The following is a 55,780-nucleotide window of genomic DNA, read 5'->3' on the forward strand; positions in this document are numbered from 1 at the left end:
CGGACCCACTCCGTATGCTCGCCTCCGGGACGGCGCGGGAGGTGGACCTGCTGGTGTGCCACACGTTGGAGGAGTACTGGTTCCTCCACGCGGTGGGAGCCGTGCGGGAGGTCACCACCGAGGCGGAACTGGCGGACTTCACCGAGGCCCTGCACCTCCCGGCCCACCTGGGGGACGGCTACTGTGCGTTGATGCCAAAGGCCCCGGTACTCGACCGCTACCTCGCGATCTTCGGCGACGCGCAGTTCGGCGAGTACACCACCCGCCTCGCCGAGCACCACGCGAGGGCCGGCGGCCGGGCGTACCTGGCCCGCTTCGCCCGTAGGCGCGGAGAGGCCAGGCCCTGGCACACCGCGGACATCCCCTTCGCCTTCGGCAACCTGGACGCCGTCGGCGCCGACTTCCTCATCGGCGGTGCCCCCGACGACCACGACCGCGCCCTGTCCCGCCGCATGCTCCGCTCCTGGGCCGGCTTTGCGGCCACCGGTGACCCGGGCTGGCCGGCGGTCACCGCCGACACCACGCCAGTCATGTCCTGGGCCGTCCCCGGCGACCATCTGGCCGCCGACGACACGTCCGGGCTCCGCGCCTTGTGGCGTGACGTCCGGTTCGACCTGCTGCGACCCCGGCAGGCCGCCGGGCATCGTTCGCGTGGACTTTCCGGCGCTTGAAGCCCAACTTCTGTGCTTCTGGCCGATGTTCCGGCTGTAGTCCTTCCGCGCGCAGGGCCGCCGCGTACTTGCTGCGCGACACGGCCAGCCGAGAAAGGCCGCCAGTGTCAACACCCCGACCTCCACCGTGGCCGACGACCTCGAAATCGCATGAGACAGGCCAACGACCAGGGCGGTGAGGCCGAGAAAGCACTCCCGACTCCAGCGCCGGACCTACCCGTCATCACGTGCCGTGGCCCACGTCTGATTCCTCGGGAGCGGGGCCGGTCGGTTCCGCCCTGTACGAACGGCTGCCCCGGAGCAGCGGCTCCGGGGCAGCCAGGGCATCAACCCGTACGTCAGTGCAGACGGTACGAGTTCACATATCCGGGCGCCGGAGTCCCGACCCCCGTCACGTCGTCGTACCCCTTGACGGCGGTGAGCGAGGCGTCCTTGCCGAGGCTGCGCACCGACGTCAGTACGCCGTCCGCCGCGTCGAAGCCGTTGGCGAAGTCGACCCGGGCCACCGCGAGATCGTGGTTGGGGCCCAGCGGGTGGTCGGTGACGTCGTGGTACGCCTTCGAGCCGTACCGGGCGTAGATCGCCGGGTTGGCGAACCCGATCGGCAGACCGTGCCGGGCCTGCTGTGCGAGCGCCTGGACACCGGCGACGACCGGCGCGGCCAGCGACGTACCGCCGATGCGGTACTCGTCGTAGCCGAGCGAGCCGTCGGGCAGCGTCTGGGTCTGGCCGACCAGGAAGCCGGTGTTCGGGTCGGCGACGGCCGCGATGTCCGGGGCCGTGCGCATCCGCTTCTTCCCGTTCGCCCGCGCGAGCGAGTCCGGGACGACGCCGCGCTGGTAGAACGGCTGCTTCACCGTCGAGCTGGTGCCGCCGCCCGCGCCGGACGTGTACGCGCCGGGGAAGCCCGTCCAGCTCTTGCCGTTGTCGGCGAGGTTGGCCTTCAGCGTGCCCCAGCCGGTCTCCCACTGGTATGTGTCGTTCTTGCCGACGGCCAGCGCGGTGCCGCCGACCGATGTCACCCAGGCGGAGTTGGACGGGACGTCGATCTGCTTCGTGCCCGTGGACGCGACGTTGTCGCCGTCGTCGCCGGAGGAGAAGTAGAAGCCGATGCCCTCGATCGCGCCCATCTTGAAGACCTGGTCGTACGCTGCCGCGATGTCCGGGGTCTCATTGGCTTCGATGTCGCCCCAGGAGTTGGAGACGATGTCCGCGAGCCGGTGGTCGACGACCTTGTTCAGCGAGTCCAGCAGGTCGGCGTCGTAGCACGAGGCGCCGCCCACGTACACGATGTCCGCGGCGGGCGCGACCGCGTGCACGGCCTCGACGTCGAGGGTCTCCTCGCCGTACCAGCCGGAGGCCCCGCACTCCTCGGTCTTCGTGTAGTCGGCCGGCAGCACCTGGCTGAGCTGCCCGCGACGGTACGGGGCGTCGCCGTTGCGCTTGGCGTACTCGGCGGCGTCCTTCGCGATGGTCGGCGAGGCGTAGGCGTCGGTGATGGCGACGGTGACGCCCTTGCCGGTCCAGTCGCCCGCCCCGTACGCGGCGCGCAGCTGCTTGCCGGTGTACCCCTTGACGGCGTACGGCACCTTCGCCCCGTAGGCGCTCGGCAACGACGATGCGGTCTTCGAGCCGAAGTACGAGGAGAAGGGGCCGGAGTTGCGGAACACCGCGTCCGGCGGCGGCAGCGTCTCGTCGTGGCTCGACTTGTGCGGCGCGTTGTCCAGGCCGGAGACGGCGAGAACGGCATCGCTCAGCGCGGCGGGCACGGAGGCGGTGGAGGCCGGGGCGCGGTAAGTGTGCCCGCTCTTACGGTAGTTACGCAGCTGAGTGCCGAACGCCTTCTCGGCGGCGGCGACATCACCGGTGGCCGACACGTAGTGCTGGTTGGCTCCGGTGACGGTGAGCCCGTTCGACTTCAGCCACCGGCTGACCTGGTCGATCTGCTGCTGCGTGGCCCCGAACCGGGCCTGCGCCTGCTTGGCGCTCAGATACTTCCCGTACGAAGCGGACTGCGGGTCGGACACAGCGGCGGCGTAGGCGGCCAGCCCCTTCGCGTCCCGCCCTGCCAGATGGACCCGGATGCCGACCTTGCCACTGTCGGCCGTGGCCCCCTGGTCGGCCTCGGCGGTCGCCCAGGCCGGCTTCGTGCCCTGCAGCGCGTCCCGGCCGCTCGGCGCGGAGTCCGCGCTGGCGTTCGGTATCCCGAGGGCGAGCGCACCGGCGAGCAGCGGCAGTGTCGCTGCCAGGCTCAGCGCGGCGCGACTTCTCGCGCGGCTGGTTCTCATATGACCCCCTGCGATGTGGTTCTTCGCGTGTGGAGCATGTGCCGGATGATGTGCACATGTAATGCGCCACTCTGGCGAGGAACCCCTCATGTAAGGGGCATGCATTCACCAAGAATCGACCAAGTGAGCGTGATGATGGGGCACTTGGTGTGGATTCTCCAGGATTACGCACGAGGGCGTATCGCACTCCTGTGCGCTGCCGACCCAGGCGGAGGGTGCCGCGGGGCGGGGGGACCGGCTTCCTGCCGGTGCTCGACGGCTCGCCGGCCCACCACGCCAACCGTGAGGATCTGCCCACCGGGCGGACCTTGATGCGCCGGCAGTGTGAATGTGCCGCCCGGCGGTACTGAGGGCGAGGGCTACCCGAGATCCCTCACGAACGCCTGCCAGGCGCCCTGCCCGAACCCGATCACGGGCCCGGCGGGGCGCTTGCTGTCGCGGACGGGGACGAGGTGGGGGAGGTTGGTGGCGATCTCGACGCAGTCGCCCTGGCCGCCGCTGTAGCTGCTCGTGCGCCACGCCGCCTGGGTCATGTCAGGCGCTGGACCTATGGCAGGGGTCATTGCTGATGCTCCTTGGCGATGCGATGGATCAATGCGAGCGATTCCGTCTGCGGCAGTGCCGCTGTGCGCGCGTCGTCGAAAAGGGCGCGGTAGCGGGCGACTTCGGGCTCCCGCTCCGTCCAGATGTTGCCGGTCGGAGTCTCCGACAGCGCCAGGTCGAGGGACGAAACCTGCGGAAAGCTGAGCAGCAGGTACGGACCGAACATACCTGAATGCGCCCCACGTTCGAAGGGCAGGACCTGGACGGTGATGTTGGGGAGCTCCGCCATGACGGCCAGGTGCTCCAGTTGGGCGCGCATCACGGCAGCCCCGCCCACCCGTTGTCGAAGTACCCCTTCGGCAAGCACTGCCCACAACTCCATGGGTGTGTCGTCGGTGAGCCGCCGCTGCCTGGCGAGCCGAACCTCGACGAATTGGTCGATCTCCTGGGGCGTCTGCCAGGCTCGTGACGCCACCGTGACCGCGCGTCCGTACTCGGCGGTCTGGAGGAGCCCCGGGACCAGTTGCACCTGATACGTGCGAATGCGGTCACAGATCGCTTCCATCTCGATCTGGTCCCGATAGGTGTCGCTGAGCACATCGGCGTACTGGTGCCACCAGCCGTCGCGCCGCCGCCGGTTGGCCCTGCGTGCCAGCGCCTCCAGACGCTCACGGGCAGCTTGATCCGTCACTTCGTAGGCCTTCATCAGTGCGACGAGATCAGGCGTACGAACAGGAACGTGACCATTCTCTATGCGGCTGATCTTGCCCTTCGTGCAGTCCAGGGCCTCCGCCGCGATGGCGGTGGTGAGGCCGGCGGCTTCGCGGAATCGCCGAAGTTCATCGCCGAGTTGGCGCCCGAGCACAGTGGATGGCTTCACGTTTGGCATAGCTACCTCCTATCAGAGTCCAGAGGGCTGCAGCTGCCAGTTCTCTCGAAAGGATGAATCCTTATGCCGGATATCGATTCAACGTTGCGCCAGTGGCCGTTTCTCGGCACGCTCGTGTTGCCTGGACAGCGAAGTCGCTGCATCGCCAGGCCACTTGAACCGCAACTGTCTGTCTTCCGGGAGAGCCATGTCGCATCCTTCCCTTTACGAAGCCGCCTTCCAGCTGCCTCGTCACCGCAGCAGCGTCCCCCGTGCCCGGGCCGCCCTCCGCGCCAGACTCGGTGAATGGCGGGCACACCAAGACACGGCCGAAGCAGGCGAGTTGTTGCTCTCGGAGCTGGTCACCAACGCCCTGCGGGTACCCGCGCCCGGCGACCGGATGGTCGGCGTACGCATCGTCTGCCGGGAGCGCGGGGCACTGCTCCGGCTGGAGGTGAGTGACGCGGGGGAGGGCCGGCCACGGATGCGGCGCCCCGGCACGCTCGAAACGTCCGGCCGCGGCCTCCAACTCGTCGACGCGCTGGCGGACCGGTGGGGCGTGGACGAGCGGCGGGGCGGCATCGGGAAGACGGTCTGGGCAGAGCTGCTGGCTCCGGGAGCCGTCCCGTACCCCTGCCCGTCGGTACGGAGGTCGCGGCGGTGACCGTACGGCCGGGACAGTCGGTACGCGCATGGGGCGCCTGGCGCACCGTCCGCAACGTGCGCAGTGAGCGGTACGCGTCCGGTGGCCTCGCGGTCGTCATCGGGCTGGACGACGGCCCGGCCCTGCGGCTGCCCGCGTCGGAACCCGTGACGGTGCGGGCCGAGGACGGGGCGACGACTCGCGCGGGCCAGGTGTTCCCGTGCTGAGCACGTGGTGGACCAGGCTCCGACGGCGCGGGGCTCACCGCTTCGCGGTTCGAGTGTGACTGCGCCCTTCAGCCGGCCTCTGAGCAGTTGGCCCGTCTGAGTGCCGGGCGTGGCCGACGAGAGGTGGCAACCGGCTGCTGCTCTTCAAAGGGAGAGCGAGCCGGGCCGACCGCTGCCGCTCGACTTTCCGGGCTGCCCCCAGGGGCTCGGTGAACACCCGACAAAGGCGGTGCGGAGAATGTCGGGTGATCGGGACCGGTGTCGCCGCACGATGGGGGCATGGATGACACGACCTTGGTATCCCGCTTCCTCCGCGACGGCTTCGTGAAGTTGGAGGGCGCCGTCGCGCCCCGAGTGGCCGCGGACTGCGCGCGGCTGCTGTGGCGAGAGACCGGCTGCGACCCGGACGATCCAGCGACGTGGACGCAGCCCGTGCACTGGGTGGCGGGCATGGCGCAGGGGCCGTTCGCCGCCGCACCCAACTCCCCGTTCCTGCAGCGCGCGTACGACCTGCTCGTCGGCGCGGGATGCTGGGAGCCGCGCTACTCGCTGGGCACGTTCCCGCTGCGCTTCCCGCACGAGGAGGAGCCGGACGACGCGGGCTGGCACATCGAGGGCAGCTATCTGCCGGAGGACGAGAGCTGGTACTTCACAAATCTGCGCTCCCGGGGCCGGGCGCTGCTGATGCTGTTCCTGTTCAGCGAGGTCGGTGAGGAGGACGCCCCGACCCGGATCCGGGTCGGCTCACACCTCGACGTGCCGAAGGTGCTGGAGAAGTACGGGGAGGACGGGGCGAGCGGGCTGGACCTTGCGCCCGATCTGGTGGCGGCGTCCGAGCACCGGCCACTCGCCCTCGCCACCGGGTCCCCGGGCGACGTCTTCCTGTGCCATCCGTTCCTGGTGCACGCGGCGCAACCGCACCATGGGGTGCGGCCGCGCTTCATGGCCCAGCCGCCGCTGATGCCGGCCGCGCCGTACGAACTGGAGCGGGCCGACGGCGCGTACTCACCCGTGGAGATCGCGATCCGTCGGGGCCTGGGACAGGACACGCCCGGTCCGGACGGGGACGGCACCGACTGCAGCGCCGGGTAGACATGCTTCATCCGTACCTGGAACCGGGCGGTGAACCAGTGCCCGGGCAGCGGCACGTCCGGCAGCGCCGCGCCAGCCGTTATCGGCCATCGGGCGAGTGCTGTCCACAACACACCGGCCTCACGACGACATGCCGGACAAGATCACGCGAAGAGACCGAACACCGTCACCCGAAGGACGGGGAGATCCACAGAGCAGGTCTCACCAACTCCCCGAGTACCAACGGCCGAAATCAAGGAGCGCCATCAATGTCGGGTCCGGCATGGTGGGCGCTGCCTGGCGTGGTGGTCGTCAAGAGGAAGGAGACCGGGCATGCTGGAGCGGCTGAACCAGGCTATGGAGCACATCGAGCGCCATCTCGACCAGGCCGTCGAGGTGGAGGAGCTGGCACGTATCGCGGCCACCTCGGAGTACCACCTGCGTCGGATGTTCTCCGCGCTCGCGGGCATACCGCTGTCGGAGTACATCCGGCGCCGCCGGCTCACCCTCGCGGGCGCCGAAGTGCTCGCGGGGCGTGAGACGCTGCTGGAGATCGCGGTGCGCTATGGCTACAGCTCCGGTGAGGCGTTCGCGCGGGCGTTCCGTGCCATGCACGGCATCGGACCGGGCGAGGCCCGGCGTACCGGCGCCGCGCTCAGCTCCCAGTCCCGGATGGCCTTCCGCCTCACCATCGAAGGGAGTTGCAGTATGCGATACCGCGTTGTGGGCAAGGCGGACTTCACCGTCGTCGGGCTCAAGACCCGGGTACCGCTGGTGCATGCGGGGCCGAACCAGGCGATCATGGACTTTGTCCGCGGGATCGACCCGCAGACCCTGGAGCGCCTGGAGAAGCTGTCGGACCAGGAGCCGCACGGCATCGTCGCGGTCTGCGACGACCTGGACCCCAGCCGCGCCGAGGGCACCGAACTCGACTATCACCACGGCGTGATCACCTCCGCGGCCGCTCCCGAGGGCACGACCACGTTGGCCGTCCCGGCCGGCACCTGGGCGGTCTTCACCACCTCCGGGCCGGCGCCGCAGGCCATCCAGGAGCTGTGGCGGGGCGTGTTCACCGAGTGGTTCCCGTCGAACCCGTACCGCAGCCGCACCGGCCCTGAGATCCTGCGCACCCGCCTGTCGCCGGAGAAGACCGAGGCCGACGCCGAACTGTGGCTCCCGGTGGAGCCCGAGCACGGCTGAACAAGGCGGCAAGCCCCCCGGGGCAGGCGTGCGTAAGCGCTTCGGTTTGCCTTTCGGCCCAACCGAGGCGCCCGGTCACATCGAGTGATCTTGAGCGAGCCGGGCCTTCTTGTGCTGGAGGTAGAGCTGGGGGCGGCAGGCGGCTGAGCACGTCAGACGTATGTGGTTCATGCGTCCTGGCTTCAGGGGGCCTGAGCATGCAGCGCAGGTTGTCGGTTGTTGCCTGGGTGGGGCGGCGGGGTCCGGTGATGGCAGAGGGGACTCACCTCTTTCGATCCGGCGCGTATGCAGGCCGCATGGCTGCAGCGTTTCCGCCCCCGCCCGCAGCCCACGCGGCTGCCGGAAGGGTCGCCGACGTGCCGAAACTCCCGGGCCACCGCCGTGCAGGCCCGCTCAGTCGCGGCGAACGTCTCCGCGGTCCGCTCATCGACCTGATCCTCGGCACGGACATCGACCACCTGGGCGTGACCGTCAGCGCCGTATGAAGCAGTCCGGGGCGTGACGCCGCTTCTTCCCGTCCTCACGCCAGTGCAGCCAGAACGGCTGGGAAGCGATCCCGACCACGGCCGGGTCGAAGTCGAGCAGGCTCAGCCGGTCCCGCTCCAGCCATGACTCGTATCCCACATGCCCGCCGGTGGTCGCCGCGGCGGTCACCAGCTTTCGCTGAGAAACGCTCAACCTTCACTGCGAGAGATCACCCTTCGACCGGATACTCATCGCGCAGGCACAGGCCGAGGACATGGTCCTGGTCACCCGGAACAGCTGGATTCCGCGGTACGACGTCAAGGCCATGCCGGTCTGAACCGGCCGGGCGACCTGTGTGGACACGCCATGGCCGGATCGGCACCGTTTCCTCGCCTGCCCGGCGTCGCGACACACCACCCATTGGTGTTTCGGTGCCGTGCGCAGAAACCGGATGGGCGGCTCTGCGGGAACCGGGTCATCGGACAGGGCGTACGGTGCCGCCACCACCGGGGCTTCAGCAGCTCGTACAGGGCGCAGTCGAGGGCCGGCGCCTGCTGCCGCAACGGATGGCGGACGTGGTCGGATGAGCCGGCCCCGGCCGGGAAGCACGCGCTCCGCGGGGCGCTTGCCCGGTCGAGCCGGGTGCCTTGTCGCCTCGGACCGACGGCAGCGGGAAACGCGGACTGATCACCGACTGCACGGCTCCGTGTCTATGCTCGCTGGATGGAGCAGAGCGAAGTGGTGAAGCGTGTGGTGGGAATCCTCACGGAGGCGGGGGAGATCCGTCGGCTCCTCGAAGAGAACGTCGACCGTGACGACGTGGAAACCGATTCGAGCGTGGTGACCGCGCTCCTGAACGAGACGATGCCCCGGATCACGATCCCCGAGGACGCCTCGATCGAAGAGGTCGCGGTCCTGGTCGGCCGGGAGGTCGGCGGTGCGGTGGAGCAGCTGGTCGGCGCGTTCACGCTGGCCTTCGCGATGCTGGCCCAGGTGCACGACTCCGGGCAGACGGATGTGTCCTCCGCCGACGTACTGCAGGATCTGGCGCTGCGAGCGGAACAGATCGGTTCCGGCGGACCGGACGACCTGGACTCGTAGGCCGCCGAGATCGATCGAGTCACCGAACCGGCGGTCGCGTGCCGGCTCGTCGACCGGCGATGGTCAAACCTTGATGACGGTGACGAGCCCGCCGCACAGAACCGTGAGGTCCTCGGGATCGGAAGTGAGCGCGGTTACGGGCCCGGGGGCCGCGAGGGCGGTGGCGCAGAGCATGGCGGCGATGGCGTACTTGTGCCCGTGCAGCCCGGCGTCGGCCAGCAGGGCTGCGGCGTGGCGGGCGATGGACTCCGTGACCGGCTCGATGACGATGCGGGACAGGGTCCATTCGAGGGCCGGGCGTTTCACCCTGGGGTGCACGACCTCGACGAGGGTGGCCGCGCTGGTGATCACGCGCATGTCGTCGGCGCGGGCGAGGGCGAGCCAGCCGGTCACCTCACGATCGCGCAGCACTGCCTTGGCCAGCCCCTCGCTGTCCAGGACCAGCGTGCCACCCGGCGCGGCAGGCGAACGCGTCACGCGGCACTCGCCGCGTCGGCCTGCTGCTGCTCGCGGGCACGTTGCAGCTGATCGCGCTTGGCCTGGATCTCCTCTTCGCCGACCGGGCCGTGGTCGGCCTCGGCGACCGCGATGAGTTCGTTCAGGTTGTCCCGTTCGATCTGGCGGGCCACGGCCGCGGCGACGTATGCGGACAGTCCGGAAGGACCGCTGCGTGCGCGAGCGGCCTCCGCGATGTCGCGGGGCATCGTGATCGAGTACTTCCCGGTAGGCTCGCTCATACTCCTTATCCTACCCGTCATCCTCCAGCGGCGTCGTCACTGATTGTTCGATGGTCGACCCGAGAGGGTGGCCGCTCGCCATGTCTGCGATCTCCCCGAAGGCCGAACCGGAGCGGGTTGGCCTCTTGGCGGACATTCGAGGCCGGCCTTCACATGGCCACTCGCCTCGACCCCACCGCGGTCATGGTGCCCAGTCCCCGTACGTCGGGTGATGAGGTGCTGGTCGAGGAACATGCGCGTGCGTGAGGCTGTCCAGTCCCGTTATTGACGCGGTACTGGCGACATCCAACTTTCCAAAAGAATTTCTGCAAAAATACTTTTGGAAAACCTCTGGTGGTTCTACTCTCCCGTCATGGTCAGCGACGAGCAGAGACGCGTACTCGATCCCGAGCAGGACGCGGCAGCCCTGAAGGCCCTCACACACCCTCTGCGTATCCGGCTGCTCGGGTTGCTGCGGCAGGACGGCCCAGCCACCGCGAGTGAGCTCGCGGTCAGGACCGGGGAGTCATCCGCTTCCACCAGCTATCACCTGCGGGTTCTGGCGAAGTACGCGTTCGTCGCCGAGGCCGAGCACCGTGACGGGCGGGAGCGCCGCTGGCAGGCGGTGCACTCCGTGACCTCCTGGAGCAACAAGGCAATGGAGGACTCGCCGGGCAGCCGCGCCTACGTCAGCTTGTCGCGCAGGGCCCAGATCGAGCACCTGGAGGCTTCTCTCGTCCGGTACGAGGCCGACATCGCCGATGGGCGGCTGGGCCAGGAGTGGGTGGAGCCGTCCGGAATCAATGACCTGATGCCCCGCCTGACCCCCGAGTCGCTCATGGAACTCTGGGAGGTGTTCGACCGGAAGCTGGAGGAACTGACCAGCCGTGATGTGGACGATCCGCGCGCAGCTCAGGTCGTACTCCTCACCGCCGGATTGCCTTTGGCGCCGCGCGGCCGCGGCGCCGCGGCGGACACCTCTGTCCCTGCGGGGACAGATGCCGAGGGTGCGTCATGACCGGCCCGCTGGACATACGCACCGCACGCCGCCGCTACATCACGGTCTGCGTTCTGTTCTGGCTGCCGCTGGGACTGAGCATCGCTCCCCAGATCCTGCTGTTCACCGAGCGCGGTATGACCATGGCGGCCATCGCGGGCTTCTTCGCCGCGCACTCCCTCACCGCCGCCGCGCTGGAACTGCCCACCGGAGGACTGTCCGACGTCCTCGGACGCCGCGCTGTTCTGGCCTCCGCCGGACTGCTGAACCTGGCCGCGTTGATCCTCGTGGGCCTGGGCACCGCCCCCTGGCTGCTCGGCCTCGGCATGGCCCTGGCGGGCGCGGGCCGTGCCCTGTCCAGCGGACCGGCCGAAGCCTGGTACGTCGACACCGTCCAGGCGTACTCCGGCCCCGACGCCGAACTGCGCACCGGACTGGCCCGCGGCGGCACCGCGACATCCGCCGCCCTCGCCACCGGCACCCTGCTCGGCGGTGCCCTTCCCTGGCTGCTCGGACTCGGCCCCGACCTCGGCGCCCGACTGAGCGAGGCAACGTCCGAGCTGGTGCTGCCCCTCTCTGTTCCGATGCTGCTCGGCGCAGCGGTCGAGATCGCCTTCGTGCTGTATGTCCTGACCGCTCTGCGGGAGCCGCCCCGACCGGCGGCCACCTTGCGCGTGGTGCTCCGAGGCATCCCGGCCACCGTCGTGGGCGGACTGCGGCTGGGGGGCCACGATGCGCTGGTCCGCCGGGTGCTCCTCAGCGCAGGGGCCGCCGGCAGCGCCCTGGCCGCGATCGAACTGCTCACGCCGGGCCGTGCCGCGGCCCTCACGGGCGCGTCGGAGTCGGGGGCGGTGCTCTTTGCCGCACTCGCCTGCGCAGGATTCATCTGCTCGGGTATCGGCAGCCACCTTTCACCGCTGACCGCCCGGCTTGCGGGCAGTGGCGAGCGGGCGGTCATGGTGAGCCTCGGCGCGAGCGCGAGCGGCCTGCTTCTGCTCGGCGTCACCGCGGTGTTCACAGGAGTGGGCTCCATGGTCCTCGCGGCCATCGGCTACGGCCTGGTCTACCTCGGGCTCGGCGCAGCCGGGCCGAGTGAGAACGACCTCTTGCACCGCCGTGTCGCACGTTCGGGCCGGGCCACCGCGCTGTCCGTCCAGTCTCTCGCTCTGCAACTGGTGGCAGCGCTCACGGGCTTGGCCATTGGTGTCCTTCCGTCAGGCCCGCTGCCGTGGCTGCTGGGAGGCACCGCGTTGCTTGCAGGAGCTCTCCTGTGGATTCACCGCAGCGGGCCCACACCCCCGACCCCGGCGGCAACGCATCAGCCACACCCACACACTGTGTCGTCCTCCCCGAGCACCGTCGACTCCGACCCCCGTCGGCAACATGCCGATCAGTAGCGTCGGGAGCAGCGACCGGAAGACCGCGCAAGAGCATGGGTGACCGAAGGGTGCCGCGCCTGTCCGTGAACACACGGACCGTTCGCACAGCGCTCGGCAGCGTCGCCGCCACCGCTCGCCGCCGGCCGGTTCGTGCGGAGCCGCGCCGATCACGACCGCCGGACCGAGTCCTGGGGTGGGGCCGGCCATACCCCCGGTCCTCGGCCTGGAGGGATGGTTCGAGCAGAGAACGGGCTTCTACGGTGGTGCCATGCGCTCACGCAACGTGTGGCAGGCCATGGCCCGACCCGGCTACCTGCTCTCCGCCTGGCCCTGGCGGTCGGCCGGCTATCTGCTCAGCAGCACGCCGGTCGGCATCGTGGTGCTGCTGGCGATCGTCATCGGGGTGACGGTGGGCAGCGCGCTCGCCATCGTGCTGATCGGGCTGCCGCTGCTCGCGCTGCTGGCGTTCGCCGGAGTGCCGGTGGCCGCGTTGGAGCGCCGCAGGCTGCGGCTGGTCGACGGCAGGCCCGCCCCCAGCCCGCACCACGAACCGGCCGAACCGGGGCTCCTGCCCTGGGCCCGGACCCGCTTCCGCGAGCAGGCGACCTGGCGGGAACTGGGCTACACGCTGGCGTTCGCGACTCTGCTCTGGCCGCTGGACCTGCTGGCGGTCGGAATGGCGCTGAGCGTGCCGATGGGCCTGCTGGCGACGCCCGTGATGATGGCCACGCTTCATGACGGCACCGAGGCACCCGTACTCAAGCTCTGGACGGCGACCTCCTGGCCGGAGGCGATCGGCGTCGCGTTCGTGGGGCTGCCGATGCTCGGGGTGTGCGGATACGTGCTCGGCATGGTGGCCGTCGCCCGCGCCGAACTGACCCGGATGCTCATCGCCCCCCTGGAGCCGGAACTGGGGGAGCGGGTCACCGAACTCGTGCGTTCGCGCGTCCGTTTGGTGGACGCCTTCGAGGCGGAGCGCCGCCGAATCGAACGCGACCTCCACGACGGCGCGCAACAGCGCCTGGTCGCCCTCACCATGACGCTCGGTCTGGCCCGCCTCGACGTCCTGCCCGGCCCCCTCGCGGACCAGCTCGCGAAGGCCCACGACGAAGCCGGCACGGCCCTCGCCGAACTCCGCGACCTGATCCAGGGCATCCACCCCAAGATCCTGGCCGACCGCGGCCTCGGCGAGGCGATCGCCGACGCGGCCGACCGGTCCGCCGTCCCCGTGGACGTGGGCATCGACCTGCCCGGGCGCCTGTCCGAGGCGGTCGAGGCCGCCGCGTACTTCGTGGTCTGCGAGGCGCTGGCGAACGTCGGCAAGCACAGCGGGGCGAGCCGCGCCGAAGTGACCGGCCGCCACGAGGACGGCCGTCTGACCGTCGAAGTGCGCGACGACGGCCGGGGCGGGGCGGACGCCGGCAAGGGCACCGGACTGACGGGACTCTCGGACCGGGTGTCCGTACTGGATGGCAGACTTGCGCTGTCCAGCCCCCCTGGCGGACCGACCTTGCTGCGTATGGAGATTCCTTGCGAGTGGACCGGGACCGAGCGCTCCGCGTAGTGCTGGCCGAGGACAGTGTGCTCTTGCGTGAAGGACTGATCGGTCTGCTCGGCCGGTTCGGACACGAGGTCGTCGCAGCGGTCGGCGACGCCGACGCCCTGGTGGCGGCGGCCACCGAGCACGGACCCGACATCGTCGTCACCGACGTCCGGATGCCGCCGGGCTTCCAGGACGAAGGCCTCCACGCGGCCGTACGCCTGCGCACCGACCGGCCCGCGCTCCCGGTCCTCGTCCTCAGCCAGTACGTCCAGCGCACGTACGCCTCGGAGTTGCTCGACTCCGGGGACGGCTCGGGCATCGGCTACCTGCTCAAGGACCGGGTCGGCCAGGTCGAGGAGTTCCAGACCGCCCTCCAGGACGTCGCAGCGGGCGGCACGGTCGTCGACCCGGAAGTCGTACGCCAGCTGCTGCGCCGCCGCCGCGATCCGCTGGAGCGCCTGACGGCCCGCGAACGCGAGGTGCTCGGCCTGGTGGCGGAGGGCAAGTCCAACGCGGCGATCGCACGCCAACTGGTGGTCTCCGAGGCGGCGGTGGGCAAGCACATCGGTTCGATCCTCGCGAAACTGGACCTGCCCCCGGCGGACGACACGCACCGACGGGTGCTGGCGGTGCTGGCGTTCCTGCGCTCGTGAGGCCCGGTACGTCCACGGGCGGCGAACGTCCGTGCGCGCACCCTTACTCCGACCGGCTGACTCAACCCCTCGGGCACGCCGCCGATATGGCCGCGTCGTAGCACCCTCCGCAAGGCTGGGACAGCCCTGCGGAACCCCCGCCGGGCACCGTTCAGCAGCCCGTACGGAGGAGCTCGATGCACCGTTTGCCCACCACCCCCCTGACCGCCGCCGCTCTCGCCCTGCCCCTCGCGCTCGGCCTGGCCGCCTCCCCGGCCTCGGCCGCCCCCGCCGACAAGCCCCAGGTCCTGAGCAGCTTCACGCAGACCGGCGCGAGCAGCTACCACACCTGGCTGGCCGCCCGCCGGAACCAGTCCGCGTGGAGGGCGTACGGCTTCGACTGGTCCACCGACTACTGCACCGCCTCCCCGGACAACCCCTTCGGCCTCCCCTTCCAGAATTCCTGCGCCCGCCACGACTTCGGCTACCGGAACTACAAGGCCGCCGGCACCTTCACCGCCAACAAGACCCGCCTGGACAACGCCTTCTACGCCGACCTCAAGCGCGTCTGCGCCAACTACAGCGGCCTGAAGAAGACCTCCTGCAACGCCGCTGCCTGGGCCTACCACAAGGCCGTCGACGATTTCGGCTCCGCCGTTTCTCCCGCCGTGGCCGCGCGCTGAACCTGCGTGAGCACGGATCGCGGACCGGGGCAGGACACCGCCCCTGCTTCTTTCCCGCGGTGTGCAGGGAGACGCGACCGGGCCCGGCGTGGATGCATAGCGGACGCGCGAGAGCCCTGCCGTGCATGTGAGCGTGCGGCAGGGCTCTTGGCGGCCCCGGTCAGGCGGAGGCGATGAACCCCGTCCACGCCTCGCAGGACACGGTGAGCGTAGGACCGCTCAAGTCGCCGAATAGCGGACCACCTCCGGGCCGCCGGCAGTTGGGCCGGAAATCACATGAACAGGCGTGGGAATCCGGTGAGTTGATCGCATTGTCAGTCCTCTCTGTCATCATCCCGCCATGTTGTACGACGCCTTGGTGGCCGCATCCCGTAGGAACGACTCGCTCGACGATGTGAGGTCCGCCGCGCTCGACCGCGTCCGCTGGCTCGTCGACCTCCTGGAACGTCAGCGGACCGAGTTCCGTCGGTCCATGGGGCAGGAGCACCGCCGCTTCAGGGCGGCGGGCGCGGCGACCCAGGCCGAGATCGACGGGCGGCTCGCGGCATGCGCGGACGAGGAGGGCAGGGCCGCGGTCCTGTGCCTCATGCTGGCTGCCTGCTTCGACGACACGAGCTTGTGGCAGTACGACGCCGAGATCGGGCCCCTGATCTCGCGGGTGCGCGGCTGGACGCCCGACGAGGTCGCGGTGATGCTGCTCCGCGCCACCGAGTACGACATGGGCTTCTGGTTCGCCAATTCGCTGGGGCTGGCGCTGAACGCCGCCGATCGGCTCGACGCCGACGGCCGCCGTGCGGTCATGCCCTGGCTGCGGCACGCACACACGAAGCTCATGGACACCACTGTCGAGGCGCGCCTGCGCGCGTCGCTCGCCCAGCGCCTCCGCACGCTGCTCGCGAGCGTGGACGAGGCGCACATCCCCGAGGGACTCATCCCCGCCGACGCCCCCTGGGCCTCCCCGCTGAGCGACCGTGCGAAGACCTCTCCGACGCCGGAACTGGCCTGCTTTGTGCGGCACTTGGTGAGCCTGTCGGGTCCGCGTCCTGCGCAGAGGTGGCGGCGGACGTGCCTCGAACTCGCGGACGCAGCGTCGGCGCGGGACCTCGTGGCCGACGTCCTGCGGGCGCTGGCCGGGGACGATCCGTTGTGCAGCAGGGGAAGCGGTGCGCACACCGGCCGGCTGCACGGCGACTACCACTACCACTACGTCGTCCACCAGAACGACGGGGACCTGGCGCGCGGCGCCGTCTGGGCGGCCGCGCTGACCGGCGGCCCGGCCGTGGTGCAGCATCTCGGCGCGCTCGCTCTGCGGACCGGCGGCCTCGGGACCGGCGTGATCGAGGACCTCAAGCTCGCGGCCGCGGCGATCAACGCGCTGGCCGAGACCGGCGATCCGGCCGTCCTGGAGGCCCTGTGGCGGCTTCAGTCCCGGATCAAGCACCGGGCGCTGCGCAAGCAGCTCGACACCGCGCTGGTGACGGCAGCCGGGAAGCAGGGCATCACGGCGGAGCAGCTCATCGAGCGCAGCGTGCCGGACCACGGCCTGGCGCCGGACGGCTCGCTGGAACGGGAGTTGGGCGGACACCGGGTACGGGTGGCGATCGAGGAAGCGGCGACCGTGCGGCTCACCTTCATGCGCCCCGACGGGGGGACGTCCCGCACGCCTCCGGCGGCAGTGAAGGACCGCTTCCTGGAGGAGCTCCGGGAGTTGAAGGCCCTGGCCAAGGAGGTGCGGGGGACACTGTCGGGTGAGCGGGCCCGCGTCGAGGCGCTGATGTCGGCCGGGCGTGAGTGGCCGTACGACGAGTGGTGCCGCTACTACCGCGACCATCCGGTCACCGGCGTTCTCGTCCGCGGCCTGATCTGGGAGTTCCAGGACGCGGACGGCGAGTGGCGTGCGGTGGCACCGATGGCCGAGCCGCCCGGCCGGCCCGAGCGCGTCCGGTTGTGGCATCCGATCCGGGCGTCGACGGACGATATGAGGGCGTGGCGGGAGCGGCTCGTCGCCGAGCGGCTGAGGCAGCCGTTCAAACAGGCCTTCCGGGAGATCTACCTGCTCACCCCGGCGGAGGAGGAGACCGGCGTCTACTCCAACCGGTTCGCCGCCCACATCGTCCACTACCGGCAGCTCTACGCGCTGTTCAAGGAACGCGGCTGGCAGGCCAATTTCCTCGGCCGGCACGACGGCGGCTACGACGGGAAGGCGCGGGCCGAGTTCGGCGACGGCGAGTGGCGGGCCTGCTTCCACCACGAGCCCGCCGCGGACGACGACGGCAGCTACGCGCCCGAGCACGCCGCGACGGACCAGGTCCGCTTCGAGCGGAGGGACGGCCGGCGCTGGCGGGAGGTTCCGCTGGCGGAGGTGCCCCCGCTGGTGTTCAGCGAGGCGATGCGGGACGTCGATCTGTTCGTGGGCGTGACCTCGATCGCCGCCGATCCCGACTGGGCCGACCGGGGCGAGGACCGCTATGCCGTGTACTGGCGGACGGCCACGTTCGGTGCGCTGACGGCGAGCGCCGAGGTCCGCCGCGAGGCGCTGGAGCGGATCCTGCCGCGCCTGAAGATCGCCGGCCGGTGCACGCTCGACGGCCGCTTTCTGATCGTCCGCGGGGACCTGGGCACGTACAAGATCCATCTCGGGTCGGCCAACATCCTGATGGAACCGGACAACGCCTACCTGTGCATCGTCCCGTCGCGCGGCAAGGGCGACGCCAAGGTTTTTCTGCCGTTCGAGGACGAACGACTCTCCCTGATCCTCAGCAAGGCGTTCCTGCTCGCCGCCGATACCAAGATCACCGACGAGTCCATCCTCATACAGATCAAGCGAGGTGCCTGATGGCCACCGTGACGTTCCGGGACGAGACCGCGACGGGCAAGCCGGTCACCGAGTGGGAGGTCGCCGGGCTGCCGGAACGGATGACCGTACGGGAGCTCATCAAGCTCCGGGTCCGCGAGGAGGTCGCCCGGTACAACGCCCGCCCGAGCGATCGCTTCAACGGTCTCGTTCGCCCCGACGACGCCGAGGCGGAGCTGAACGGCTACCGTCTCCGCGAGCCCCGCCGCATCGACTGGGAGCGCCAGGCCGAGATCGCCGAGCGTGCCTTCCTGGCCAACGGGTTCTTCGTGCTGGCCGGCGACCGCCAGGTCGAGGACCCGGACGAAGTCGTGGATCTCACCGTCGATCCCGGCCTGGTCTTCATCAAGCTCGTCGCCCTCGTCGGCGGCTGAGAGACCGGCACTTCTCAGCGACGAGGCCAACCGTGTCCGCGTCCATCAGACCGGGCAACTCTTCCGTCCTGACCGGCAGGCCACCGTCGCCGCCGTCAGCCGCCCGCCAGGGCGGCGGTACGGATCTCGGCCGCCGTCGACCAGTGCTGTCCGCGCAGGGCATGCCCGTGGGGCTTTCGCGTCCAGCTTTGCCGCATGCAACGCGCCCCCAGCCTGGTCTCCTGTCCTGGGTACCCCCGGGGGCACCAACCAGCGCAGGAACCCTAGCCGCAAGGCGCGTAAAGAACTTTTGCCAATCTTGAAGCAACCAATGGACGATGCCGGCTTTCTGACGTCTCGCGCCCTGCGATCGATGGGAGACACGAGATGAAACCGCATATGGCGAAGGGCAGCCGACCTCGGTCGGCGGTCCCGGGCTGTCTGTCCGGCTGGGCTGCGGCCACAGCACTCCTCCTGGCCGTGACGACGTCCTGCACCGGCTCCGCACCGGGAAACGGTGCCGTCGCGGTCGGAAAGCCCGGCACGGCCGGAGTGGGGGATCGGCTGTTCCCAGCGCTCGGCAATGGCGGCTATGACGTGGTGCACTACGGGCTGACGCTGGAATACGTGCCCGAGACCAACCACCTGAAGGGCGCGGCGGTCATCACAGCGCGGGCCACCCAGGACCTGAGCCGCTTCAACCTCGACCTGTCAGGGCTGCGGGTACGCACCACCACAGTGCAAGGAGCCAAGGCCCAAATCGCTCGCTCGGGCGACGAATTGCTCGTGACACCGGCGAAGACGGTGAGGAACCGCGAAGTCTTCAAGACGGTCGTCACCTACGACGGCACACCGCGCACGCTCAAGGACGACGGAGGCCTGGAAGGCTGGATAGAGACCGACGACGGCTCGACGGCCCTGGGTCAGCCGTCCGGCTCCATGACCTGGTTCCCGGGCAACCACCACCCGTCGGACAAGGCCACGTACGACACCACGGTCACCGTGCCCAAGGACGAGGACGGCGACCCCTACGACGTGATCAGCAACGGCAAGCTGATCACGGAGGAGGACAAGGGCAAAACGGTGACCCGGCACTGGCGCACTGAGGAGCCCATGGCCAGCTACCTCGCACACGTCTCCGTCGGTTACTTCGAGATCCACAAGGGCTGGACGGACAATGATGTGCCCGTCTACGTCGCCATCGACCCCGACGAGGCCGAAGACTCCGCCGATGTCGCAGACCTGGTGCCCGAGATCGTCGACTGGGCCGGCAAACGCTTCGGCCCCTACCCCTTCTCCTCGACCGGTGCCGTCGTCGACCACCTGCCCGGGCTCGACTACGCCCTGGAGACCCAGACCAGGCCCTACTTCGGCGAGGCGCCCGAAGAGGCGTTGCTCGTGCACGAACTGGCACACCAGTGGTTCGGCAACTCCGTCACCCCGCACAAGTGGAAGGACATGTGGCTCAGCGAGGGGCTGGCCACCTACGCGGAGTGGCTTTGGGAGGAGGAGCGGGGCAACAGGAGCACCACGGAGATCTTCGAGGACTTCTACGACGGCACGGACGCCGAGAGCGAGGGCATCTGGGCGTTCCCGCCGGCGGATCCGCCCAGCGGAGGGCGCGTCTTCGACCCGCCCGTCTACGGACGCGGTGCCATGGTCGTGCACAAGGTGCGCAGGGCCGTCGGCGACGAGACCTTCTTCGGCATCCTTCGTACCTGGACCCGGCAGCACCGGCACGGCAATGCCGACACCCGGCAGTTCATCGCCCTGTGCGAGAGCAAGTCCGGGAAGGACTTGACCGTGCTCTTCAACACCTGGCTCTTCGACAAGAAGAAGCCCTCCCGGATGTGAGGAGGGCTCTCCCCGGGGGAAAGCCCTTCTCCAGCCGGCAGGAGTTGTCGGCTTCCTCCCCGGCACCGCGGTACAAGGTCAGCTCGCCGTCGGACACACCGCGCTCAAGGGCCGACCACCCGCCAGCCGCGGCCCCAACCTCACGGGTCAGTACACCTAGCCGGCTCCCCCACGGACGCACGAAGATCACTCAGTGACTGATGACGAACTTTTCGAGGCCGTCCGCGCTCGAGTGAAGGCGGGACAACCCACCGACTTGACCTCAACTCTGACGACACCCGAACCCGCCTCGCTGGACATGGTTGAGGATGCGGAGCGCACTACCGGTTACCGGCTACCGCCGCTGGTCCGTCGTCTTTACCTGGAGATCGCCGACGGCGGCGTCGGTCCGTTCCTCGGTTTCTCGCCCCTCCACGGCGAGGACATGGGCATGGTCAAGGGCTATCTCGACTACCTGAACGCCGAGCTGGACCCGGAGGATCCGCCCGCCCCGCCACCGGGCGTGCTGTTCTTCTGCGACTTCGGCTGCGCGATGTGGGCGCTGCTCGACTGCCGTCATCCCGAGGGCCAGATGTGGTGGTGGGAGGAAGGCGACCGCCACAAACTTGCCTTGACCTTCCCTCAGTGGATCCAGGCATGGCTCGACGGGCACCTCACCCACAAGTACATGGAGGCACGGCAACTGCGGGACGAATCCTGGGTCGGACCGTGGGCCAACGAACAACCCGACTATTGATCCGAAAATCACTCGGTTCTATTCGAGGAGGCAGCGGACCTGCGGGGCTCGGCGGCGAGTTGGCCCTGGTCGCGGGCCCGGCTGGGCATCGGCAGACTGCGCTTGAGGCCGGCGTCAACCAGTTCGTCGGGGGCGCGCCCCTGCTCGCCCCAGGTGCGGTCGGTGACCTGGTCGGAGCAGCTATCGACCTGGTCGGCGAAGAGCACCTGGCTGCCCCCGGCATTCGCCTTCGCACGGATCGCCGGCCTCGCCGAGAATCTGGTGCGCGTGTCGTACCGACGACTCGGGCGCCACGCAAAACGTCGACAGCACACAGCAGTTGCTCCATGATGTGGCTACTCGACGTCACCGCAGCGATCGATGGGCGGATCGGCATGACGGGTGCACTGGTGTACGTGCTGGTCCTGACCGTCTTATGCGTCCGCCTCGGTGTCGCCGCCACCCACTCCTTCCGCCGCCATCGTGCGTGCCTGCGGCTGAAGGCGTCAGGTGTGGAGACGACAGGTCAGTGCACATCGCTGTCATGGCGCCAGGACGACGTCTCGGTGCGCTTTTCCTACACTCTCGCGGACGGCACGAAGTACGAGGCGGACTCCTTCCACGTGTCGCGGACGTCCTTCTCGCCCGGCAGCACCTTCCCCATCGTGTACGACCCCGCGAACTCGGCCGTCGCAGAGGTGGCGGACCTGCTGAGCGAGGCCGTCCGCTTCCACCGGCTTGCTCTCGTCGCCATCACTCCCGTGCTGCTCCTGAACGCCACCCTGGATGTGTGGCTCGCCCGCGCCGGTCTCCTCTGACCCCGGCGCGGGCGAACCGGCGTGCTTGGCCAAGCCCTCGCTTGGTCCGGTCGCGGCCGGGGGCTCGACGTCACCGTCGTGGCATCCCGCTTTGCGACTGTGGCCAAGCTTGATCGCATCCGCGCATTGGGCGCCGGGTTGGAGCTGATGGACGGCGACCACGAGATGGCTCGCGAGCGGGCGGCGGCCATCGCACGGTACGACGGCATCCGGCTGGTCGAAGACAGCCTGGACATCGAGACCTGCAAGGGCGCGGCGACCATCGGCTGGGCCCAGAGACGGCCCCAGCCGGATGTATCGGGGTCACGGCCACCGTCTGGCTGTTCCCAGGAGGTTGTCAGCACCAGGTGGCAGGATGCCGTGCCATGACCGCACCGATCAGTGAGTCGTGGACGCGAATCGAGAACTGGCTGGCCGAGCACGCCCCGGCGACCTATGCCGCGCTGGCGCCGCCCGCGGATCCGGCGGACATCGCCGCGACCGAACGCGTCATCGGCCGGCCACTACTGAAGCCCTTGGTGATGTCGCTGCTGCGGCACGACGGTCTCCTCGATCAGCGGGGCTCGCTGCTGCCAGGGTTCTACAGACCGATGAGTGCACGCGAGATAGCGGCCGCGTGGCAACTTTTCACCGGCTTCTACGACAAGCGCACGGCGGATGAGGAAGGAGAGGAGGTGGAGTACGACTTCATGAAGATCGGGGTCAGCAGCCTCCTGTACGGACATCCGCAGTTGATCCCCATCGCGCGGGACGTCGGCGGGGGTTGCCTCGTACTGGACCACCGTCCCGAGATCGACCGGGGGCGCGTCCACGAAGCCGAGGCCGTGGAAGGCATTGTGCGCGTATCACACGAGATGTGGACGTCCCTGCCGGTGCTCATGGAGGCGATCGCCACGTCTCTCGAGAGCAACCAGCCCCTCAACGGCTACACGCCGGTAGTTGACGAGGAGCAGAGGCTGGACTGGGACTTCATACCGCTGCGCAATGACCGGACTTTGCATCGGTCATGACGCAGCAGCGGATAGTGAGGTCGGTGGAGCGGCTTTGGGCCGGAGCTGCTTTGGGGCGAGTGATCGCGGCCCCGTAGGCTTCCGGCGAGTCGGGCAGTCTGTGGACCTGCCCGTTACAGCACGACGTTGGGGCCCTGATCTCAGAGGCTCGCCCTGAAGTGGCTGCCTAAGGCCCAGGGCCGTGAAATTACGGTTGCGCAGCTGGTGGCAAGGGGGTTAGAACGGCGTTGTTGCCCAAGACGAGTCGTTGGGAGCTCCGCGGTCCGGTCACTCAGGCTGGCGGGGTAGCCCTCGGGGGAGGAACACCAGATCGATGACCACGCTCTCGCTGCCCTTCAGTACCGAACGGCTCCTTTTGCGTCTGTTCACGCCGGACGACCTCGATGACTTGTACGCGTACCAGGGCCTTCCCGAAGTCGCTCGCTACCTCTACCGGCAGCCGCTCACCCGTGAACAGTGCGCGCAGAGCCTGACGCGGCGCGCGGCCGGCACGGCGTGGGCCGAGGACGGCGACGACCTAGTGGTCGCCGTCTGCCCGGTCGGCGAGGCAAAGGCCGTCGGCGAGGTTGTCCTGAAGCTCACGAGCGCGCGGGCGCGCCAGGTCGAGATCGGCTGGATCTTCAACCCGGCGTACGGCGGCCGGGGTTACGCGACCGAGGCGGCGCGTGCGACCGCCGCGCTGGCCTTCGCCGAGTTGGGCGCCCACCGGCTCTTCGCCCGCCTCGACGTACTCAACACCGGGTCGGTGCGCGTGTGCGAGCGTCTCGGCATGCGCCGGGAGGCGCACCTTGTCGAGAACGACCTTGACAACGAGCGCTGGGGCAGCGAGTACGTCTATGCGACGCTCGCCCGGGAGTGGAAGGCCGATCGGGCTTGATAAGAGGTCCAGGCAGTGCTGCTTGTGGGGCTTGGTCGTAGGTCGGCCGTCCCACGCAGCTGGTTCTGGCGGACCACCCTGGTGAGGCGCCGCGGTAGTGCGCAATGACGTCCAATGGGTCGTGGCGGGGAACGTGTTCTCCGAGCAATTCCGGACCAACGCACTTGCTGACCACCACCGATCCAAGCTCATCCGCGCTGCCCACGGCCGCGAAGAGTTCGACACGGTTACAGGGCTGCCCGACTCGATGGCCGACAAGGTGCCTTCCACGACGTGGTACGACTTTGCCCTGAAGTACCTCGCCATGAAGTGGCCGCATGCCGCCCCGAGCACAGGAGCTGTTGCGCGAATACGAGTGATGCCGTGCGGCGCTGGCTATCAGGCCCGTGGACTCGTCCGGGGGCCTTCGCGTTTCCTGAGGCTGACCAGGGACGATGCCCCAGGGCCCTGTCCACGAATAGTCCACGGACCCCGACATACGGCAGCTCCGGGCGGCATACGTCTGCGCATACGCGAAGACCCCGTCCTCAGCGCTTTCGCTGGTGGCGGGGTCTTCAGGCACTTCCTGCGAAGTGCCCCCGGCAGGATTCGAACCTGCGCACACGGCTCCGGAGGCCGATGCTCTATCCCCTGAGCTACGGGGGCGTATCGCTGTGTTGCTCGGCGACGGAAGAAACACTACCAGCTTCCGCCGGGTGTCCGTGAACAGGTATTTCGCCGCTGCCGGGGGCGGCTGTGCGGGCCCCCGGGGGGGCGGTACGACGGAACCTCCTGAGTACATCCGGCCACCCCCCCACACCACTCGTCCGGGGTCGGAAATAGGCAAAACCCGGACGCAGCCCCTACACCCCGCCTACCCTCGAGGTGTGTCAGGGGCATGTGGCCGCGTGCTTGTTGTCGACGACAACAAGGTCATCCGGCAGTTGATCAGGGTCAATCTTGAGCTTGAGGGCTTCGAGGTCGTGACCGCGGCCGATGGTGTCGAGTGTCTGGATCTGGTGCATCGGGTCCGTCCTGACGTGATCACGCTCGATGTCGTCATGCCCGGGCTGGACGGTGTGCAGACCGCCACCAGATTGCGCTCCGATCCGCGGACCAGACATGTGCCCGTGGCGATCATCAGTGCCTGCACGCCCTACGAGGTGGGCAACGGGGTCGACGCGGGGGTCGACGCGTTCCTGGCGAAGCCGTTCGAGCCGAGTGAGCTGGTGCGGCTCGTACGGCAGTTGATGGCCCGGGGGGACCCGCCGTCGCTCGACGGCAGACACGGCGCCGGGAGGGCGGGGAGCGCCGCCGGGTGACCGGATGGCGAAACCGGGTCGCGAGGCAGCCCCCGTCCTCCCCTACGCTTGTCCTGTGACCCCCGCCGATCTCTCCAGGACCGTGCTGCACGCCGTGCGCCGCGCGGTCGACGAGGACGTCTTGCGCGCGCCGGTGCCCGCGCGCGTGCGGGTGGAGCGGACGCGGCCCGGCGGGCGTGGGGAGTACGCCTGCGCCGTCGCCCTCCAGCTGGCCGGGCCCGCCGGGCTGCCGGCCCGGGAAGTGGCGGAGATCCTTCGGGCACGGGTCCAGGGGGCGCCGGGAATCGGTGGTGTCGAAGTCACGGGGCCAGGGTTCCTGAACTTCACTCTCCGTAACTCCGACCCTGTCGACGCGCTGGTCCGGGCCGTCGAAGCGGGCGGTACGCGGTACGGGCACGGGGACGGACTCCTCGGCGTGACCGCCTCGTTCGCACCCGTCGGCGAGCTGCGCGCCCGGGTCGTCACCGAGACTGTCGAGCGGTTGCTCCGCGCCCAGGCGGCCGAGGTCGGGGAGCGGACGGCCGACGGGGAAATGCTGCATGTGGTGCCCGTGCCCGCCGCCGACCGCGATCTCTTCGAGCGGCTCGGGAGCGACGCCGCGCGCTGGGCGCTGCTGCGGGCCGCTCCGCACGACCGCGCCCGGTGCACGGGGAGCGACGAGCTCCTCGTACAGGGGGAGAGCAACCCGCTGTTCCGGGTGCGGTACGCGTACGCCCGGACCCGTGCCCTGAGCCGGAATGCCGAGCAGCTCGGGTTCCGTGCCGCGTACGAGGAGAGTGTGGACGCGCCCGCCCTCGGGACGCTCCTCGCCGATCATCCCGAGGTGCTCGCCGCCGCCGCCCGCCACCGCGAGCCCGACCGGGTCGCCCGGCAGCTGGAAGCGGTCGCGCAGGCCTTCTTCGACTTCCACGACCGCGCTCGCCAGCTCCCCGTCGGTGACGAGAAACCCTCGGCCGCCCACCGTTCCCGGCTCGCCCTCGCCGAAGCCGCCGGGACGGTGCTGGCAGGCGGCCTGTCCCTGCTCGGCATCAGCGCACCCGAAGTCCTCTGAGAGACCCGAGAGAGCAGAGCAAGCACGATGAGCCGATCCGCACACCCCGCCGGGCCCCGTCACGCCGACGTCATGACAGAAGGGCACTACACCGCCCCGCCCGCCGACCTCAATGCCCTGGACACGAAGGTCTGGGCCCGTACCGTCGCCCGCAACGAGGACGGTGCGGTCACCGTCGGCGGGATCGAAGTGACGCGGCTGGCCGAGGAGTTCGGCACCCCCGCCTACTTCCTCGACGAGAGCGACTTCCGGGCCCGCTGCCGGGCCTGGGCCGACGCCTTCGGGCGGGACGCCGATGTGTTCTACGCCGGAAAGGCGTTCCTGTCGCGCGCCGTCGTGCGCTGGCTCAAGGAGGAGGGGCTCAACCTCGACGTCTGCTCCGGGGGCGAGCTGACCTGCGCGCTGGACGCCGGAATGCCCGCCGAGCGCATCGCCTTCCACGGCAACAACAAGACCGTCGAGGAGATCGAGCGGGCGGTCACCGCCGGCGTCGGGCGGATCGTGCTCGACTCCTTCCAGGAGATCGCCCGGGTCGCGCACATCGCGCAGCGGCTCGGCAAGCGGCAGCGCGTACAGATCCGGGTGACCGTCGGCGTCGAGGCGCACACCCACGAGTTCATCGCCACCGCGCACGAGGACCAGAAGTTCGGGATCGCGCTGGCCGGGGGACAGGCCGCCGAGGCCGTACGCCGGGCCCTCACCCTCGACGGGCTGGAACTCATCGGCATCCACTCGCACATCGGCTCGCAGATCTTCGACATGGCCGGTTTCGAGGTCTCCGCCCGGCGCGTGGTGCAGCTGCTCGCCGAGGTGCGCGACGAGCACGGCGTCGAGCTGCCCGAGATCGACCTCGGCGGCGGTCTCGGCATCGCCTACACCTCCGAGGACGACCCGCGCGAGCCGCACGAGATCTCCAAGGCGCTCGGCGACATCGTCACCCGCGAGTGCGAGGCGGCCGGCCTCGCCACCCCCCGGATCTCCGTCGAGCCGGGGCGCGCCATCGTCGGCCCCACCGCCTTCACGCTGTACGAGGTCGGCACCATCAAGCCCCTGGAGGGGCTGCGTACGTACGTCAGCGTCGACGGCGGGATGTCGGACAACATCCGCACGGCGCTGTACGACGCCGAGTACAGCGTCGCGCTCGCCTCGCGGACCTCCGACGCCGAGCCGATGCTCGTCCGGGTCGTCGGCAAGCACTGCGAGAGCGGCGACATCGTGGTCAAGGACGCGTTCCTGCCGTCCGACCTGGCGCCCGGCGACCTGATCGCCGTGCCCGCCACCGGTGCGTACTGCCGCTCGATGGCGAGCAACTACAACCACGCCCTGCGCCCGCCCGTCGTCGCCGTGCGCGACGGGGAGGCGCGCGTGATCGTCAGGCGCGAGACGGAGGAAGATCTCCTGCGTCTGGATGTCGGCTGATGTCGTTTTTCCCGGGGTATGCCCCCGGACCCCCATAGAGTCTCAGGATCCGGACGGGTGGCAGGAACGCCCGTCCGGTGAGTGAGACTGGACCACACATCAAGAGGTAGAGGAAACGAGGTCGGATGATGCGTACGCGTCCGCTGAAGGTGGCGCTGCTGGGCTGTGGAGTGGTCGGCTCAGAGGTGGCGCGCATCATGACGACGCACGCCGACGACCTCGCCGCGCGCATCGGTGCCCCGGTCGAGCTCGCCGGTGTCGCCGTGCGCAGGCCCTCCAAGGTGCGGGAAGGCATCGATCCGGCGCTGATCACCACCGATGCGACAGCCCTGGTCAAACGGGGCGACATCGACGTCGCCATCGAGGTCATCGGGGGCATCGAGCCCGCCCGCACCCTCATCACGACCGCCTTCGAGCACGGCGCGAGCGTCGTCTCCGCCAACAAGGCACTGCTGGCCGAGGACGGCGCCGCACTGCACGCCGTCGCCGAGCAGCACGGCCGGGACCTCTACTACGAGGCCGCCGTGGCCGGTGCCATCCCGCTCGTACGGCCGCTGCGCGAGTCCCTCGCCGGTGACAAGGTCAACCGGGTCCTCGGCATCGTGAACGGCACCACCAACTTCATCCTCGACCGGATGGACACGAGCGGAGCCGGATACTCCGAGGCGCTCGACGAGGCCACCGCTCTCGGCTACGCGGAGGCCGACCCGACCGCCGACGTCGAGGGCTTCGACGCCGCCGCCAAGGCCGCGATCCTCGCCGGCATCGCCTTCCATACCCGGGTCAGGATCGGCGATGTGCACCGCGAGGGCATCACCGAGGTCACCGCCGCCGACATCGCCTCCGCCCGCCGTATGGGCTGCACCGTCAAGCTCCTCGCCATCTGCGAGCGCGCCGCCGACGGGCAGTCCGTCACCGCGCGGGTGCACCCCGCGATGATCCCGCTGAGCCACCCGCTGGCCTCCGTCCGCGAGGCGTACAACGCGGTCTTCGTCGAGGCCGAGGCGGCCGGGCAGCTCATGTTCTACGGCCCCGGCGCCGGCGGCGCACCGACCGCGTCCGCCGTCCTCGGCGACCTGGTCGCGGTCTGCCGCAACAAACTCAACGAGGCCACCGGCCCCGGCGAGTCCGCGTACACGCGCCTGCCGGTCAGCCCCATGGGCGACGTCGTCACGCGGTACCACATCAGCCTCGACGTGGCCGACAAGCCTGGCGTACTCGCCCAGGTCGCGACGGTCTTCGCCGAACAGGGCGTATCGATCGATACCGTCCGTCAGCAGGGTAGAAATGTAATCAGCGGCGACGCGGTCGCCTCCGCCGAGGGTGGCGGCGGGCGACGGGAGGGCGGCGAGGCCTCTCTCGTCGTCGTCACCCACCGTGCGCTCGACGCCGCCCTCTCGGCGACCGTCGAGGCGCTGCGCAAGCTCGACACCGTGCGCGGTGTCGCCAGCATCATGCGTGTTGAAGGGGAGTAAGGACCCATGACCAGCAAGGGCACCCACCAGTGGCGCGGCATCATCGAGGAGTACCGGGACCGCCTTCCGGTCACGAGCACGACGCCTGTCGTCACGCTCCGTGAGGGCGGTACCCCGCTCGTCCCCGCTCAGGTCCTCTCCGAGCGCACGGGCTGCGAGGTACACCTCAAGGTCGAGGGCGCCAACCCCACCGGGTCCTTCAAGGACCGCGGCATGACGATGGCCATCACCCGGGCCAAGGAGGAGGGCGCGCAGGCCGTCATCTGCGCCTCCACCGGCAACACCTCCGCCTCCGCCGCCGCGTACGCGGTGCGGGCCGGCATGGTCTGCGCCGTCCTCGTGCCGCAGGGCAAGATCGCCCTCGGCAAGATGGGCCAGGCGCTCGTGCACGGCGCCAGGATCCTCCAGGTCGACGGCAATTTCGACGACTGCCTGACACTGGCCCGTTCGCTGTCGGACAACTACCCGGTGGCGCTGGTCAATTCGGTCAACCCGGTCCGTATCGAGGGGCAGAAGACCGCGGCGTTCGAGATCGTCGACGCGCTCGGCGACGCCCCCGACATCCACGTCCTCCCGGTCGGCAACGCGGGCAACATCACCGCGTACTGGAAGGGTTACAAGGAGTACGCGGCGGACCGCATGTCCACGCACACCCCGCGCATGTGGGGCTTCCAGGCCTCCGGCTCCGCGCCCATCGTCCGCGGCGAGATCGTCAAGGACCCGTCGACCGTCGCCACCGCGATCCGGATCGGAAACCCGGCCTCCTGGCAGTACGCGTTGGACGCGCGGGACGAATCGGGCGGTTTCATCGATGAGGTGACGGACCGCCAGATCCTTTCCGCCTACCGGCTGTTGGCCTCTCAGGAGGGCGTCTTCGTGGAGCCCGCGTCGGCCGCGTCCGTCGCCGGTCTGCTGAAGGCCGCGGAAGAGGGCAAGGTCGACCCGGGCCAGAAGATCGTCTGCACGGTCACCGGCAACGGCCTCAAGGACCCCGACTGGGCCGTCGCGGGTGCCCCGCAGCCGGTCACGGTCCCGGTCGACGCGGCCACCGCCGCGGAGAAGCTGGGCCTCGTGTAACCACCGGGACCCCGGCGTCGGGCAGGGGCGTGGGACGGAGGACGCGGGCGGCATCGCTGCTTGTCCGTACGACTCCGACGCCACGCCCCGACGCCCCGGCTCACTGCCGCGGGAAGCCCGGTCATCTCTCGGCAAGAACCCAGCTCAACCGTCCCTTTTCGGGGCGGAGAGCGCATAGGAGGCGGGCGACACGCATCGTGCGCCTCCTGTGCGCCCTATGTCGCGACAGAACCTTCCTTCGATAAGCTGTACTCAACCCACCCCGCCGCATCTGCTGCGGCGCATGGGTCGTTGTGGCCGTCGGTTTCCCCGGAATCCCACTCCCCGCCGTCACGACGTCAGCCACCGTCGAGAAATCGCTTCACCACCCCCGCCGCCTCACAAGGAGAGTCGTCCAACCGATGGCCGGTCCCGCCTTCCGAGCCGCCGCCGTCCGGGTGCGCGTCCCTGCGACCAGCGCCAACCTGGGCCCGGGTTTCGACGCCTTCGGCCTCTCGTTGGGGCTGTACGACGACGTCGTCGTCCGCGTAGCCGACGCCGGACTGCACATCGACATCGCGGGTGAGGGTGCGGACACGCTGCCCCGCGACGAGAGTCACCTTCTCGTACGTTCCCTGCGCACCGCCTTCGACCTGCTCGGCGGACAGCCCCGCGGCCTGGAGATCGTCTGCGCCAACCGCATCCCGCACGGGCGCGGACTCGGCTCGTCGTCCGCCGCCATCTGCGCCGGTATCGTCGCCGCCCGCGCTGTGACGACCGGCGGCGACGCCCGGCTCGACGACGCCGCGCTGCTGGAGCTCGCCACCGAGATCGAGGGCCACCCCGACAACGTCGCGGCCTGCCTGCTCGGCGGTTTCACCCTTGCCTGGATGGACGGCGGATCCGCCCGTGCGATCAGGATGGATCCCGCAGATTCCATCGTTCCAGTGGTCTTTGTCCCCAGTAAGCCGGTCCTGACCGAGACCGCCCGCGGACTGCTTCCGCGCACGGTCCCGCACGTCGACGCGGCCTTCAACGCCGGCCGCGCCGCACTCCTCGTCGAGGCTCTGACCAGCCGCCCCGAACTGCTGCTCACCGCCACGGAGGACCGGCTGCACCAGGAGTACCGGGCCCCGGCGATGCCGCAGAGCGTGGAACTCGTGAACCGACTGCGCGCCGACGGCGTACCCGCAGTCATCTCCGGTGCCGGGCCGACCGTGCTCGCACTGGCCGAGGACGGTGCGGCCGACAAGGTCGCACGGCTGGCGGGCGAGGGATGGGCGGCCAATCGGCTCGCTCTCGACGCCCTGGGCGCGAGTGTGCTGCCGCTCGCCCCGTAGCCGAGAAGTGATTGCCGGTAAGTGAGAGGGGGAATGTTTGTCGGAGCCGGTAGTGTTAACCTCAAGTCAGCAGCCGACGTCTACGTGGCGCGTTGCTTCGTGTCCCTTTCCGGGACCACCATTTCTTCCGGGAGCCTCCCCAACTGCCTGAGCAGCCTGCCTGAGCAGTTTCGTGCACGCTCCGGAACCGGCACGACACCCCTCGCTTGTCCAGGAGTGGGCCGAGCAGGGGGATGCTCGCGCCGGACCCTTGCACACTTTCATCTCTCCGCCGTACCCGCGGCGGACCACCGCCCCGGCCCGGTCCGCAAGAAAAAGACCGCAGTCGGACAGCACAACCGGTCGCCGAGCCAGAAGGCCGACGTCCGCTCCAGGGAAGGACCCTTCGTGAGCGACACCACCGATCTGATGGGCGTGACTGCCGACAAGACCGTCGACAGCGCCGCGCCCGCCGAAGGTGCTGCCACTGGCACCACCGCACGGCGCCGCCGCTCCGGCACCGGCCTTGACGGCATGGTCCTGGCCGAGCTGCAGCAGGTCGCGTCCGGCCTCGGCATCAAGGGCACTGCGCGGATGCGCAAGGGCCAGCTGATCGAGGTCATCAAGGAGGCGCAGGCAGGTAACTCCGCCGCGCCCAAGGCCGCCGCGCCCGCCGCGGATGCCGAGACCAAGCCGAAGCGCCGTGCCACCTCCAAGGCGCGCACCGGGGACGAGTCCGCGGCCGCCGCGCCCGCCGAGAAGGCCGCGGCCCAGCAGCAGATCGACATTCCCGGCCAGCCGGCCAGCGACGACCAGCCCGCGGGCGAGCGCCGTCGGCGCCGTGCCACCGCTCAGGCGGGCAGCCCGGAGACCAAGGCGGAGAGCAAGCCGGCCGCCGAGGCCAAGCCGGAGACGCAGGCCGAGCCGAAGGGCGACGACCGCACCGACGCCAAGGCCGAGGCCGCCGCCGACACGGCCGAGGGCCGCCGGGGCGACCGCCAGGACCGCGGTCAGCGCGGCGACCGCGGTGACCGGGGCGACCGCCAGGAGCGTGGCGAGCGCGGGGAGCGCCGCGACCGGCAGCGCGACCGCCGCGGCAAGGGCGACGAGCAGGGCGGCGGCCAGGGCCAGCAGGGCGGCCAGCGCCAGCAGCGCCAGGGCCAGCAGGGCCAGGGCCAGCAGGGCGCCGGCCCGCAGGACGACGGCTACGACGACGAGGCGGGCGGCCGTCGCGGTCGCCGGGGCCGCTACCGCGACCGCCGTGGCCGTCGTGGCCGCGAGGAATTCGCCAGCGAGGTTCCCGTCTCCGACGACGACGTCCTGATCCCCGTCGCGGGCATCCTGGACATCCTCGACAACTACGCGTTCATCCGGACCTCCGGCTACCTGCCGGGCCCGAACGACGTGTACGTCTCGCTCGCCCAGGTCCGTAAGAACGGCCTGCGCAAGGGTGACCACGTCACGGGTGCGGTGCGCCAGCCCAAGGACGGCGAGCGCCGCGAGAAGTTCAACGCGCTGGTCCGCCTCGACTCCGTCAACGGCATGGCGCCCGAATCCGGCCGTGGCCGCCCGGAGTTCCAGAAGCTGACCCCGCTCTACCCGCAGGACCGGCTCCGTCTGGAGACCGACTCCAATGTCCTGACGACGCGGATCATCGACCTGGTCGCCCCGATCGGCAAGGGCCAGCGAGGCCTGATCGTGGCCCCGCCGAAGACCGGCAAGACCATGATCCTGCAGGCGATCGCCAACGCGATCACGGTCAACAGCCCCGAGTGCCACCTGATGGTCGTCCTGGTCGACGAGCGTCCGGAAGAGGTCACCGACATGCAGCGGTCGGTGAAGGGCGAGGTCATCTCCTCGACCTTCGACCGCCCCGCCGAGGACCACACCACTGTCGCCGAGCTGGCCATCGAGCGCGCCAAGCGTCTCGTCGAGCTGGGTCACGACGTGGTCGTCCTGCTGGACTCCATCACCCGCCTGGGCCGCGCGTACAACCTCGCGGCCCCCGCCTCCGGCCGCATCCTGTCCGGTGGTGTCGACTCGACCGCGCTCTACCCGCCGAAGCGCTTCTTCGGTGCCGCGCGCAACATCGAGGACGGCGGTTCGCTGACCATCCTGGCCACCGCGCTCGTCGAGACCGGCTCGCGCATGGACGAGGTGATCTTCGAGGAGTTCAAGGGCACCGGCAACATGGAGCTCAAGCTCGACCGGAAGCTCTCGGACAAGCGCATCTTCCCGGCGGTGGACGTCGACGCGTCCAGCACCCGTAAGGAAGAAATCCTGCTCGGCAGCGACGAGTTGGCGATTGTCTGGAAGCTGCGCCGGGTGCTCCACGCGCTCGACCAGCAGCAGGCGATCGAGCTGCTCCTGGACCGGATGAAGAAGACCCAGTCCAACGCGGAGTTCCTGCTCCAGATCCAGAAGACGACGCCCTCGCCGGGCAACGGCAACGACTGACCGCCGTACCGGATCGGCTGATTCCACACAGGGCCGCCCCCGCCACTTCGGTGACGGGGGCGGCCCTGTGCCGTCGGGTCACGCGGGTGTGACGCAGTCGATTCGGCCCTTTCGGCCGATCCGAGACCTTCGCCACATGCCGGGCGCCGTGACGGGTACCGCCGCAATGGCTGTAACGGGCAAGAAACCGCAGGTGAGCGCCGGATCACCGGCCGTTCACCCATGCCGTGCATCCCCTCTTTCCTCGTGCCGTCCTCATCTGGACGTGACAGGTCGCTGTGCAACCCTTCTTCGGGCCACGGCGTCGTATGAAGTGCCGACAAGTCGCCAAAGCCAGTGAAAAAGCCGAGGAGCCAGTGCCCGAACACCGCTGCAGGGGAGGGCCTGTCCGGGAACAGCTGACGACCGAAGGAGACGGATGACCGAGCAGAGCGGGAGCGGTGGCCGAATACGCCCCACCGGCAAACGCCGGAAGAAGCCTTCCCGTCGCCGCAGGGCGACGGTGATCGGTGCCTGGATCCTGGCCGGCGCCGTGGTCGTCGGCGGTGGTGGGCTCGGATACGCCTACTTCAAGCTCAACGGCAATCTCAAGGCCGTCGACATCAACGCGGCGCTCGGCAAGAACCGCCCAGACAACGTCGACAACGGCTCCGAGGACATCCTCGTGCTCGGCTCGGACTCCCGCTCCGGAGCGAACTCCGCGTACGGCGCGGACGAGGGCACGGCCCGCTCCGACACCGCGATGGTCGTCCACCTCAACAAGGGCCACAAGGCGGCCTCCGTCGTCTCCGTCCCGCGCGACACCCTCATCACCCGCCCCGACTGCACCAGCGACACCACGGGCAAGGCCGTTGCGGGCCAGCAGCGCGCCATGTTCAACACGGCGTACGAGGTCGGCGGACCGGCCTGTGCGGTCAAGACCGTCGAGTCGATGTCCGGCATCCGCATGGACCACTACCTCGAAGTCGACTTCACCGGCTTCAAGAAGCTCATCGACGAGCTGGGCGGCGTGAAGATCACCACCACCCAGGCGATCCACGACGCCAAGAGCCACCTGAATCTGGAGCCCGGCACCCACACCCTCGACGGTGAGCAGTCGCTGGGCCTCGTCCGCACCCGCAAGAGCGTCGGCGACGGCAGTGACCTCGGCCGCATCCAGCTTCAGCAGGCGTTCATCAAGGCGCTGATGGAACAGGCCAAGAGCGTCGGCGTGTACTCGAACCCGAAGACGCTCTTCGACCTCGCGGACACGGCGACCAAGGCCATCACCACCGACTCCGACCTGGGTTCGGTCAAACAGCTCACCGGCTTCGCGAACGGCCTCAAGGGGCTCGGCTCGAAGAACGTCCACATGGTCACCCTGCCCGTCCAGTACGACCCGGCCGACCCGAACCGTGTCGTGCCACTGGAGGAGGCCGCCCAGCAGGTCTGGGCGGCGCTCGAGCAGGACAAGGCGATCCCCGCCTCCGCCACCGAGAAGTCGGCGGGCGACAAGGGCACCGCGGGCCGCATCGTCCAGTGACCGGGGGTCCGGCAGGCCGGGAACGCGGGCCGGAATGCGGGCCGGGAACGCGGGCCGGGAATACGTGCGGCCCGCCCCCGGTTTTGGGAGATGCGGCCGGTCCTGGCAGACTGGTACGTCGGCCCCGGTTCACGGACGCGCAATCCGCGCGTACGACCCGGCGCCCTCCCGAATCTAGGAGAAACCCTTGAAGCGCGACATCCACCCCGAGTACGCCGAGACGCAGGTCAGCTGCACCTGTGGCGCGTCGTTCACGACCCGGAGCACCATCGGCGCCGGCAACATCCGCGCCGACGTCTGCTCCGAGTGCCACCCGTTCTACACGGGCAAGCAGAAGATCCTCGACACCGGTGGCCGCGTGGCCCGCTTCGAGGCCCGCTTCGGCAAGGCCGCCGGCTCCGCCAGCAAGTAGCGAGCCACTGCGCCGGTTCTCGGCGCCCTCTTCCCGGGGGGCGTCGAGACCGGCGTTTTTTCCGGCCCGGGGTACGGGGCCGTCCCCTACCCCGCCGGACAGCATCAGGCCGTCCAGCAGGCACGTTTGAGTGAAGGAACCAGGAGCCCGAAGATGTTCGAGGCGGTCGAGGAACTGATCGGTGAACAGGCCGATCTTGAGAAGAAGCTCGCGGACCCGTCGGTCCACGCCGATCAGGCCAACGCGCGCAAGCTCAACAAGCGCTACGCCGAGCTGACCCCGATCGTCGCCACGTACCGCTCCTGGAAGCAGACCGGGGACGACATCGGGACGGCACGGGAGTTCGCCGCCGACGACCCCGACTTCGCAGCCGAGGTCAAGGACCTGGAGAAGCAGCGCGAAGAGCTCACCGAGAAGCTCCGCCTCCTCCTGGTCCCGCGCGACCCCAGCGACGACAAGGACGTGCTCCTGGAGATCAAGGCGGGCGCGGGCGGCGACGAGTCCGCCCTGTTCGCCGGCGATCTGCTGCGGATGTATCTGCGCTACGCCGAGCGCGTCGGCTGGAAGACCGAGATCATCGACTCCACCGAGTCCGAGCTCGGCGGCTACAAGGACGTCCAGGTCGCCGTGAAGACCAAGGGCGGCAACGGTGCCACCGAGCCAGGCCAGGGCGTGTGGGCCCGGCTGAAGTACGAGGGCGGGGTGCACCGCGTGCAGCGGGTGCCGTCCACCGAGTCCCAGGGCCGCATCCACACCTCCGCCGCCGGCGTGCTCGTCACGCCCGAGGCCGAGGAGGTCGACGTCGAGATCCACGCCAACGATCTCCGTATCGACGTCTACCGCTCCTCGGGCCCCGGCGGCCAGTCCGTCAACACCACCGACTCGGCGGTCCGCATCACCCACCTGCCGACCGGCGTCGTCGCTTCCTGCCAGAACGAGAAGAGCCAGCTCCAGAACAAGGAGCAGGCCATGCGCATCCTGCGGTCGCGTCTGCTCGCGGCCGCCCAGGAAGCCGCGGAGCAGGAAGCCTCGGACGTACGACGCAGCCAGGTGCGTACGGTCGACCGATCCGAGAAGATCCGTACATACAACTTCCCGGAAAACCGGATCTCGGACCACCGCGTCGGCTTCAAGGCGTACAACTTGGACCAGGTCCTCGACGGCGACCTGGATTCCGTGATCCAGGCCTGTGTCGACGCCGACTCCGCCGCCAAGCTCGCCTCCGCATAAGCCCAAGCCCGCCCCGCCCGTAACCCCGTACGGAGAACCGCGATGAACCTGCTGCTCGCCGAGGTGGCCCAGGCCACCCAGCGGCTGGCCGACGCCGGTGTGCCCTCGCCGCGATTCGACGCGGAGGAACTCGCCGCGTTCGTGCACGGCGTCAAGCGGGGCGAGCTGCACCATGTGCCGGACGCGGACTTCGACGCCCGCTACTGGGAGGCCATCGCCCGCCGCGAGGCCCGCGAACCGCTCCAGCACATCACCGGACGCGCCTTCTTCCGCTACCTGGAACTCCAGGTCGGCCCCGGTGTCTTCGTCCCCCGCCCGGAGACCGAATCGGTCGTCGGCTGGGCGATAGACGCGGTACGCGCGATGGACGTCGTCGAACCGGTCGTCGTCGACCTCTGCAGCGGATCGGGCGCCATCGCCCTGGCCATGGCCCAGGAGGTGCCGCGCTCCCGCGTGCACGCCGTGGAGCTGTCCGACGACGCCCTCAAGTGGACCAGGAAGAACGCCGAGGGGTCCAGGGTCACCGTCCACCGGGGAGACGCGCTCACCGCCCTCCCCGAGCTCGACGGCCAGGTCGACCTGGTCATCTCCAACCCGCCGTACATCCCGCTCACCGAATGGGAGTACGTGGCGCCGGAGGCCCGCGACCACGACCCGGAGATGGCCCTCTTCTCCGGCGAGGACGGCCTCGACACCATCCGCGGCATCGAACGCACCGCACACCGCCTGCTGCGCCCCGGCGGCCTCGTCGTCATCGAGCACGCCGACACCCAGGGCGGCCAGGTGCCGTGGATCTTCACCGAGGAACGTGGCTGGGCCGACGCGGCCGACCACCCCGACCTGAACAACCGGCCGCGGTTCGCCACGGCCCGCAAGGCCATGCCGTGACCGGCGGCCACCACCCGCACGACCCGTACCCGCCCTACCCGTACATGCTTGAGGAGGCCGGCTGATGGCACGGCGATACGACTGCAACGACGCGACCGACCGTACGACGGGTCTGCGTGAGGCCGCGTCGGCCGTCCGCCGCGGCGAACTGGTCGTGCTGCCCACCGACACCGTGTACGGGATCGGCGCGGACGCCTTCAGTTCCGAGGGCGTCGCCGACCTGCTGGAGGCCAAGGGCCGCGGCCGCAACATGCCGACCCCCGTCCTGATCGGCTCCCCGAACACCCTGCACGGGCTGGTCACCGACTTCTCCGAGCAGGCCTGGGAACTCGTCGACGCCTTCTGGCCCGGCGCCCTCACGCTCGTCGCCAAGCACCAGCCGTCGCTCCAGTGGGACCTCGGGGACACCCGTGGCACCGTCGCCATCCGGATGCCGCTGCACCCGGTCGCCATCGAGCTGCTCACCGAGGTCGGCCCGATGGCCGTCTCCAGCGCCAACCTCACCGGCCACCCGGCCCCCGAGGACTGCGACGCCGCCCAGGAGATGCTCGGCGACTCCGTCTCCGTCTACCTCGACGGCGGCCCGACGCCCGGCATCGTGCCGTCGTCGATCGTCGACGTGACCGGCAAGGTCCCCGTACTGCTGCGCGCGGGCGCGCTCTCCGTCGAGGAACTCCGCAAGGTGGTACCCGACCTCGAGGTGGCCAATTGACCGCCCCTGAGGGGCGTGGCATAGCGGGGCAGGCCGACACTTTCCGCATCCTCCACGTCAGCACCGGCAATGTCTGCCGCTCACCGATCACCGAGCGGCTGACCCGGCACGCCCTGGTGGACCGCCTCGGCGATCCGCGGCAGGGCGGACTGATCGTGGAGAGCGCGGGCACCTGGGGCCACGAAGGCGCCCCCATGGAGGCCAACGCCGAGATCGTCCTCGCCGACTTCGGCGCCGACACCACCGGCTTCGTCGGCCGGGAACTCCTGGACGAGCACGTGATCCGCGCCGACCTGGTGCTCACCGCCACCCGCGACCACCGGGCCCAGGTCATCTCGATGGGTCACTCGGCCGGCCTGCGGACCTTCACCCTCAAGGAATTCACCCGGCTGGTCCGGGCCATAGACCCCGCCACACTGCCCGACCCGCGCGACGAGGGCGTCGTCGAACGCGCCCGCGCACTGGTCCGCGCCGCGGCCGCGCTGCGCGGCTGGCTGCTGGCCCCCACCGTCGAGGCCGACGAGGTGTACGACCCCTACGGTGCCCCGATCACGTTCTTCCGGTCCATCGGCGACGAAATCAACCAGGCCCTCGACCCGGTTGTCACGGCCCTGACGGGCGTCACGGCCGGTCGCTGAGGACGTGGCTCTGTCGCCCGTCCCGGCGGCCGGAGGCCGGCGCAGCGGGCCGAAGCCCGGGAGGCCCCTGGGGCCGAGTGGTGCGAGGGGCGCGTCGGGAATGGTGTTCAATCAGGCCCTCGACCCGGTTGTCACGGCCCTGACGGGCATCACGGCCGGTCGCTGAGGACGCGGTTCTGTCGTCCGCCCCGGCGGCCGAGTGGTGCGAGGGGCGCGTCGGGATTGGTGTTCAACCAGGCTCTCGACCCGGTCGTCACCGCGCTCACCGGCGTACCGGCCCCGCACCGAGCGCAGGTCGCTCCAGCGCCACTCCGACGGCTGTACGCGGGAGCCCGGCACCCGGGGGCCGGGCGGGTGTACGACGTCGCCGCACAGCGCGCAGGGGGCCCCTTCCGGGCCTACATTTGGAGCTGACCCAAGCGCACCCCTCCCCAGGCCCGGAGCCGTCAGATGCCGGTCACCACTCCTGCCGCACCCCCTTCCGACGCCGGAACCACCCTGCCGCAGGACTTCGGCGCCCTGCTCCGGGAGGACCCGGAGATCGCCGCCGTGCTCCTGGGCGAGCTGCACCGGCAGTCGACCACCCTGCAGCTGATCGCGGCCGAGAACTTCACCTCGCCCGCGGTCCTCGCCGCCCTCGGCTCACCGCTCGCCAACAAGTACGCCGAGGGCTACCCCGACGCCCGCTACCACGGCGGCTGCGAGCAGGCCGACGCTGCAGAACGCATCGCCTGCCGACGGGCCACCACGCTCTTCGGCGCCGAACACGCCAACGTCCAGGCGCACTCCGGCTCCTCCGCCGTCCTCGCCGCGTACGCGGCCCTGCTGCGCCCCGGCGACACGGTGCTCGCGATGGGACTCCCGTACGGCGGACATCTCACCCACGGCTCGCCCGCCAACTTCTCCGGCCGCTGGTTCGAGTTCATCGGATACGGGGTCGACTCCGAGAGCGGCCTGATCGACTACGAGCAGATCCGCACCCTGGCCCGCGCGCACCGCCCCAAGGCGATCGTCAGCGGCTCGATCTCGTACCCCCGCCATCCCGACTACGAGCTCTTCCGGGACATCGCGGACGAGGTGGGCGCGTATCTCATCGCCGATGCCGCGCACCCGATGGGACTGATCGCCGGGGGAGCGGCGCCGAGCCCGGTGCCGTACGCCGATGTGGTCTGCGCGACCACGCACAAGGTGCTGCGCGGTCCGCGCGGCGGGATGATCCTGTGCGGTGCGGACCTGGCCGAGCGGATCGACCGGGCGGTCTTCCCCTTCACACAGGGCGGCGCGCAGATGCACACGGTCGCCGCGAAGGCCGTCGCGTTCGGGGAGGCGGCCACTCCCGCGTTCACGGACTACGCCCATCGCGTGGTGGTCCATGCCCGGGTGCTGGCCGCCGGTCTGGCGGCCGAGGGCTTCGAGATCACCACGGGCGGCACGGACACCCACCTGATCGTCGCGGACCCGGCCCCGCTCGGCGTCGACGGCCCGGTCGCCCGCGCCCGGCTTGCGGCGGCGGGCCTGGTGCTGGACACCTGCGCGCTTCCGTACGGGGACGCCCGGGGCATCCGGCTGGGCACCGCGGCCGTCACCACCCAGGGCATGGACGACGCCGACATGGCGCGGCTGGCGGCGCTCTTCGGAGCGGCGGTGCGTGAGGAGGGCGACATCGGGGCGGAGGTCCGGGAGCTGGCCCGGAAATATCCGCCCTATCCGGCGTAGACGTGGTCCATGCAACCATCGGTCCGTCCTCCGTGTCCTCAACCATGAGTCTCACCTCGTTAAGGTGTGGGCTGAGATGGCCGGCGAAATCTGTGGGGCAGCCCGTGCGTGATTACCTGCTGACGCTCTGTGTCACGGCCGCGGTGACTTATCTGCTGACCGGCCCGGTGCGTAAATTCGCCATCGCGGTCGGGGCGATGCCCGCGATCCGTGCGCGTGACGTCCACCGAGAACCGACACCGCGGCTCGGTGGCATCGCCATGTTCGGCGGGCTGTGCGCGGGGCTGATCGTCGCTGCGCATCTGTACAACCTCGACTGGGTCTTCAAACTCTCCAACGAGCCGAGGGCGCTGCTCTCCGGGGCCGCGCTGATCTGGCTGATCGGTGTGCTGGACGACAAGTTCGAGATCGACGCACTGATCAAGCTCGGCGGGCAGATGATCGCCGCCGCGGTCATGGTGATCCAGGGCCTGACGATCCTGTGGCTGCCGATCCCCGGCGTCGGCACCGTCGCGCTGACCCAGTGGCAGGGCACGCTGCTCACGGTCGCCGTGGTCGTCATCACGATCAACGCGGTCAACTTCGTCGACGGTCTGGACGGTCTCGCGGCGGGCACGGTCTGCATCGCCTCCGCCGCGTTCTTCCTGTACACGTACCGGCTCTGGTACGGGCACATGATCGAGGCCGCGGCCCCCGCGACGCTCTTCACGGCGATCCTGATGGGCATGTGTCTGGGGTTCCTGCCGCACAACATGCATCCGGCCCGGATCTTCATGGGCGACTCCGGGTCGATGCTGATCGGCCTCGTGCTGGCGGCCGGCGCGATCTCCGTCACGGGGCAGGTCGACCCGGACACGATGAAGCTCTTCGCGGGCAGTGAGCGCGAGGCCACCCACGCGATGCTGCCGGTGTTCATCCCGCTGCTGCTGCCGCTGACCATCATCGCGATCCCGGCCGCCGACCTGGTGCTGGCGATCGTGCGACGTACCTGGAACGGCCAGTCGCCGTTCGCGGCGGACCGGGGCCATCTGCACCACCGGCTGCTGGAGATCGGTCATTCGCACAGCAGGTCCGTGCTGATCATGTACTTCTGGTCCGCCCTGATCGCCTTCGGCACGGTCGGCTACTCCGTGCACTCGGCGTCCCTGTGGATCGTGCTGGTCATCATGGGACTGAGCGCGCTGGGCCTGGTCCTGCTCCTGATGCCCCGGTTCACGCCGCAGGCGCCGTACTGGGCGGAACGGTTCGTACCGCCCCGCTACCGCCGGCGCCGCGGCAAGGGCGAGGTGCCCGACGCGGAACCATCGGCTCCGGACGAGGCCCAACAGCGGCCCCTGGACACGCAGATGGGGCAGGAGGGGCACGAGCTCCAGGAAAGGCCCCCGGTCGTCGTGGGAGTGTCCGGCGTCAACGGGGCGACCGCGATCGGCCCCCGTTCGCGTCTTTCGGACAGAGACACGGCTGATTCGACGCGTTAAGGATTCGGTCATCGAGGGGCAATACCAGACAAGACGTCGAGTTGTCTTGCTCACACGCGCAGGTTCACCCAAGCGTGTGACAGTGGGCACACTTTCTTGGTAAAGACCTCATCAAATAGTTTGTGATACCGTTCACGAAGCCCGGTGACGGAGTTGAAGGACCTGAGTACCACGGTCCATCGGCCCGAGGCATCGACTCGGACCGGGCCTACGCTCGTCCATGACGACACACTGCCCACCCCCTGCAAGCGGAGCTGCCGCCATGCCGTCCAACGACGTCCGGACTCTCCTTCAAGCCGCCGTACCCACCGCTGTCGCCGGCGCTGTTGCTGCCGCCGTCAGCGGTGGCGTTGCCGGCGGCAAGGGAGCCCTGGGCGCGGTCGTTGCGACGATCGTGGTGATCCTCTTCATGGGGATCGGACTCATGGTCCTGCAACGGACCGCGCGGTCCCTGCCCCACCTGTTCCAGGCGATGGGGCTGATGCTGTATACGACTCAGCTCCTCCTGCTGTTCGTTTTCGTCGCCGTATTCAAGAACACCACCATGTTCAACCCGAAGGCCTTCGCGATCACGCTGGTCGCGACGACTCTCGTGTGGATCGGCGCACAGACGCGTGCGCACATGAAGGCCAAGATCCTTTACGTCGAACCCGAGTCCGACAAGGCGGAAAAGCCCAAGAACACGGGCTCGAAGTCGTGAAGGGTAGGGGCGGGATAAGTGCAGGTTCAAGACCCTGCTATCGTCCGGTTCCAACTGCGGCACTGCGGGCGCGGGCATGTGAGCTGACGCCTGCTCGATCGCGAGGCTCAATGCCTGACTGCCGCTCACACATCCGTAACACCAGTCCAGTGCCGAACCGCGGCTTCGCGCCGCGCCGACACAACGAGGTTGCCGTACCTATGCGCCACGCTGAAGGAGCCCGCGGTGAGTGCTGACCCGACACAGGTGCTCGCCTTCGAGACCGATTGCCACATCTTCTCCGGTTGTGGTTTCCCGGGTCCTGGCTTGCACTCTTTCCTGTTCGAGCCGATCTTCGGTGACGCGAACAGCAACATCTACTTCAACAAGACGATGCTGCTGGCGCTCCTCGGTACGGTCATCATCGTCGGCTTCTTCTGGGCCGCCTTCCGCAAGCCGAAGGTCGTTCCGGGCAAGCTGCAGATGGTCGCCGAGGCCGGCTACGACTTCGTCCGCCGCGGCATCGTCTACGAGACGCTCGGCAAGCGCGAGGGCGAGAAGTACGTCCCGCTGATGGTGTCGATCTTCTTCTTCGTGTGGATGATGAACCTCTGGTCGATCATCCCGCTCGCCCAGTTCCCGGTGACGTCGGTCATCGCGTACCCGGCCGCTCTGGCCTTGATCGTCTACGTCCTCTGGATGAGCATCACCTTCAAGAGGCACGGCTTCGTCGGCGGCTTCAAGAACCTGACGGGCTACGACAAGTCGCTCGGCGGGGTTCTGCCGCTGATCATGGTCATCGAGTTTTTCTCGAACGTCCTGGTCCGCCCCTTCACGCACGCGGTCCGACTCTTCGCGAACATGTTCGCGGGTCACACGCTGCTGCTGCTCTTCACCATCGCCAGCTGGTACCTGCTGAACGGCATCGGTATCGCCTACGCGGGTGTGTCGTTCGTGATGGTCATCGTGATGACGGCCTTCGAGCTCTTCATCCAGGCCGTTCAGGCGTACGTCTTCGTGCTCCTGGCGTGCACCTTCATCCAGGGCGCTGTCGCCGAGCAGCACTGATCGCGCCTCCCATACCCCCAGTCGTCCGGTGGCCAACCCCCGCCGGTCCGTGAAAGAGAAGGAAGAACTGGCATGTCCCAGACCCTTGCCGCTGTCACCGGTTCCCTCAGCTCCGTCGGATATGGCCTGTCCGCCATCGGCCCCGGCGTCGGCGTCGGCATCATCTTCGGTAACGGCACGCAGGCTCTCGCCCGTCAGCCCGAGGCTGCCGGCCTGATCCGCGCCAACCAGATCCTCGGCTTCGCCTTCTGTGAGGCGCTCGCCCTGATCGGTCTGGTCATGCCGTTCGTCTACCCGACCTCCTGACCGGTCGCGAACAGCCCATTCGACGGAAGGCACTGACGTGAACCCTCTGGTTCAGTTCGCGGCGGACAAGCCGGAAAACCCGCTTGTCCCGCCGGTCCCTGAGCTCGTCATTGGCTTCATCGCCTTCGTCATCGTCTTCGGCTTCCTCGCCAAGAAGCTCCTCCCGAACATCAACAAGGTTCTGGAAGAGCGTCGTGAGGCCATCGAAGGCGGTATCGAGAAGGCCGATGCGGCCCAGACCGAGGCCCAGAGCGTGCTTGAGCAGTACAAGGCTCAGCTCGCCGAGGCCCGCCACGAAGCCGCGCGCCTGCGCCAGGAGGCACAGGAGCAGGGCGCCGTGATCCTGCAGGAGATGCGGGCGGAAGGCCAGCGGCAGCGCGAGGAGATCATCGCTGCCGGCCACTCCCAGATCGAGGCCGACCGCAAGGCCGCGGCCTCCGCGCTGCGTCAGGACGTGGGCAAGCTCGCCACCGACCTGGCCGGCAAGCTCGTCGGCGAGTCCCTCGAGGACCACGCCCGGCAGAGCGGCACCGTCGACCGTTTCCTCGACGAGCTCGAGGCGAAGGCCGAGGCTGTCCGATGAACGGCGCGAGCCGCGAGGCACTGGCTGCCGCACGTGAGCGTCTCGACGCGCTGACCGACAACACGTCGGTCGACGCGGCGAAGCTCGCCGAGGAGCTGGCCGCCGTCACGGCGCTGCTCCAGCGCGAGGTCTCACTGCGACGGGTCCTCACCGACCCGTCGCAGGCCGGCGAGGCCAGGGCCGAGCTGGCCGGACGACTGCTGCGCGGTCAGGTGGGCGGCGAGACCGTCGACCTGATCTCCGGCATGGTCCGCTCCCGCTGGTCGCAGTCGCGTGACCTGGTCGACTCGGTCGAGGAACTGGCGAACATCGCAGACCTCACCGCTGCCCAGCGCAGCGGAGACCTCGACGACGTCGAGGACGAGCTGTTCCGGTTCGGCCGGATCGTCTCCTCCGACAAGGAACTGCGCGCCGCGCTCACCGGCCGGTCCGGGTCCGCCCTCGCCAAGGGCGAGCTGCTGCGCAGCCTGCTCGGCGGCAAGGCACGGCCCACCACCGAGCGCCTGGTCGTGCGGCTTGTGACCCAGCCGCGTGGACGTAGCCTTGAAGCGGGACTTGAGTCCCTCTCCAAGCTCGCCGCGGAGCGCCGGGACCGCATGGTCGCCGTGGTGACCTCGGCAGTACCGCTGAGCGATCAGCAGAAGCAGCGCCTCGGCGCCGCACTGGCGAAGATCTACGGTCGGCCGATGCACCTGAATCTCGATGTGGACCCCACGGTCCTCGGCGGGATCGCGGTGCGGGTCGGTGACGAGGCCATCAACGGCACCATCGCGGAGCGTCTCGAAGAGGCGACCCGTCGCATGGCCGGCTGACGAGCACAACGCAGCAACAGAACAGAGCAAGACCAGCGGCCCGGTTGGGCCGTGCAGAAATTGCAGAAGATTCCTGGGGGTCGGCCCCCAGACCCCCTTAAGAAACTTCGGGCCCAACAAGGAGAGCAGGGAACCCAGATGGCGGAGCTCACGATCCGGCCGGAGGAGATCCGGGATGCGCTGGAGAACTTTGTCCAGTCGTACAAGCCGGACGCGGCCTCGCGCGAGGAGGTCGGTACGGTCAGCGTTGCCGGCGACGGCATCGCGAAGGTCGAGGGTCTTCCCTCGGCCATGGCGAACGAGCTGCTGAAGTTCGAGGACGGCACCCTCGGTCTCGCCCTCAACCTCGAGGAGCGCGAGATCGGTGCGATCGTTCTCGGCGAGTTCAGCGGTATCGAAGAGGGCCAGCCGGTGCAGCGCACCGGTGAGGTGCTCTCCGTCGGTGTGGGCGAGGGCTACCTCGGCCGCGTCGTCGACCCGCTCGGCAACCCGATCGACGGTCTCGGCGAGATCGCGACCGACAGCCGCCGCGCCCTCGAGCTGCAGGCCCCTGGCGTCATGGTCCGTAAGTCGGTGCACGAGCCGATGCAGACCGGCTACAAGGCCGTCGACGCCATGGTGCCGATCGGCCGCGGCCAGCGTCAGCTGATCATTGGCGACCGTCAGACGGGTAAGACCGCTCTGGCCGTCGACACGATCATCAACCAGCGCGACAACTGGCGCTCGGGCGACGTGAACAAGCAGGTGCGTTGCATCTACGTCGCCATCGGTCAGAAGGGTTCCACCATCGCCTCCGTGCGTGGTGCCCTGGAAGAGGCCGGCGCGCTCGAGTACACGACCATCGTCGCCGCCCCGGCGTCCGACCCGGCCGGCTTCAAGTACCTTGCGCCGTACACCGGTTCGGCCATCGGCCAGCACTGGATGTACCAGGGCAAGCACGTCCTGATCATCTTCGACGACCTCTCGAAGCAGGCCGACGCCTACCGCGCCGTGTCGCTTCTGCTGCGCCGTCCGCCGGGCCGTGAGGCATACCCGGGCGACGTCTTCTACCTCCACTCGCGTCTGCTGGAGCGCTGCGCCAAGCTCTCCGACGACATGGGTGCCGGTTCGATGACGGGCCTCCCGATCGTCGAGACCAAGGCGAACGACGTGTCGGCGTTCATTCCGACCAACGTCATCTCCATCACCGACGGTCAGTGCTTCCTGGAGTCCGACCTGTTCAACGCCGGCCAGCGTCCGGCCCTGAACGTCGGTATCTCGGTCTCCCGTGTCGGTGGCTCTGCCCAGCACAAGGCGATGCGCCAGGTCTCCGGCCGACTCCGTGTCGACCTCGCCCAGTACCGCGAGCTGGAGGCGTTCGCCGCCTTCGGTTCCGACCTGGACGCGGCCTCGAAGGCGTCGCTGGAGCGCGGTAAGCGCATGGTCGAGCTGCTGAAGCAGCCGCAGTACGCTCCGTTCCCGGTCGAGGAGCAGGTCGTCTCCGTCTGGGCCGGCACCACCGGCAAGATGGACGACGTCCCGGTCGAGGACATCCGTCGCTTCGAGAGCGAGCTGCTGGAGTACCTGCGCCGTGAGCGCAAGGACCTCCTGACCAGCATCGCCGAGGGCGCCAAGATGTCCGACGACACGCTGCAGTCGATCGCCGACGCGATCGCCGCCTTCAAGCAGCAGTTCGAGACCTCGGACGGCAAGCTTCTGGGCGAGGGCTGATCGATGGGCGCTCAGCTTCGCGTTTACAAGCGCCGCATCCAAGCCGTCACCGCGACCAAGAAGATCACCAAGGCGATGGAGATGATCGCCGCCTCGCGCATCGTCAAGGCGCAGCGCAAGGTGACGGCGTCGATGCCGTACGCAACCGAGCTCACCCGTGCGGTGACCGCGGTGGCGACCGGCTCCACCACCAAGCACCCGCTCACCACCGAGGCCGAGTCCCCGGTCCGCGCCGCGGTTCTGCTCATCACGAGCGACCGCGGTCTGGCCGGCGGCTACTCCTCCAACGCCATCAAGGCGGCGGAGCGGCTCCGGGAGCGGCTCGCAGGTGAGGGCAAGGAGGTCGACACGTACATCGTCGGCCGCAAGGGTGTCGCTTACTACGGCTTCCGCGAGCGCAAGGTCGCAGACTCCTGGACCGGCTTCACCGACAGCCCGTCGTATGCGGATGCCAAGAACGTCGCTGCGCCGCTGATCGAGGCCGTCCAGAAGGAATCGGCCGAGGGCGGCGTCGACGAACTGCACATCGTCTTCACCGAGTTCGTGTCGATGATGACGCAGAACGCGGTCGACGACCGGATGCTGCCGCTTTCGCTCGACAAGGTTGCTGAAGAGAGCGGTACGAAGGGCGAGATCCTTCCGCTGTTCGACTTCGAGCCGTCGCAGGAGGACGTTCTCGACGCCCTCCTGCCGCGCTACGTCGAGAGCCGTATCTACAACGCACTGCTGCAGGCTGCCGCTTCCGAGCACGCCGCCCGCCGCCGCGCGATGAAGTCGGCGACCGACAACGCCGGGGATCTCATCAAGAGCCTCTCCCGGCTTGCCAACGCGGCCCGCCAGGCCGAAATCACCCAGGAAATCAGCGAGATCGTCGGCGGTGCAGGTGCGCTGGCCGACGCGTCCGCGGGGAGTGACAAGTAATGACGACGACAGTTGAGACGGCCGCTGCCACGGGCCGCGTCGCCCGGGTCATCGGCCCGGTCGTCGACGTGGAGTTCCCCGTCGACGCGATGCCGGAGATCTACAACGCCCTGCACGTCGAGGTGGCGGACCCGGCCGAGGACGGCGCCCGCAAGACGCTGACCCTCGAGGTCGCCCAGCACCTGGGCGACGGCCTGGTCCGCGCGATCTCGATGCAGCCCACCGACGGTCTGGTCCGCCAGGCTCCGGTGACCAACACGGGTGCGGGCATCACCGTCCCGGTCGGTGACATCACCAAGGGCAAGGTGTTCAACACCCTCGGTCAGATCCTGAACGAGCCGGAGGCCGAGGCGCAGATCACCGAGCGCTGGCCGATCCACCGCAAGGCCCCGGCCTTCGACCAGCTCGAGTCCAAGACCGAGATGTTCGAGACCGGCCTGAAGGTCGTCGACCTGCTGACCCCGTACGTCAAGGGCGGCAAGATCGGTCTGTTCGGTGGTGCGGGCGTCGGCAAGACGGTCCTCATCCAGGAAATGATCATGCGTGTGGCGAAGCTGCACGAGGGTGTGTCGGTGTTCGCCGGTGTCGGTGAGCGCACCCGTGAGGGCAACGACCTCATCGACGAGATGACCGACTCGGGCGTCCTGGACAAGACCGCGCTGGTCTTCGGCCAGATGGACGAGCCGCCGGGCACCCGTCTGCGGGTCGCGCTGTCCGCCCTGACCATGGCGGAGTACTTCCGCGATGTGCAGAAGCAGGACGTGCTGCTCTTCATCGACAACATCTTCCGCTTCACGCAGGCCGGTTCCGAGGTCTCCACGCTGCTCGGCCGTATGCCGTCCGCAGTGGGTTACCAGCCGACCCTGGCCGACGAGATGGGTGTGCTCCAGGAGCGCATCACCTCGACGCGTGGTCACTCGATCACCTCGATGCAGGCGATCTACGTCCCCGCGGACGACCTGACCGACCCGGCCCCGGCCACCACGTTCGCCCACCTCGACGCGACGACGGTTCTCTCCCGTCCGATCTCCGAGAAGGGCATCTACCCGGCCGTGGACCCGCTGGACTCCACGTCCCGCATCCTGGACCCGCGCTACATCACGCAGGAGCACTACGACGCGGCCAGCCGTGTCAAGGGAATCCTGCAGAAGTACAAGGACCTCCAGGACATCATTGCGATCCTCGGTATCGACGAGCTGGGCGAGGAGGACAAGCTCGTTGTCCACCGTGCCCGTCGCGTCGAGCGCTTCCTGTCGCAGAACACCCACGCCGCCAAGCAGTTCACCGGCCTGGACGGTTCGGACGTGCCGCTCGACGAGTCGATCGCCGCGTTCAACGCGATCTGCGACGGTGAGTACGACCACTTCCCGGAGCAGGCGTTCTTCATGTGCGGCGGCATTGATGACCTCAAGGCCAAGGCCAAGGAGCTCGGCGTCTCCTGAGCCCATGGCTCACCGAGGGGGGCGGGTGCGTCCAGTCCCCCTCACCACGCCCCGTAGAATTGACCCAACACCCGGCATGACCGCCGGGTGGTGACCCGAGGAGCCACCCTTGGCTGCTGAGCTGCACGTCGAGCTGGTCGCCGCGGACCGCAGTGTCTGGTCCGGCGAGGCCACCCTGGTCGTCGCGCGCACCACGTCCGGCGACATCGGCGTCATGCCCGGTCACCAGCCGCTTCTGGGTGTGCTGGAATCGGGCCCGGTGACGATCCGTACGAGCGACGGTGGGACCGTGATCGCCGCTGTGCACGGCGGTTTCATCTCGTTCGCGGACGACAAGCTCTCGCTGCTCGCGGAGATCGCGGAGCTGGCGGACGAGATCGATATCCAGCGCGCCGAGCGTGCGCTGGAGCGTGCGAAGTCGGACACGGACGCCGCCTCCGAGCGGCGCGCCGAAGTGCGACTGCGTGCGGTGGCGGTGCGCTAGCGCACCGCGACAACGTAGCTTTACCCTCAGCCGCGGCCCGAGCTGGAGACCACTCCAGACCGTGCCGCGGCTGAGGCGATGCAGGTGCGGTTGTAGTTCTGGCGGTATCCGTTACTCGACGACGCGAGGAGGTCGGTGGAGATGTTCCTCGCGCTGTGGGTGGGCGGGCTGGTCGTCGCACTGGTCGCGGTTGGACTCTTCGTCTTCGGTCTGCGCCGGCGGCTGATTCAGCGCTCCGGTGGGACCTTCGACTGCAGCCTGCGATGGAATGTGCCGGAGGAGCCCGATCTCTCGGGCAAGGGCTGGGTGTACGGGGTCGCCCGGTACAGCGGAGACCGGATCGACTGGTTCCGGGTCTTCTCGTACGCTCTCCGCCCGCGCCGGGGCCTGGAGCGTTCCGCGATCGAGGTGGTCGCCCGTCGGCTGCCTGAGGGCGAGGAGGAGCTGGCTCTCCTGTCGGACGCCGTGGTGCTCGGCTGTCTTCATCGTGGGACCCGCCTGGAGCTGGCCATGAGCGAGGACGCGCTGACCGGATTCCTCGCCTGGCTGGAGGCGGCTCCGCCCGGCCAGCGGGTCAACGTGGCTTAGACCGACCGGCAAATGGAGGGCGGCGTCGCGGGGCTGGGCACGCACATCTGCCGCGTTGTCGTCAATCACCATGGCTCCTTCCCCAAGCTCTCGGCTTCGCTCGAGCAGGGGAGACCCCATCTGCCTCAGTCCTCCGCCTTGCAGCTGCACGCACCCAGCCCCGCTCCTTCTCCCACCCTCCATTTGCCGGTCGGTCTTAGACCGGTCGGTCTTCAACAGGGGAAGCACGCGAAAGGCCGGGGAGACAGGGGGCGGACCTGTCTCCCCGGCTGCTTTTCGGGGTGGTGCGCGGTACTGAGTGGGGGACTACTTCAGACCGCTGCTGATCGCGCCGACGAGTTCGCCGTTGCTGGTGTCACCGCTGAACTCCCAGAAGAACGCGCCTCCCAGGCCCTGGCCCTTCGCCCAGGTCATCTTGGTGGCGATGGTGGCCGGGGTGTCGTAGCTCCACCAGTTGGTGCCGCAGTGCGCGTACGCCGTACCGGCGACGGTGCCGGTCGCGGGGCAGCTGTTCTTCAGGACCTTGTAGTCCTCGATGCCGGCCTCGTACGTGCCGGGGGCCGCTCCGGTGGCGGTGCCGCCGGGCGCGTCCTGGGTGACGCCGGTCCAGCCGCGGCCGTAGAAGCCGATGCCGAGCAGCAGCTTCGAGGCCGGGACGCCCTGCGTCTTCAGCTTGGCGATGGCGTCGGCGGAGTTGAAGCCGGCCTGCGGGATGCCGCTGTAGGAGGTGAGCGGGGAGTGCGGGGCGGTCGGGCCCTTCGCGTCCCAGGCACCGAAGAAGTCGTACGTCATCACGTTGTACCAGTCCAGCGACTGGGCGGCGCCCGCGTAGTCGGTGGCGTCGATCTTGCCACCGGCGGAGGCGTCGGCGGTGATGGCGGCCGTCACCAGGTTGTTGCTGCCGAACTTCGTGCGCAGCGCCGAGGTGATGCCCTTCAGTGCGGCCGGGCCGCTGGTGTCACACGTCAGCCCACAGGCGTTGGGGTACTCCCAGTCGATGTCGATGCCGTCGAAGACATCGGCCCAGCGGGGGTCCTCGACCAGGTCGTAGCAGGACTGGGCGAACGCGGCCGGGTTCTTCGCGGCCTCACCGAAGCCGCCGGACCAGGTCCAGCCGCCGAAGGACCACAGGACCTTGATGTTCGGGTACTTCGCCTTGAGCTTGCGCAGCTGGTTGAAGCTGCCGCGCAGTGGCTGGTCCCAGGTGTCGGCGACGCCGTCGACGGACTTGTCGGCGGTGTACGCCATGTCGTAGTCGGCGTAGGAGTCACCGATCGCGCACTTGCCGCCGGTCACATTGCCGAAGGCGTAGTTGATGTGCGTGATCTTCGCGGCCGAACCCGAGGTGTCCAGGTTCTTGACGTGGTAATTCCGGCCGTAGACACCCCAGTCGGTGAAGTATCCGAGGTTGACCTTGCCACCGGTGCCGGGGTCGGGATTGCCACCGCCACCGGTGGTGTGGACCTTGACCGCGCCGCTGACCGGACCGGTCTGGTCAGCGGTGTCACGGGCCTGCACGGTGTACGAGTAGTCCGTGCCCGCGGTGAGACCGGTGTTGGTGTACGTCGCAGCGGTGACCGTGGCGACGACGGCGCCGTCGCGCAGCACGTCGTAGTTCTTGATGCCGTTGTCGTCGGTCGCCGCGGTCCAGCTCAGCTTGACCGAGGTGTCGGTGATGTTGCTCGCGGTGGGGGTGCCCGGGGCGGAGGGGGCGTTGTCGCCGGGGACGCTGCCGCCGTCGCAGGAGGCGCCGTTCAGTTTGCAGCCGGTGGGGGCGCCGGAGCCGGTGCCGTTGAAGCCGAAGGAGACGCTGGCGCCCGGTGCGACCGAGCCGTTCCAGCCGACGTTCTTGGCGGTCCAGTGGGTTCCGGAGCTGGTGACGGTGGCGTCCCAGGCGGAGCCTACCGCGGTGCCCGAGGGGAAGTCCCACTCGATGGTCCAGGAGGAGAGGGCGGTGGTGCCGGTGTTCTTCACCGTCCACTGGCCCTCGAAGCCGCTGCCCCAGTCGGACTTCTTGAGGTACGTGGCGGTTGCCGAGGTGGCGGCTTCGGCGGGGGAGGCCAGGCCGACCATCGCGGCGAGTGGGAGAAGCAGTGCGGTGAGGCCCGCGACGGCTCTGGATCTGGTGGCTCTGCCGGTCCCGAATCCGAATCGGGGCCGGCGTAGGGGGGTTTCAGTGCTCAACGGTGCTCCTCGGGTGAGGTCCGGACAAACGGGGGTGGTCCGTGGACTGCAAACCCTGCGCCGCCCTGAGTGCGCCTTGTCATGGCGCACTCACCGCAGTGTGCTCGGTGAGATTAAGAAGGTCTGGACCAATCGTCAAGAGGTCCAGACCAAAGTTCGGAGCTAAACCTCAGATGCCCAACTCCTGCGCAAGTACTGCCGCCTGGACCCGGCTGCGCAGCTCCAGCTTGCCCAGCAACCTGCTGACGTGCGTCTTGACGGTCGCCTCGGCCATCGAGAGCCGGACCGCGATCTCGGCATTCGACAGCCCCGCGCCCAGACAGCCGAGCACTTCCCGCTCCCGCCGGGTGAGCGCGTCGAGCACCGCCGGATCGGGCGCGTTCACCGACCGTACGGGGGTGGTCCCCGCGAACTCCGCGATCAGACGCCGCGTCACGGCCGGGGCGATCAGCCCTTCGCCGCGTGCCACCGTACGTACCGCTTCGAGCAGATCACGCGCATCGGTGTTCTTGAGCAGGAAGCCCGCTGCCCCTGCCCGCAACGCCCCGAAGACGTACTCGTCCAGGTCGAAGGTCGTCAGCACCAGCACGTCCGCGAGATCCTCGGCCACCACCTGTCCGGTCGCCGACACCCCGTCCAGACGCGGCATCTGAATATCCATCAGCACCAGATCGGGCCGCAGCTCGCGCGCCAGCCGCACCGCCTCCTCACCGTCCCCGGCCTCGCCCACGACCTCGATGTCCGGCGCGCTGCGCAGAATGAGCACCAGCCCCGCACGGACGGCCGACTGGTCCTCGGCGACCACCACCCGGATCGTCATGCCCTCACACTCCCTTCCGCCACGGGCAGTTCGGCCCGTACCCGCCAGATCCTCGTTCCATCGCCGGTGCGCACCGAACCCGCCTCGATCGCTCCGCCCAGCAGCGCCACCCGCTCCCGCATGCCCACCAGACCGGCCCCCGACCCGGGCGCGCGCGGCCCGGCACGGTCACCGAACACACTGCTGACCTCCACGGCGAGCAGCGGCCCGGCCCACCCGAGCCGCACCACCACCGGGCCGGGCACGGCGTGCTTGAGCGCGTTCGTCAGCGACTCCTGGACGATCCGGTACGCGGCCAGCTCGACCGGCGCGGGCAGCGGGCCCCGCTCGCCGCGGACGTCCTCGAAGACGCAGGTCAGACCGCTCGCCGCGGCGTTCGTACGGGCCTGCTCGATCAGCGCGTCCAGTGAGGCGAGCGTCGGTGAGGCGCTCGGCTCCGGGTTCGCGCCGCCGGTACGCAGCAGCCCGATCAGCCGGCGCATCTCGGCGAGACCCTCGACGCTGTTCTCGCGGATCACGCCCAGCGCCTCGCGCGAGGTGTCCGGCTCGTCGATGGAGAGCGCGGCGGTGGAGTGGATGGCGATGGCGGAAAGATGGTTGGCCACCATGTCGTGCAGCTCGCGGGCCATCCGGGTGCGCTCGGCGGTCACCGCCTGCGTACGGTCCATCTCGGACAGCAGCGCGGTCTGATCGGCGCGCAGCAGGGCGGCCTCGGCGGCGTCGCGGTGGTTGCGGACGCTGACCCCGGTGATGGCGGGCCCGAACGAGACCACCCCGGTGATGACGCCGATGAGCAGCGCCTGGGGATTGCGGAACCACGCCAGGAACCCGATCGTGACCGCGACCGTGATCAGGAAGGTGGTCACCGGGATGCGACGGGCGGCGGACGGTGTCCCGTACAGCACGGCCGCGTACATCAGGTCGGTGAACATCATCACCGTCGCCAGATTCCCGACCGTGAACTGGTCCGCGACCAGCGCGAGCGTGCCGATGACCAGCGCCGCCTGCGGGGCGTTCCTGCGTACCAGTTCGAGCCCCGAGACGACGGCGAGCGGCAGCAGGGAGACCCACGGAGCGACGAAGGTCCGGTCGCCCTGCATGTGCAGCCCGAGCACCCACAGGAACAGACCGCCGAAGAGACCGGTGGCGGCAATGAGCACGTCGTGGCGGTGCGGCCGGGCGAAGGAGAACACCCTCCCATCCAACACGGCGGCCCGGCCCCGGACCTCCCTACCGGGGGTGAGGCACGAGTACATCGAAGGATGCAGTCGCGGTTCGTCACTGCCGACGACGATTTTGGGCACCTCGGCCGGAAGGCTGGAGGCAACGGGAAGGAGAAGTGCCGTGATCGTCACGCTGATCGTGCTCTGCGAAGTCGCCTTCTGGGTGCTGCTGGCCGCGGGGCTCGCGCTGCGGTACCCGGCGAAGAAGCCGCGCCTGGGAGCGGCCGTGCTGCTGTGTGAGCCCCTGCTGGAGGTCGTGCTCCTGGTGGTGACGGCCATCGACCTGAAGAACGGGGCCGAGCCCGACTGGAAGCACGGGCTCGCCGCGGTCTACATCGGCTTCACGGTGGGGCTCGGCCACTCCACGATCCGGTGGGTGGACGCCCGGGTCGCCCACCGTTTCGCGGGCGGCCCGCCGCCGGTGAAGCCGCCGAGATACGGGATGGCCCGGGCGGTACACGAGTGGCGGGTCGCGGCGCGCTGGACGGTCGCGGCGACGGTCGCGCTGGCGCTGCTCCAGGCGGCGGTCTGGTACGTGGGCGGGGACGGCGACGTGACGTCGCTCCAGGCGTGGCAGCAGAAGATGCTGTTCGTGATCGGGATCAACGTGGTCATCGCGGGGAGCTACACGGTGTTCCCGAAACGGGAGCCGGCGGGGCGCTGAGAGGCCGGACGGGCTCGGGACCGCACCCGTCCGGCGCCTTCGGCACGCCGCGGCTACCGCTCGCCGCCCGGTACCCACAGCACGTCGCCGACCTCCTTGTTCGCCGTCCTCGCG

General features: G+C 69.3%; 56 protein-coding genes, 1 tRNA gene and 1 pseudogene (2 of these 58 running past the window's edge). 46 read left to right on the top strand and 12 right to left on the bottom strand.

Features of this window, described 5'->3' with window-relative positions; all coding sequences use genetic code 11:
- Nucleotides 1-671: the end of a carboxylesterase/lipase family protein gene (locus tag ACFVV1_RS03155; RefSeq protein WP_389983553.1), read on the top strand. 877 nt of this gene lie to the left of the window's left edge; the window shows 671 of its 1,548 coding nt (coding positions 878-1,548); its start codon lies off the left edge, out of view; it ends in the stop codon at nucleotides 669-671.
- A gap of 338 nt (nucleotides 672-1,009) precedes the next feature.
- Here the strand turns inward: ACFVV1_RS03155 and ACFVV1_RS03160 are convergent, their stop codons facing one another.
- From ACFVV1_RS03160 to ACFVV1_RS03170, 3 genes are all read right to left on the bottom strand, one after another.
- The gene (locus ACFVV1_RS03160) at nucleotides 1,010-2,959 is read right to left on the bottom strand and encodes a protease pro-enzyme activation domain-containing protein (RefSeq protein WP_389983556.1); all 1,950 of its coding nucleotides are present in this window, start codon (nucleotides 2,957-2,959) and stop codon (nucleotides 1,010-1,012) included.
- A gap of 359 nt (nucleotides 2,960-3,318) precedes the next feature.
- Entirely contained in the window at nucleotides 3,319-3,492 is a 174-nt protein-coding gene (locus ACFVV1_RS03165; RefSeq protein ID WP_389983559.1) for a DUF397 domain-containing protein, read from the bottom strand.
- Between the two features lie 26 nt (nucleotides 3,493-3,518).
- Nucleotides 3,519-4,391, bottom strand: coding sequence for a helix-turn-helix domain-containing protein (locus ACFVV1_RS03170; RefSeq protein ID WP_389983562.1), 873 nt, complete (start codon nucleotides 4,389-4,391; stop codon nucleotides 3,519-3,521).
- Nucleotides 4,392-4,578: 187 nt separating this feature from the next.
- Here ACFVV1_RS03170 and ACFVV1_RS03175 point away from each other — a divergent pair, with 187 nt between their 5' ends.
- From ACFVV1_RS03175 to ACFVV1_RS03195, 5 genes are all read left to right on the top strand, one after another.
- The gene (locus tag ACFVV1_RS03175) at nucleotides 4,579-5,034 is read left to right on the top strand and encodes an ATP-binding protein (RefSeq protein ID WP_389983565.1); all 456 of its coding nucleotides are present in this window, start codon (nucleotides 4,579-4,581) and stop codon (nucleotides 5,032-5,034) included.
- Nucleotides 5,031-5,240, top strand: a complete 210-nt coding sequence (locus ACFVV1_RS03180; protein ID WP_389983568.1) for a hypothetical protein — start codon at nucleotides 5,031-5,033, stop codon at nucleotides 5,238-5,240. Before ACFVV1_RS03175 ends, ACFVV1_RS03180 begins: the two co-directional genes overlap by 4 nt.
- 279 nt (nucleotides 5,241-5,519) lie before the next feature.
- Nucleotides 5,520-6,332 (top strand): phytanoyl-CoA dioxygenase family protein, encoded by an 813-nt coding sequence (locus ACFVV1_RS03185; RefSeq protein WP_389983571.1) that lies wholly within the window; start codon nucleotides 5,520-5,522, stop codon nucleotides 6,330-6,332.
- A gap of 312 nt (nucleotides 6,333-6,644) precedes the next feature.
- A complete protein-coding gene (locus ACFVV1_RS03190; RefSeq protein ID WP_389983574.1) occupies nucleotides 6,645-7,511 on the top strand; it encodes a GyrI-like domain-containing protein in 867 nt (288 codons plus the stop codon).
- Between the two features lie 296 nt (nucleotides 7,512-7,807).
- Nucleotides 7,808-7,996 (top strand): hypothetical protein, encoded by a 189-nt coding sequence (locus ACFVV1_RS03195; RefSeq protein ID WP_389983577.1) that lies wholly within the window; start codon nucleotides 7,808-7,810, stop codon nucleotides 7,994-7,996.
- Here ACFVV1_RS03195 and ACFVV1_RS03200 read toward each other — a convergent pair.
- Entirely contained in the window at nucleotides 7,983-8,165 is a 183-nt protein-coding gene (locus ACFVV1_RS03200; protein WP_389983580.1) for a hypothetical protein, read from the bottom strand. The genes ACFVV1_RS03195 and ACFVV1_RS03200 overlap by 14 nt on opposite strands.
- Nucleotides 8,166-8,699: 534 nt before the next feature.
- Here ACFVV1_RS03200 and ACFVV1_RS03205 point away from each other — a divergent pair.
- A complete protein-coding gene (locus tag ACFVV1_RS03205) occupies nucleotides 8,700-9,077 on the top strand; it encodes a hypothetical protein (RefSeq protein WP_266748552.1) in 378 nt (125 codons plus the stop codon).
- Nucleotides 9,078-9,140: 63 nt separating this feature from the next.
- Here ACFVV1_RS03205 and ACFVV1_RS03210 read toward each other — a convergent pair whose 3' ends face one another.
- Together ACFVV1_RS03210 and ACFVV1_RS03215 are read right to left on the bottom strand one after the other, a co-directional pair.
- Nucleotides 9,141-9,554, bottom strand: coding sequence for a DNA-binding protein (locus ACFVV1_RS03210; protein ID WP_389983583.1), 414 nt, complete (start codon nucleotides 9,552-9,554; stop codon nucleotides 9,141-9,143).
- Nucleotides 9,551-9,814 carry a CopG family transcriptional regulator gene (locus tag ACFVV1_RS03215; protein ID WP_389983586.1) on the bottom strand — a complete coding sequence of 88 codons (264 nt, stop codon included), beginning with the start codon at nucleotides 9,812-9,814 and terminating at the stop codon, nucleotides 9,551-9,553. Before ACFVV1_RS03215 ends, ACFVV1_RS03210 begins: the two co-directional genes overlap by 4 nt.
- A 352-nt stretch (nucleotides 9,815-10,166) precedes the next feature.
- On the opposite strand from ACFVV1_RS03215, the gene ACFVV1_RS03220 reads away from it, so the two are divergent.
- The 9 genes from ACFVV1_RS03220 to ACFVV1_RS03260 all read left to right on the top strand — a co-directional run bounded on the left by ACFVV1_RS03220 (nucleotide 10,167) and on the right by ACFVV1_RS03260 (nucleotide 20,824).
- Entirely contained in the window at nucleotides 10,167-10,811 is a 645-nt protein-coding gene (locus ACFVV1_RS03220) for a helix-turn-helix domain-containing protein (protein ID WP_389983589.1), read from the top strand.
- Nucleotides 10,808-12,187, top strand: coding sequence for an MFS transporter (locus ACFVV1_RS03225; protein WP_389983592.1), 1,380 nt, complete (start codon nucleotides 10,808-10,810; stop codon nucleotides 12,185-12,187). Before ACFVV1_RS03220 ends, ACFVV1_RS03225 begins: the two co-directional genes overlap by 4 nt.
- A 250-nt stretch (nucleotides 12,188-12,437) precedes the next feature.
- Nucleotides 12,438-13,733: a sensor histidine kinase gene (locus ACFVV1_RS03230; protein WP_389983595.1), complete on the top strand. Its 1,296-nt coding sequence runs from the start codon at nucleotides 12,438-12,440 to the stop codon at nucleotides 13,731-13,733.
- Nucleotides 13,733-14,365 carry a LuxR C-terminal-related transcriptional regulator gene (locus ACFVV1_RS03235; RefSeq protein ID WP_389983950.1) on the top strand — a complete coding sequence of 211 codons (633 nt, stop codon included), beginning with the start codon at nucleotides 13,733-13,735 and terminating at the stop codon, nucleotides 14,363-14,365. The genes ACFVV1_RS03230 and ACFVV1_RS03235 overlap by 1 nt, the downstream gene beginning before the upstream one ends.
- A gap of 176 nt (nucleotides 14,366-14,541) precedes the next feature.
- Complete coding sequence (locus ACFVV1_RS03240) at nucleotides 14,542-15,027, top strand: phospholipase (protein WP_389983598.1); 486 nt, start codon at nucleotides 14,542-14,544, stop codon at nucleotides 15,025-15,027.
- Between the two features lie 340 nt (nucleotides 15,028-15,367).
- Nucleotides 15,368-17,863 carry a DUF4132 domain-containing protein gene (locus ACFVV1_RS03245; protein WP_389983601.1) on the top strand — a complete coding sequence of 832 codons (2,496 nt, stop codon included), beginning with the start codon at nucleotides 15,368-15,370 and terminating at the stop codon, nucleotides 17,861-17,863.
- Nucleotides 17,863-18,255: a hypothetical protein gene (locus tag ACFVV1_RS03250; RefSeq protein ID WP_389983604.1), complete on the top strand. Its 393-nt coding sequence runs from the start codon at nucleotides 17,863-17,865 to the stop codon at nucleotides 18,253-18,255. The genes ACFVV1_RS03245 and ACFVV1_RS03250 overlap by 1 nt, the downstream gene beginning before the upstream one ends.
- Before the next feature lie 366 nt (nucleotides 18,256-18,621).
- Nucleotides 18,622-20,088, top strand: a complete 1,467-nt coding sequence (locus ACFVV1_RS03255) for a M1 family metallopeptidase (RefSeq protein ID WP_389983607.1) — start codon at nucleotides 18,622-18,624, stop codon at nucleotides 20,086-20,088.
- 256 nt (nucleotides 20,089-20,344) lie between these two features.
- Entirely contained in the window at nucleotides 20,345-20,824 is a 480-nt protein-coding gene (locus ACFVV1_RS03260; RefSeq protein WP_389983610.1) for an SMI1/KNR4 family protein, read from the top strand.
- Nucleotides 20,825-20,832: 8 nt separating this feature from the next.
- Here the strand turns inward: ACFVV1_RS03260 and ACFVV1_RS03265 are convergent, their stop codons facing one another.
- Entirely contained in the window at nucleotides 20,833-21,030 is a 198-nt protein-coding gene (locus ACFVV1_RS03265) for a hypothetical protein (protein WP_389983613.1), read from the bottom strand.
- Between the two features lie 120 nt (nucleotides 21,031-21,150).
- Between ACFVV1_RS03265 and ACFVV1_RS03270 the strand changes: the two genes are divergently transcribed.
- From ACFVV1_RS03270 to ACFVV1_RS03285, 4 genes and pseudogenes are all read left to right on the top strand, one after another.
- On the top strand, nucleotides 21,151-21,621 hold the full coding sequence (locus tag ACFVV1_RS03270) for a DUF3592 domain-containing protein (RefSeq protein ID WP_389983616.1): 471 nt from the start codon (nucleotides 21,151-21,153) through the stop codon (nucleotides 21,619-21,621).
- Nucleotides 21,622-21,639: 18 nt separating this feature from the next.
- Nucleotides 21,640-21,990 (top strand): annotated as a pseudogene (locus ACFVV1_RS03275) (pyridoxal-phosphate dependent enzyme); the annotation flags it as partial.
- Nucleotides 21,987-22,631 (top strand): SMI1/KNR4 family protein, encoded by a 645-nt coding sequence (locus tag ACFVV1_RS03280; protein ID WP_389983619.1) that lies wholly within the window; start codon nucleotides 21,987-21,989, stop codon nucleotides 22,629-22,631. The pseudogene ACFVV1_RS03275 and the gene ACFVV1_RS03280, both read left to right, overlap by 4 nt.
- A 313-nt stretch (nucleotides 22,632-22,944) precedes the next feature.
- Complete coding sequence (locus ACFVV1_RS03285) at nucleotides 22,945-23,508, top strand: GNAT family N-acetyltransferase (RefSeq protein ID WP_389983622.1); 564 nt, start codon at nucleotides 22,945-22,947, stop codon at nucleotides 23,506-23,508.
- Between the two features lie 573 nt (nucleotides 23,509-24,081).
- Here the strand turns inward: ACFVV1_RS03285 and ACFVV1_RS03290 are convergent.
- A tRNA-Arg gene (locus ACFVV1_RS03290) sits at nucleotides 24,082-24,153 on the bottom strand.
- Between the two features lie 221 nt (nucleotides 24,154-24,374).
- On the opposite strand from ACFVV1_RS03290, the gene ACFVV1_RS03295 reads away from it, so the two are divergent.
- From ACFVV1_RS03295 to ACFVV1_RS03415, 25 genes are all read left to right on the top strand, one after another.
- Nucleotides 24,375-24,809, top strand: coding sequence for a response regulator (locus tag ACFVV1_RS03295; protein WP_389983625.1), 435 nt, complete (start codon nucleotides 24,375-24,377; stop codon nucleotides 24,807-24,809).
- 55 nt (nucleotides 24,810-24,864) lie between these two features.
- On the top strand, nucleotides 24,865-25,860 hold the full coding sequence (gene nrtL, locus ACFVV1_RS03300; protein WP_389983628.1) for an ArgS-related anticodon-binding protein NrtL: 996 nt from the start codon (nucleotides 24,865-24,867) through the stop codon (nucleotides 25,858-25,860).
- A gap of 27 nt (nucleotides 25,861-25,887) precedes the next feature.
- Nucleotides 25,888-27,279 carry a diaminopimelate decarboxylase gene (lysA, locus tag ACFVV1_RS03305; protein ID WP_389983631.1) on the top strand — a complete coding sequence of 464 codons (1,392 nt, stop codon included), beginning with the start codon at nucleotides 25,888-25,890 and terminating at the stop codon, nucleotides 27,277-27,279.
- Between the two features lie 125 nt (nucleotides 27,280-27,404).
- The gene (locus ACFVV1_RS03310; protein ID WP_389983634.1) at nucleotides 27,405-28,754 is read left to right on the top strand and encodes a homoserine dehydrogenase; all 1,350 of its coding nucleotides are present in this window, start codon (nucleotides 27,405-27,407) and stop codon (nucleotides 28,752-28,754) included.
- Between the two features lie 6 nt (nucleotides 28,755-28,760).
- Complete coding sequence (thrC, locus tag ACFVV1_RS03315; RefSeq protein ID WP_389983637.1) at nucleotides 28,761-29,831, top strand: threonine synthase; 1,071 nt, start codon at nucleotides 28,761-28,763, stop codon at nucleotides 29,829-29,831.
- Nucleotides 29,832-30,232: 401 nt separating this feature from the next.
- Nucleotides 30,233-31,150: a homoserine kinase gene (thrB, locus tag ACFVV1_RS03320; protein ID WP_389983640.1), complete on the top strand. Its 918-nt coding sequence runs from the start codon at nucleotides 30,233-30,235 to the stop codon at nucleotides 31,148-31,150.
- A gap of 387 nt (nucleotides 31,151-31,537) precedes the next feature.
- On the top strand, nucleotides 31,538-33,586 hold the full coding sequence (gene rho / locus ACFVV1_RS03325) for a transcription termination factor Rho (RefSeq protein ID WP_389983642.1): 2,049 nt from the start codon (nucleotides 31,538-31,540) through the stop codon (nucleotides 33,584-33,586).
- Between the two features lie 418 nt (nucleotides 33,587-34,004).
- Nucleotides 34,005-35,108: an LCP family protein gene (locus ACFVV1_RS03330; RefSeq protein ID WP_389983644.1), complete on the top strand. Its 1,104-nt coding sequence runs from the start codon at nucleotides 34,005-34,007 to the stop codon at nucleotides 35,106-35,108.
- A 187-nt stretch (nucleotides 35,109-35,295) separates the two neighbouring features.
- The gene (gene rpmE, locus ACFVV1_RS03335) at nucleotides 35,296-35,520 is read left to right on the top strand and encodes a 50S ribosomal protein L31 (protein ID WP_389983647.1); all 225 of its coding nucleotides are present in this window, start codon (nucleotides 35,296-35,298) and stop codon (nucleotides 35,518-35,520) included.
- 153 nt (nucleotides 35,521-35,673) lie between these two features.
- Nucleotides 35,674-36,750 (top strand): peptide chain release factor 1, encoded by a 1,077-nt coding sequence (prfA, locus tag ACFVV1_RS03340; protein ID WP_389983650.1) that lies wholly within the window; start codon nucleotides 35,674-35,676, stop codon nucleotides 36,748-36,750.
- Nucleotides 36,751-36,792: 42 nt separating this feature from the next.
- A complete protein-coding gene (gene prmC, locus ACFVV1_RS03345) occupies nucleotides 36,793-37,638 on the top strand; it encodes a peptide chain release factor N(5)-glutamine methyltransferase (protein ID WP_362204641.1) in 846 nt (281 codons plus the stop codon).
- A gap of 64 nt (nucleotides 37,639-37,702) precedes the next feature.
- Nucleotides 37,703-38,350: an L-threonylcarbamoyladenylate synthase gene (locus ACFVV1_RS03350; protein ID WP_389983653.1), complete on the top strand. Its 648-nt coding sequence runs from the start codon at nucleotides 37,703-37,705 to the stop codon at nucleotides 38,348-38,350.
- Nucleotides 38,347-38,988 carry a protein-tyrosine-phosphatase gene (locus ACFVV1_RS03355; RefSeq protein ID WP_389983655.1) on the top strand — a complete coding sequence of 214 codons (642 nt, stop codon included), beginning with the start codon at nucleotides 38,347-38,349 and terminating at the stop codon, nucleotides 38,986-38,988. The genes ACFVV1_RS03350 and ACFVV1_RS03355 overlap by 4 nt, the downstream gene beginning before the upstream one ends.
- A 450-nt stretch (nucleotides 38,989-39,438) precedes the next feature.
- Complete coding sequence (gene glyA / locus ACFVV1_RS03360) at nucleotides 39,439-40,704, top strand: serine hydroxymethyltransferase (RefSeq protein WP_389983659.1); 1,266 nt, start codon at nucleotides 39,439-39,441, stop codon at nucleotides 40,702-40,704.
- A gap of 92 nt (nucleotides 40,705-40,796) precedes the next feature.
- Nucleotides 40,797-42,182 (top strand): MraY family glycosyltransferase, encoded by a 1,386-nt coding sequence (locus tag ACFVV1_RS03365; protein WP_389983662.1) that lies wholly within the window; start codon nucleotides 40,797-40,799, stop codon nucleotides 42,180-42,182.
- A 262-nt stretch (nucleotides 42,183-42,444) separates the two neighbouring features.
- Complete coding sequence (locus ACFVV1_RS03370; protein ID WP_389983665.1) at nucleotides 42,445-42,882, top strand: hypothetical protein; 438 nt, start codon at nucleotides 42,445-42,447, stop codon at nucleotides 42,880-42,882.
- A gap of 210 nt (nucleotides 42,883-43,092) precedes the next feature.
- Complete coding sequence (gene atpB / locus ACFVV1_RS03375) at nucleotides 43,093-43,929, top strand: F0F1 ATP synthase subunit A (protein WP_389983953.1); 837 nt, start codon at nucleotides 43,093-43,095, stop codon at nucleotides 43,927-43,929.
- A 72-nt stretch (nucleotides 43,930-44,001) separates the two neighbouring features.
- Nucleotides 44,002-44,235, top strand: coding sequence for a F0F1 ATP synthase subunit C (locus ACFVV1_RS03380; RefSeq protein ID WP_072483720.1), 234 nt, complete (start codon nucleotides 44,002-44,004; stop codon nucleotides 44,233-44,235).
- Nucleotides 44,236-44,272: 37 nt separating this feature from the next.
- Nucleotides 44,273-44,818 carry a F0F1 ATP synthase subunit B gene (locus tag ACFVV1_RS03385; RefSeq protein WP_389983668.1) on the top strand — a complete coding sequence of 182 codons (546 nt, stop codon included), beginning with the start codon at nucleotides 44,273-44,275 and terminating at the stop codon, nucleotides 44,816-44,818.
- Nucleotides 44,815-45,630: a F0F1 ATP synthase subunit delta gene (locus ACFVV1_RS03390; RefSeq protein ID WP_389983671.1), complete on the top strand. Its 816-nt coding sequence runs from the start codon at nucleotides 44,815-44,817 to the stop codon at nucleotides 45,628-45,630. Before ACFVV1_RS03385 ends, ACFVV1_RS03390 begins: the two co-directional genes overlap by 4 nt.
- 138 nt (nucleotides 45,631-45,768) lie before the next feature.
- Nucleotides 45,769-47,340 (top strand): F0F1 ATP synthase subunit alpha, encoded by a 1,572-nt coding sequence (atpA, locus tag ACFVV1_RS03395; RefSeq protein ID WP_266748597.1) that lies wholly within the window; start codon nucleotides 45,769-45,771, stop codon nucleotides 47,338-47,340.
- 3 nt (nucleotides 47,341-47,343) lie between these two features.
- Entirely contained in the window at nucleotides 47,344-48,261 is a 918-nt protein-coding gene (locus ACFVV1_RS03400; protein WP_389983674.1) for a F0F1 ATP synthase subunit gamma, read from the top strand.
- The gene (gene atpD / locus ACFVV1_RS03405) at nucleotides 48,261-49,703 is read left to right on the top strand and encodes a F0F1 ATP synthase subunit beta (protein ID WP_389983676.1); all 1,443 of its coding nucleotides are present in this window, start codon (nucleotides 48,261-48,263) and stop codon (nucleotides 49,701-49,703) included. Before ACFVV1_RS03400 ends, atpD begins: the two co-directional genes overlap by 1 nt.
- 109 nt (nucleotides 49,704-49,812) lie before the next feature.
- Nucleotides 49,813-50,187 carry a F0F1 ATP synthase subunit epsilon gene (locus tag ACFVV1_RS03410; RefSeq protein ID WP_389983679.1) on the top strand — a complete coding sequence of 125 codons (375 nt, stop codon included), beginning with the start codon at nucleotides 49,813-49,815 and terminating at the stop codon, nucleotides 50,185-50,187.
- Between the two features lie 141 nt (nucleotides 50,188-50,328).
- Nucleotides 50,329-50,775, top strand: a complete 447-nt coding sequence (locus ACFVV1_RS03415; RefSeq protein ID WP_384454268.1) for a DUF2550 domain-containing protein — start codon at nucleotides 50,329-50,331, stop codon at nucleotides 50,773-50,775.
- 306 nt (nucleotides 50,776-51,081) lie between these two features.
- Here ACFVV1_RS03415 and ACFVV1_RS03420 read toward each other — a convergent pair whose 3' ends face one another.
- From ACFVV1_RS03420 to ACFVV1_RS03430, 3 genes are all read right to left on the bottom strand, one after another.
- Nucleotides 51,082-52,959 (bottom strand): glycosyl hydrolase family 18 protein, encoded by a 1,878-nt coding sequence (locus ACFVV1_RS03420; RefSeq protein WP_389983682.1) that lies wholly within the window; start codon nucleotides 52,957-52,959, stop codon nucleotides 51,082-51,084.
- Nucleotides 52,960-53,128: 169 nt separating this feature from the next.
- Entirely contained in the window at nucleotides 53,129-53,779 is a 651-nt protein-coding gene (locus tag ACFVV1_RS03425) for a response regulator (RefSeq protein ID WP_389983686.1), read from the bottom strand.
- A complete protein-coding gene (locus ACFVV1_RS03430; RefSeq protein ID WP_389983690.1) occupies nucleotides 53,776-54,972 on the bottom strand; it encodes a sensor histidine kinase in 1,197 nt (398 codons plus the stop codon). The genes ACFVV1_RS03425 and ACFVV1_RS03430 overlap by 4 nt, the downstream gene beginning before the upstream one ends.
- 151 nt (nucleotides 54,973-55,123) lie before the next feature.
- Here ACFVV1_RS03430 and ACFVV1_RS03435 point away from each other — a divergent pair, with 151 nt between their 5' ends.
- Nucleotides 55,124-55,666, top strand: a complete 543-nt coding sequence (locus ACFVV1_RS03435) for a hypothetical protein (RefSeq protein WP_389983693.1) — start codon at nucleotides 55,124-55,126, stop codon at nucleotides 55,664-55,666.
- Between the two features lie 53 nt (nucleotides 55,667-55,719).
- Here the strand turns inward: ACFVV1_RS03435 and ACFVV1_RS03440 are convergent, their stop codons facing one another.
- On the bottom strand, nucleotides 55,720-55,780 hold the end of the coding sequence (locus tag ACFVV1_RS03440; protein WP_389983696.1) for a cob(I)yrinic acid a,c-diamide adenosyltransferase. Its footprint extends 512 nt past the window's final position; 61 of the gene's 573 nt are visible here — the last part of the coding sequence; the start codon falls outside the window, past its right edge — the gene reads right to left on this strand; the stop codon is at nucleotides 55,720-55,722.

The organism is Streptomyces sp. NPDC058092, assembly GCF_042884935.1.
Taxonomy (GTDB): domain Bacteria; phylum Actinomycetota; class Actinomycetes; order Streptomycetales; family Streptomycetaceae; genus Streptomyces.

What these genes read in the sequence shown, in the direction of transcription:
- ACFVV1_RS03280 (WP_389983619.1), top strand. Translation starts at nt 21,987, where the DNA reads ATGACCGCACCGATCAGTGAGTCGTGGACGCGAATCGAGAACTGGCTG.
- lysA (WP_389983631.1), top strand. Translation starts at nt 25,888, where the DNA reads ATGAGCCGATCCGCACACCCCGCCGGGCCCCGTCACGCCGACGTCATG.
- ACFVV1_RS03205 (WP_266748552.1), top strand. Translation starts at nt 8,700, where the DNA reads ATGGAGCAGAGCGAAGTGGTGAAGCGTGTGGTGGGAATCCTCACGGAG.
- ACFVV1_RS03170 (WP_389983562.1), bottom strand. Translation starts at nt 4,391, where the DNA reads ATGCCAAACGTGAAGCCATCCACTGTGCTCGGGCGCCAACTCGGCGAT.
- ACFVV1_RS03160 (WP_389983556.1), bottom strand. Translation starts at nt 2,959, where the DNA reads ATGAGAACCAGCCGCGCGAGAAGTCGCGCCGCGCTGAGCCTGGCAGCG.
- ACFVV1_RS03220 (WP_389983589.1), top strand. Translation starts at nt 10,167, where the DNA reads ATGGTCAGCGACGAGCAGAGACGCGTACTCGATCCCGAGCAGGACGCG.
- ACFVV1_RS03245 (WP_389983601.1), top strand. Translation starts at nt 15,368, where the DNA reads ATGTTGTACGACGCCTTGGTGGCCGCATCCCGTAGGAACGACTCGCTC.
- ACFVV1_RS03390 (WP_389983671.1), top strand. Translation starts at nt 44,815, where the DNA reads ATGAACGGCGCGAGCCGCGAGGCACTGGCTGCCGCACGTGAGCGTCTC.
- atpA (WP_266748597.1), top strand. Translation starts at nt 45,769, where the DNA reads ATGGCGGAGCTCACGATCCGGCCGGAGGAGATCCGGGATGCGCTGGAG.
- ACFVV1_RS03230 (WP_389983595.1), top strand. Translation starts at nt 12,438, where the DNA reads ATGCGCTCACGCAACGTGTGGCAGGCCATGGCCCGACCCGGCTACCTG.
- ACFVV1_RS03250 (WP_389983604.1), top strand. Translation starts at nt 17,863, where the DNA reads ATGGCCACCGTGACGTTCCGGGACGAGACCGCGACGGGCAAGCCGGTC.
- ACFVV1_RS03255 (WP_389983607.1), top strand. Translation starts at nt 18,622, where the DNA reads ATGAAACCGCATATGGCGAAGGGCAGCCGACCTCGGTCGGCGGTCCCG.
- ACFVV1_RS03415 (WP_384454268.1), top strand. Translation starts at nt 50,329, where the DNA reads ATGTTCCTCGCGCTGTGGGTGGGCGGGCTGGTCGTCGCACTGGTCGCG.
- ACFVV1_RS03380 (WP_072483720.1), top strand. Translation starts at nt 44,002, where the DNA reads ATGTCCCAGACCCTTGCCGCTGTCACCGGTTCCCTCAGCTCCGTCGGA.
- ACFVV1_RS03330 (WP_389983644.1), top strand. Translation starts at nt 34,005, where the DNA reads ATGACCGAGCAGAGCGGGAGCGGTGGCCGAATACGCCCCACCGGCAAA.
- ACFVV1_RS03215 (WP_389983586.1), bottom strand. Translation starts at nt 9,814, where the DNA reads ATGAGCGAGCCTACCGGGAAGTACTCGATCACGATGCCCCGCGACATC.
- ACFVV1_RS03165 (WP_389983559.1), bottom strand. Translation starts at nt 3,492, where the DNA reads ATGACCCAGGCGGCGTGGCGCACGAGCAGCTACAGCGGCGGCCAGGGC.
- ACFVV1_RS03400 (WP_389983674.1), top strand. Translation starts at nt 47,344, where the DNA reads ATGGGCGCTCAGCTTCGCGTTTACAAGCGCCGCATCCAAGCCGTCACC.
- atpD (WP_389983676.1), top strand. Translation starts at nt 48,261, where the DNA reads ATGACGACGACAGTTGAGACGGCCGCTGCCACGGGCCGCGTCGCCCGG.
- thrC (WP_389983637.1), top strand. Translation starts at nt 28,761, where the DNA reads ATGACCAGCAAGGGCACCCACCAGTGGCGCGGCATCATCGAGGAGTAC.
- ACFVV1_RS03425 (WP_389983686.1), bottom strand. Translation starts at nt 53,779, where the DNA reads ATGACGATCCGGGTGGTGGTCGCCGAGGACCAGTCGGCCGTCCGTGCG.
- ACFVV1_RS03190 (WP_389983574.1), top strand. Translation starts at nt 6,645, where the DNA reads ATGCTGGAGCGGCTGAACCAGGCTATGGAGCACATCGAGCGCCATCTC.
- ACFVV1_RS03350 (WP_389983653.1), top strand. Translation starts at nt 37,703, where the DNA reads ATGGCACGGCGATACGACTGCAACGACGCGACCGACCGTACGACGGGT.
- glyA (WP_389983659.1), top strand. Translation starts at nt 39,439, where the DNA reads ATGCCGGTCACCACTCCTGCCGCACCCCCTTCCGACGCCGGAACCACC.
- ACFVV1_RS03225 (WP_389983592.1), top strand. Translation starts at nt 10,808, where the DNA reads ATGACCGGCCCGCTGGACATACGCACCGCACGCCGCCGCTACATCACG.
- ACFVV1_RS03175 (WP_389983565.1), top strand. Translation starts at nt 4,579, where the DNA reads ATGTCGCATCCTTCCCTTTACGAAGCCGCCTTCCAGCTGCCTCGTCAC.
- prfA (WP_389983650.1), top strand. Translation starts at nt 35,674, where the DNA reads ATGTTCGAGGCGGTCGAGGAACTGATCGGTGAACAGGCCGATCTTGAG.
- ACFVV1_RS03310 (WP_389983634.1), top strand. Translation starts at nt 27,405, where the DNA reads ATGATGCGTACGCGTCCGCTGAAGGTGGCGCTGCTGGGCTGTGGAGTG.
- ACFVV1_RS03370 (WP_389983665.1), top strand. Translation starts at nt 42,445, where the DNA reads ATGCCGTCCAACGACGTCCGGACTCTCCTTCAAGCCGCCGTACCCACC.
- thrB (WP_389983640.1), top strand. Translation starts at nt 30,233, where the DNA reads ATGGCCGGTCCCGCCTTCCGAGCCGCCGCCGTCCGGGTGCGCGTCCCT.
- ACFVV1_RS03195 (WP_389983577.1), top strand. Translation starts at nt 7,808, where the DNA reads ATGGCTGCAGCGTTTCCGCCCCCGCCCGCAGCCCACGCGGCTGCCGGA.
- ACFVV1_RS03285 (WP_389983622.1), top strand. Translation starts at nt 22,945, where the DNA reads ATGACCACGCTCTCGCTGCCCTTCAGTACCGAACGGCTCCTTTTGCGT.
- ACFVV1_RS03270 (WP_389983616.1), top strand. Translation starts at nt 21,151, where the DNA reads ATGATGTGGCTACTCGACGTCACCGCAGCGATCGATGGGCGGATCGGC.
- ACFVV1_RS03185 (WP_389983571.1), top strand. Translation starts at nt 5,520, where the DNA reads ATGGATGACACGACCTTGGTATCCCGCTTCCTCCGCGACGGCTTCGTG.
- prmC (WP_362204641.1), top strand. Translation starts at nt 36,793, where the DNA reads ATGAACCTGCTGCTCGCCGAGGTGGCCCAGGCCACCCAGCGGCTGGCC.
- ACFVV1_RS03240 (WP_389983598.1), top strand. Translation starts at nt 14,542, where the DNA reads ATGCACCGTTTGCCCACCACCCCCCTGACCGCCGCCGCTCTCGCCCTG.